The organism is Micromonospora sp. RB23 (genome assembly GCF_053585025.1).
In genome coordinates this window covers 6442805-6497218 of record NZ_CM132111.1, presented here as the reverse complement: position 1 = coordinate 6497218, position 54414 = coordinate 6442805, and the positions used below count along the sequence as shown (strand labels likewise).

Annotated in this window: 59 protein-coding genes (2 of these 59 only partly in view); 30 read left to right on the top strand and 29 right to left on the bottom strand. The window is 71.9% G+C overall.

The genetic code is table 11. The annotated features are described in order from the left end of the window. On the bottom strand, window positions 1–1249 hold the 5' portion of the coding sequence (locus tag ACTFTM_RS29690; protein WP_449563610.1) for an ATP-dependent DNA helicase. Its footprint begins 941 nt before the window's first position; only the first 1249 of its 2190 coding nucleotides appear in the window; the start codon lies at window positions 1247–1249; its stop codon lies off the left edge, out of view. 101 nt (window positions 1250–1350) lie between these two features. On the opposite strand from ACTFTM_RS29690, the gene ACTFTM_RS29685 reads away from it, so the two are divergent. The 4 genes from ACTFTM_RS29685 (at window position 1351) to ACTFTM_RS29670 (ending at window position 4658) form a co-directional block, all read left to right on the top strand. Then, complete coding sequence (locus tag ACTFTM_RS29685) at window positions 1351–1857, top strand: DUF402 domain-containing protein (RefSeq protein WP_449563609.1); 507 nt, start codon at window positions 1351–1353, stop codon at window positions 1855–1857. 84 nt (window positions 1858–1941) lie between these two features. Beyond that, on the top strand, window positions 1942–2892 hold the full coding sequence (locus tag ACTFTM_RS29680) for a PPK2 family polyphosphate kinase (RefSeq protein WP_449563608.1): 951 nt from the start codon (window positions 1942–1944) through the stop codon (window positions 2890–2892). Between the two features lie 127 nt (window positions 2893–3019). After that, window positions 3020–3646, top strand: a complete 627-nt coding sequence (locus ACTFTM_RS29675) for a DUF47 domain-containing protein (RefSeq protein WP_355050883.1) — start codon at window positions 3020–3022, stop codon at window positions 3644–3646. A 4-nt stretch (window positions 3647–3650) separates the two neighbouring features. Then, window positions 3651–4658, top strand: coding sequence for an anion permease (locus ACTFTM_RS29670; protein WP_449563607.1), 1008 nt, complete (start codon window positions 3651–3653; stop codon window positions 4656–4658). Window positions 4659–4712: 54 nt separating this feature from the next. Here ACTFTM_RS29670 and ACTFTM_RS29665 read toward each other — a convergent pair whose 3' ends face one another. Then, window positions 4713–5681, bottom strand: a complete 969-nt coding sequence (locus ACTFTM_RS29665; protein WP_449563606.1) for a Gfo/Idh/MocA family protein — start codon at window positions 5679–5681, stop codon at window positions 4713–4715. A 98-nt stretch (window positions 5682–5779) separates the two neighbouring features. Here ACTFTM_RS29665 and ACTFTM_RS29660 point away from each other — a divergent pair, with 98 nt between their 5' ends. Further along, window positions 5780–6613 (top strand): NUDIX hydrolase, encoded by an 834-nt coding sequence (locus tag ACTFTM_RS29660; protein ID WP_449563605.1) that lies wholly within the window; start codon window positions 5780–5782, stop codon window positions 6611–6613. A 53-nt stretch (window positions 6614–6666) separates the two neighbouring features. Here the strand turns inward: ACTFTM_RS29660 and ACTFTM_RS29655 are convergent, their stop codons facing one another. From ACTFTM_RS29655 to ACTFTM_RS29620, 8 genes are all read right to left on the bottom strand, one after another. Further along, window positions 6667–6987: an SH3 domain-containing protein gene (locus ACTFTM_RS29655; RefSeq protein ID WP_279515526.1), complete on the bottom strand. Its 321-nt coding sequence runs from the start codon at window positions 6985–6987 to the stop codon at window positions 6667–6669. Window positions 6988–7178: 191 nt separating this feature from the next. Then, window positions 7179–7955 (bottom strand): phosphate ABC transporter ATP-binding protein PstB, encoded by a 777-nt coding sequence (gene pstB / locus ACTFTM_RS29650; protein ID WP_421473411.1) that lies wholly within the window; start codon window positions 7953–7955, stop codon window positions 7179–7181. Window positions 7956–7972: 17 nt separating this feature from the next. Next, on the bottom strand, window positions 7973–9061 hold the full coding sequence (pstA, locus tag ACTFTM_RS29645; RefSeq protein WP_449563604.1) for a phosphate ABC transporter permease PstA: 1089 nt from the start codon (window positions 9059–9061) through the stop codon (window positions 7973–7975). Then, window positions 9058–10149 carry a phosphate ABC transporter permease subunit PstC gene (gene pstC / locus ACTFTM_RS29640; protein ID WP_449563603.1) on the bottom strand — a complete coding sequence of 364 codons (1092 nt, stop codon included), beginning with the start codon at window positions 10147–10149 and terminating at the stop codon, window positions 9058–9060. Before pstC ends, pstA begins: the two co-directional genes overlap by 4 nt. 39 nt (window positions 10150–10188) lie before the next feature. Then, window positions 10189–11295, bottom strand: coding sequence for a phosphate ABC transporter substrate-binding protein PstS (gene pstS, locus ACTFTM_RS29635; protein ID WP_449563602.1), 1107 nt, complete (start codon window positions 11293–11295; stop codon window positions 10189–10191). A gap of 213 nt (window positions 11296–11508) precedes the next feature. Then, entirely contained in the window at window positions 11509–12435 is a 927-nt protein-coding gene (mshD, locus tag ACTFTM_RS29630; protein ID WP_449563601.1) for a mycothiol synthase, read from the bottom strand. Between the two features lie 1096 nt (window positions 12436–13531). Then, window positions 13532–14467: a polysaccharide deacetylase family protein gene (locus tag ACTFTM_RS29625; protein WP_449563600.1), complete on the bottom strand. Its 936-nt coding sequence runs from the start codon at window positions 14465–14467 to the stop codon at window positions 13532–13534. A 136-nt stretch (window positions 14468–14603) separates the two neighbouring features. Beyond that, a complete protein-coding gene (locus ACTFTM_RS29620; protein WP_357129003.1) occupies window positions 14604–15323 on the bottom strand; it encodes a winged helix-turn-helix transcriptional regulator in 720 nt (239 codons plus the stop codon). A gap of 241 nt (window positions 15324–15564) precedes the next feature. Here ACTFTM_RS29620 and ACTFTM_RS29615 point away from each other — a divergent pair, with 241 nt between their 5' ends. The 5 genes from ACTFTM_RS29615 to ACTFTM_RS29595 all read left to right on the top strand — a co-directional run bounded on the left by ACTFTM_RS29615 (window position 15565) and on the right by ACTFTM_RS29595 (window position 19085). After that, complete coding sequence (locus ACTFTM_RS29615) at window positions 15565–16617, top strand: hypothetical protein (RefSeq protein WP_449563599.1); 1053 nt, start codon at window positions 15565–15567, stop codon at window positions 16615–16617. 104 nt (window positions 16618–16721) lie between these two features. Beyond that, window positions 16722–17510 (top strand): LmeA family phospholipid-binding protein, encoded by a 789-nt coding sequence (locus tag ACTFTM_RS29610; RefSeq protein ID WP_449563598.1) that lies wholly within the window; start codon window positions 16722–16724, stop codon window positions 17508–17510. Between the two features lie 116 nt (window positions 17511–17626). Then, the gene (locus ACTFTM_RS29605) at window positions 17627–17704 is read left to right on the top strand and encodes an Ms5788A family Cys-rich leader peptide (protein ID WP_310503780.1); all 78 of its coding nucleotides are present in this window, start codon (window positions 17627–17629) and stop codon (window positions 17702–17704) included. Window positions 17705–17913: 209 nt separating this feature from the next. Continuing rightward, the gene (locus ACTFTM_RS29600) at window positions 17914–18762 is read left to right on the top strand and encodes a sulfurtransferase (RefSeq protein WP_449563597.1); all 849 of its coding nucleotides are present in this window, start codon (window positions 17914–17916) and stop codon (window positions 18760–18762) included. A gap of 2 nt (window positions 18763–18764) precedes the next feature. Further along, window positions 18765–19085, top strand: coding sequence for a DUF1416 domain-containing protein (locus ACTFTM_RS29595; RefSeq protein WP_422737132.1), 321 nt, complete (start codon window positions 18765–18767; stop codon window positions 19083–19085). 68 nt (window positions 19086–19153) lie between these two features. On the opposite strand, the gene ACTFTM_RS29590 is transcribed toward ACTFTM_RS29595, so the two are convergent. Next, on the bottom strand, window positions 19154–23527 hold the full coding sequence (locus ACTFTM_RS29590) for a S8 family serine peptidase (RefSeq protein ID WP_449563596.1): 4374 nt from the start codon (window positions 23525–23527) through the stop codon (window positions 19154–19156). Between the two features lie 165 nt (window positions 23528–23692). Between ACTFTM_RS29590 and ACTFTM_RS29585 the strand changes: the two genes are divergently transcribed. Beyond that, window positions 23693–24553 (top strand): hypothetical protein, encoded by an 861-nt coding sequence (locus ACTFTM_RS29585; RefSeq protein ID WP_449563595.1) that lies wholly within the window; start codon window positions 23693–23695, stop codon window positions 24551–24553. Between the two features lie 9 nt (window positions 24554–24562). Here the strand turns inward: ACTFTM_RS29585 and ACTFTM_RS29580 are convergent, their stop codons facing one another. The 3 genes from ACTFTM_RS29580 to ACTFTM_RS29570 form a co-directional block, all read right to left on the bottom strand. Continuing rightward, on the bottom strand, window positions 24563–26614 hold the full coding sequence (locus ACTFTM_RS29580) for an amylo-alpha-1,6-glucosidase (protein ID WP_449563594.1): 2052 nt from the start codon (window positions 26612–26614) through the stop codon (window positions 24563–24565). Further along, on the bottom strand, window positions 26611–26991 hold the full coding sequence (locus ACTFTM_RS29575; RefSeq protein ID WP_449563593.1) for an SCP2 sterol-binding domain-containing protein: 381 nt from the start codon (window positions 26989–26991) through the stop codon (window positions 26611–26613). Before ACTFTM_RS29575 ends, ACTFTM_RS29580 begins: the two co-directional genes overlap by 4 nt. Before the next feature lie 71 nt (window positions 26992–27062). After that, a complete protein-coding gene (locus ACTFTM_RS29570) occupies window positions 27063–27437 on the bottom strand; it encodes a DsrE family protein (RefSeq protein WP_449563592.1) in 375 nt (124 codons plus the stop codon). A gap of 12 nt (window positions 27438–27449) precedes the next feature. Here ACTFTM_RS29570 and mtfM point away from each other — a divergent pair, with 12 nt between their 5' ends. Continuing rightward, window positions 27450–27554 carry a small membrane protein MtfM gene (mtfM, locus tag ACTFTM_RS29565; protein ID WP_305076120.1) on the top strand — a complete coding sequence of 35 codons (105 nt, stop codon included), beginning with the start codon at window positions 27450–27452 and terminating at the stop codon, window positions 27552–27554. Between the two features lie 7 nt (window positions 27555–27561). After that, complete coding sequence (locus ACTFTM_RS29560; RefSeq protein WP_449563591.1) at window positions 27562–28152, top strand: FABP family protein; 591 nt, start codon at window positions 27562–27564, stop codon at window positions 28150–28152. A 4-nt stretch (window positions 28153–28156) separates the two neighbouring features. Here the strand turns inward: ACTFTM_RS29560 and ACTFTM_RS29555 are convergent, their stop codons facing one another. Continuing rightward, on the bottom strand, window positions 28157–29038 hold the full coding sequence (locus tag ACTFTM_RS29555) for an aminotransferase class IV (RefSeq protein WP_449563590.1): 882 nt from the start codon (window positions 29036–29038) through the stop codon (window positions 28157–28159). Window positions 29039–29131: 93 nt separating this feature from the next. Between ACTFTM_RS29555 and ACTFTM_RS29550 the strand changes: the two genes are divergently transcribed. The 4 genes from ACTFTM_RS29550 to ACTFTM_RS29535 all read left to right on the top strand — a co-directional run bounded on the left by ACTFTM_RS29550 (window position 29132) and on the right by ACTFTM_RS29535 (window position 32550). Further along, window positions 29132–29536: a Fur family transcriptional regulator gene (locus tag ACTFTM_RS29550; RefSeq protein WP_355242704.1), complete on the top strand. Its 405-nt coding sequence runs from the start codon at window positions 29132–29134 to the stop codon at window positions 29534–29536. Beyond that, window positions 29533–30645: a CAF17-like 4Fe-4S cluster assembly/insertion protein YgfZ gene (ygfZ, locus tag ACTFTM_RS29545; protein ID WP_449563589.1), complete on the top strand. Its 1113-nt coding sequence runs from the start codon at window positions 29533–29535 to the stop codon at window positions 30643–30645. The genes ACTFTM_RS29550 and ygfZ overlap by 4 nt, the downstream gene beginning before the upstream one ends. 23 nt (window positions 30646–30668) lie before the next feature. Further along, on the top strand, window positions 30669–31496 hold the full coding sequence (locus ACTFTM_RS29540; RefSeq protein ID WP_449563588.1) for a 3-keto-5-aminohexanoate cleavage protein: 828 nt from the start codon (window positions 30669–30671) through the stop codon (window positions 31494–31496). Between the two features lie 73 nt (window positions 31497–31569). Then, window positions 31570–32550 carry an asparaginase gene (locus ACTFTM_RS29535; RefSeq protein ID WP_449563587.1) on the top strand — a complete coding sequence of 327 codons (981 nt, stop codon included), beginning with the start codon at window positions 31570–31572 and terminating at the stop codon, window positions 32548–32550. Window positions 32551–32647: 97 nt separating this feature from the next. On the opposite strand, the gene ACTFTM_RS29530 is transcribed toward ACTFTM_RS29535, so the two are convergent. Then, on the bottom strand, window positions 32648–33445 hold the full coding sequence (locus tag ACTFTM_RS29530; RefSeq protein WP_449563586.1) for an alpha/beta fold hydrolase: 798 nt from the start codon (window positions 33443–33445) through the stop codon (window positions 32648–32650). A gap of 113 nt (window positions 33446–33558) precedes the next feature. Between ACTFTM_RS29530 and ACTFTM_RS29525 the strand changes: the two genes are divergently transcribed. The 6 genes from ACTFTM_RS29525 (at window position 33559) to ACTFTM_RS29500 (ending at window position 37912) form a co-directional block, all read left to right on the top strand. Next, window positions 33559–34191, top strand: coding sequence for a helix-turn-helix domain-containing protein (locus tag ACTFTM_RS29525; protein ID WP_449563585.1), 633 nt, complete (start codon window positions 33559–33561; stop codon window positions 34189–34191). After that, on the top strand, window positions 34188–34931 hold the full coding sequence (locus tag ACTFTM_RS29520) for a hypothetical protein (RefSeq protein ID WP_449563584.1): 744 nt from the start codon (window positions 34188–34190) through the stop codon (window positions 34929–34931). Before ACTFTM_RS29525 ends, ACTFTM_RS29520 begins: the two co-directional genes overlap by 4 nt. Before the next feature lie 72 nt (window positions 34932–35003). Continuing rightward, the gene (locus ACTFTM_RS29515) at window positions 35004–35318 is read left to right on the top strand and encodes a DUF2516 family protein (protein WP_449563583.1); all 315 of its coding nucleotides are present in this window, start codon (window positions 35004–35006) and stop codon (window positions 35316–35318) included. After that, window positions 35315–36202: an alpha/beta fold hydrolase gene (locus ACTFTM_RS29510; protein ID WP_449563582.1), complete on the top strand. Its 888-nt coding sequence runs from the start codon at window positions 35315–35317 to the stop codon at window positions 36200–36202. The genes ACTFTM_RS29515 and ACTFTM_RS29510 overlap by 4 nt, the downstream gene beginning before the upstream one ends. An 11-nt stretch (window positions 36203–36213) precedes the next feature. After that, window positions 36214–36951: an alanyl-tRNA editing protein gene (locus ACTFTM_RS29505; RefSeq protein WP_007465709.1), complete on the top strand. Its 738-nt coding sequence runs from the start codon at window positions 36214–36216 to the stop codon at window positions 36949–36951. Window positions 36952–36997: 46 nt separating this feature from the next. Further along, window positions 36998–37912 carry an SDR family oxidoreductase gene (locus tag ACTFTM_RS29500; RefSeq protein ID WP_449563581.1) on the top strand — a complete coding sequence of 305 codons (915 nt, stop codon included), beginning with the start codon at window positions 36998–37000 and terminating at the stop codon, window positions 37910–37912. Here the strand turns inward: ACTFTM_RS29500 and ACTFTM_RS29495 are convergent. Continuing rightward, window positions 37896–38900, bottom strand: coding sequence for a helix-turn-helix transcriptional regulator (locus ACTFTM_RS29495; RefSeq protein ID WP_449563580.1), 1005 nt, complete (start codon window positions 38898–38900; stop codon window positions 37896–37898). The two genes, ACTFTM_RS29500 and ACTFTM_RS29495, sit on opposite strands and share 17 nt — an antisense overlap. 68 nt (window positions 38901–38968) lie before the next feature. Here ACTFTM_RS29495 and ACTFTM_RS29490 point away from each other — a divergent pair, with 68 nt between their 5' ends. Together ACTFTM_RS29490 and ACTFTM_RS29485 are read left to right on the top strand one after the other, a co-directional pair. Continuing rightward, window positions 38969–39760 carry an EI24 domain-containing protein gene (locus tag ACTFTM_RS29490; protein ID WP_449563579.1) on the top strand — a complete coding sequence of 264 codons (792 nt, stop codon included), beginning with the start codon at window positions 38969–38971 and terminating at the stop codon, window positions 39758–39760. 1 nt (window position 39761) lies between these two features. Next, on the top strand, window positions 39762–40277 hold the full coding sequence (locus ACTFTM_RS29485) for an O-acetyl-ADP-ribose deacetylase (protein ID WP_449563578.1): 516 nt from the start codon (window positions 39762–39764) through the stop codon (window positions 40275–40277). 263 nt (window positions 40278–40540) lie between these two features. Here ACTFTM_RS29485 and ACTFTM_RS29480 read toward each other — a convergent pair whose 3' ends face one another. Beyond that, on the bottom strand, window positions 40541–40729 hold the full coding sequence (locus ACTFTM_RS29480) for a DUF397 domain-containing protein (RefSeq protein WP_449566767.1): 189 nt from the start codon (window positions 40727–40729) through the stop codon (window positions 40541–40543). Next, on the bottom strand, window positions 40726–41472 hold the full coding sequence (locus ACTFTM_RS29475) for a DUF5753 domain-containing protein (protein ID WP_449563577.1): 747 nt from the start codon (window positions 41470–41472) through the stop codon (window positions 40726–40728). The genes ACTFTM_RS29480 and ACTFTM_RS29475 overlap by 4 nt, the downstream gene beginning before the upstream one ends. A 195-nt stretch (window positions 41473–41667) precedes the next feature. On the opposite strand from ACTFTM_RS29475, the gene ACTFTM_RS29470 reads away from it, so the two are divergent. After that, window positions 41668–41910: a hypothetical protein gene (locus ACTFTM_RS29470; protein ID WP_449563576.1), complete on the top strand. Its 243-nt coding sequence runs from the start codon at window positions 41668–41670 to the stop codon at window positions 41908–41910. Further along, window positions 41907–42173, top strand: a complete 267-nt coding sequence (locus ACTFTM_RS29465; protein WP_449563575.1) for a flavin reductase — start codon at window positions 41907–41909, stop codon at window positions 42171–42173. Before ACTFTM_RS29470 ends, ACTFTM_RS29465 begins: the two co-directional genes overlap by 4 nt. A gap of 5 nt (window positions 42174–42178) precedes the next feature. Here the strand turns inward: ACTFTM_RS29465 and ACTFTM_RS29460 are convergent, their stop codons facing one another. After that, entirely contained in the window at window positions 42179–43075 is an 897-nt protein-coding gene (locus ACTFTM_RS29460) for a GNAT family N-acetyltransferase (RefSeq protein WP_449563574.1), read from the bottom strand. A gap of 1 nt (window position 43076) precedes the next feature. Then, window positions 43077–43490: a RidA family protein gene (locus ACTFTM_RS29455; RefSeq protein WP_449563573.1), complete on the bottom strand. Its 414-nt coding sequence runs from the start codon at window positions 43488–43490 to the stop codon at window positions 43077–43079. A gap of 216 nt (window positions 43491–43706) precedes the next feature. On the opposite strand from ACTFTM_RS29455, the gene ACTFTM_RS29450 reads away from it, so the two are divergent. Next, window positions 43707–44240: a hypothetical protein gene (locus ACTFTM_RS29450; RefSeq protein WP_449563572.1), complete on the top strand. Its 534-nt coding sequence runs from the start codon at window positions 43707–43709 to the stop codon at window positions 44238–44240. Between the two features lie 233 nt (window positions 44241–44473). On the opposite strand, the gene ACTFTM_RS29445 is transcribed toward ACTFTM_RS29450, so the two are convergent. The 6 genes from ACTFTM_RS29445 to ACTFTM_RS29420 form a co-directional block, all read right to left on the bottom strand. After that, window positions 44474–45481 (bottom strand): LacI family DNA-binding transcriptional regulator, encoded by a 1008-nt coding sequence (locus tag ACTFTM_RS29445; protein ID WP_449563571.1) that lies wholly within the window; start codon window positions 45479–45481, stop codon window positions 44474–44476. Between the two features lie 20 nt (window positions 45482–45501). Then, window positions 45502–46881, bottom strand: a complete 1380-nt coding sequence (locus ACTFTM_RS29440; RefSeq protein WP_449563570.1) for a GH1 family beta-glucosidase — start codon at window positions 46879–46881, stop codon at window positions 45502–45504. After that, window positions 46878–47711, bottom strand: coding sequence for a carbohydrate ABC transporter permease (locus ACTFTM_RS29435; RefSeq protein WP_449563569.1), 834 nt, complete (start codon window positions 47709–47711; stop codon window positions 46878–46880). Before ACTFTM_RS29435 ends, ACTFTM_RS29440 begins: the two co-directional genes overlap by 4 nt. Then, window positions 47708–48697 carry a carbohydrate ABC transporter permease gene (locus tag ACTFTM_RS29430; protein WP_449563568.1) on the bottom strand — a complete coding sequence of 330 codons (990 nt, stop codon included), beginning with the start codon at window positions 48695–48697 and terminating at the stop codon, window positions 47708–47710. The genes ACTFTM_RS29435 and ACTFTM_RS29430 overlap by 4 nt, the downstream gene beginning before the upstream one ends. A 70-nt stretch (window positions 48698–48767) precedes the next feature. Further along, the gene (locus tag ACTFTM_RS29425; RefSeq protein WP_449563567.1) at window positions 48768–50075 is read right to left on the bottom strand and encodes an ABC transporter substrate-binding protein; all 1308 of its coding nucleotides are present in this window, start codon (window positions 50073–50075) and stop codon (window positions 48768–48770) included. Between the two features lie 181 nt (window positions 50076–50256). Beyond that, a complete protein-coding gene (locus ACTFTM_RS29420) occupies window positions 50257–51015 on the bottom strand; it encodes a maleylpyruvate isomerase family mycothiol-dependent enzyme (protein ID WP_449563566.1) in 759 nt (252 codons plus the stop codon). Between the two features lie 69 nt (window positions 51016–51084). Here ACTFTM_RS29420 and ACTFTM_RS29415 point away from each other — a divergent pair, with 69 nt between their 5' ends. Continuing rightward, the gene (locus ACTFTM_RS29415; protein WP_449563565.1) at window positions 51085–52167 is read left to right on the top strand and encodes a UDP-N-acetylmuramate dehydrogenase; all 1083 of its coding nucleotides are present in this window, start codon (window positions 51085–51087) and stop codon (window positions 52165–52167) included. Between the two features lie 132 nt (window positions 52168–52299). On the opposite strand, the gene ACTFTM_RS29410 is transcribed toward ACTFTM_RS29415, so the two are convergent. Next, window positions 52300–53094, bottom strand: coding sequence for a class I SAM-dependent methyltransferase (locus ACTFTM_RS29410; protein ID WP_449563564.1), 795 nt, complete (start codon window positions 53092–53094; stop codon window positions 52300–52302). Between the two features lie 17 nt (window positions 53095–53111). Next, complete coding sequence (locus tag ACTFTM_RS29405; RefSeq protein ID WP_449563563.1) at window positions 53112–53876, bottom strand: SDR family oxidoreductase; 765 nt, start codon at window positions 53874–53876, stop codon at window positions 53112–53114. A gap of 204 nt (window positions 53877–54080) precedes the next feature. On the opposite strand from ACTFTM_RS29405, the gene mshA reads away from it, so the two are divergent. Next, on the top strand, window positions 54081–54414 hold the 5' end (the start) of the coding sequence (gene mshA, locus ACTFTM_RS29400) for a D-inositol-3-phosphate glycosyltransferase (RefSeq protein ID WP_449563562.1). Its footprint extends 1031 nt past the window's final position; the window shows 334 of its 1365 coding nt (coding positions 1–334); the start codon lies at window positions 54081–54083; its stop codon lies off the right edge, out of view.

Genomic DNA, 54414 nt, shown 5'->3' with positions numbered 1-54414 from the left:
GGTTGCCGCTGTCGTTCTTCTCCACCCAGGCCACGTCGTGGTCGGCCTCCTCGAGGAGCCGTTGGGCGGTGGCGGAGAGGTCGTCCATCGCGGCCTTGGCCTGCTGCTTGCGCACCGGGTCGGGGTCGTCGGACTTGATGTCGCCGATCGCGTCCAGGGCGGCGCGGGTGGCCGAGTCGAGCAGGGTGCACGCCTCGCGCAGCGGCGTCGGCAGACCGGCGGTGAGTCGACCGGCCGGCGCCTCGGCCAGCCCGACGGCGAGGGCGTCACCGGCGGCGGTGAGCGCGTCGGCCGTCTCCGGGCGCAGCAGCGGGCGGGCACGCCGGGTGGACCGGTCGATCATCTCCGGCACCAGCTCGGCCTGGGCGGCCGAGGAGACGCGGTCGGCCAGCTCGTGCGCCTCGTCGACGATCAGCAGCTTGTGCGGCGGAACGATGTGCCGCTCGGCCAGCATGTCCACGGCGAGGAGGCTGTGGTTGGTCACCACGATGTCGGCCTCGCGGGCGCGGGCCCGGGACGCCTCGGCGAAGCACTCCGCCCCGAACGGGCAGCGGGTGGCGCCGACGCACTCCCGGGACGGCATGGACACCAGCCGCCACGCCTGGTCGTCGACGCCCGGGTCCAGCTCGTCGCGGTCGCCGGTGTCGGTCTTCTCGGCCCAGTCGCGCAGGCGCTCGATCTGCTTGCCGATCCGGCCGGCCTCGCCGAGCCACTTCGTCCCGCCGCCGGGACGGGCGGCCGGGGCGTCGAAGAGGGTCTCCTCCGGCTCGTCGGCGGTGGAGTTGTCCAGTCGGGCCAGGCACAGGTAGTGGTGACGACCCTTGAGCACCGCGAACGTGGGCCGGCGGCCGAGCAGCGGCTCGACGGCGTCGGCCAGCCGGGGCAGGTCGTGGTCGACGAGTTGGGACTGCAACGCCAGGGTGGCCGTGGAGACCACCACCGGGCCGTCCACGGTGAGAGCCGGAGCGAGGTAGGCCAGTGACTTGCCGGTGCCGGTGCCCGCCTGCACGAGCAGGTGCTCGCCGCTGGTCACGCACTCCTCGATGGCGGTGGTCATCTCCTGCTGGCCGGGTCGTGCCGTGCCGCCGGGGACCGCGCCGACCGCCGCCGCGAGCAGCTCCGTGCCGCTGGGCCGGGCGCCCCGCCGCCGGCCTGCGCCACGGGCCGAGGGGGTGGCGGAACCGGTGGCGGTGCGGGGCGGAGTCACCGTGCGACGGTACCCGTCGCCGCCGACACCGATCGCGCCCATCCGCCCGCGTGGCGCGTACCTGATCGTCGCTCTCGCCGGCCGGCGCCGTCCGGTTACGGCTGCACTACGACGTGTGGGCGCTATCGGTTAGGGTGCGAATCATGCCGAGCGACGTGGTCCGAGTGATCTACCGCAAGTACGACGGCAGCGCCCACCGCGACTACCCGGCCCGCCGCCTCACCGAGGACGACCTCGGTGTCTGGCTCGGCGTTCCGTTCGGCACCGAATCGGTCTACCACGGCCGGCCGTCGGTGGAGAAGATCCCCTTCGTCCTGCTGGTGCCGCACCACGCGTGGTGGACGTGCATGTTCAATCCTCCGCCGCGCACCAGCGAGGTCTACTGCGACATCGCCACCCCGGCCCGCTGGGATTCCGATGACACCGTCCACCTGATCGACCTCGACCTGGACGTGGTCCGCCGGCGGGCCACCGGCGTCGTGGAGCTGCTGGACGAGGACGAGTTCGCCGAGCACCGGGCCCGCTTCGGCTACCCGGACGACGTGGTGGTCGAGGCCGAGGCGGCAGCCCGGTGGCTGTACGGCGCGCTCGGCGACGGCACCGAGCCGTTCGCCACCTCGTACCGTAAGTGGTTGGCGCTGGTGGTCTGACCTGGCGCGGGCCCGTTCGGGGCCGTCTGCCGGCGCGGTGGGCCTCGACGGGCGGATGGCGCGCGGGTGGGCGATGATCCTCAGATGAGCGAACCCCGGCAAGGGCAGGGCGGCCAGATCGTGTCGCCGCACGGTGGGTCCGTGCGGGACCTGTTGCGGGTCACCGCGCCGGTGGATCTCGCCGCGATCGACCCACGGTCCACGCCCGGCCTGCCGTCCGCCGAGGAGATCGGCGAGCGCCGCAAGCCCTGGGCCCGTGCGCAGGTGGAGCTGATCGGCGAGGAGCTGGGCCGCCAGCAGGAGATGCTGTTTGCGATGGCCAAGGCCGGGTCCACGCGTCCGGCGCACCGCGTGCTGCTGGTGCTCCAGGCCATGGACTGCGGTGGCAAGGACGGCACGATCAAGCGGGTGGCGGGCGCGATGAACCCGCTGGGCCTGCACATCCGCTCGTTCGGGCCGCCGACCGAGGAGGAGTTGCAACACGACTTCCTCTGGCGGATTCGCCGGGAGCTGCCGCCCGCGGGGTACGTGGGGATGTTCAACCGGTCGCACTACGAGGACGTGCTGATCGCCAGGGTCGGCGCGTTGGTGCCGGAGACGATCTGGCGGGCCCGCTACGACGAGATCAACTCCTTCGAGCGGGAGTTGACCGAGGACGGCGTGACCCTGATCAAGGTGATGCTGCACATCTCGTACGCCGAGCAGGGCGAACGGCTGCTGGAGCGGCTCACGGACCCGCGTAAGCACTGGAAGTACAACCCGTCGGACGTCGACTCCCGGTCGCGCTGGGACGACTACCAGGCCGCGTACGCCGAGGCCCTGAGCCGGTGTGACACGGACGCCGCGCCGTGGTTCGTGGTGCCGGCGGACCGCAAGTGGTACCGGGACTGGGCGGTGGCCCACCTGCTCCGAGAGACGTTCGACACGCTTGCTCTGGGGTATCCGCCTGCCGATTTCGACGTGGCGCACGAGCGCGAGCGGTTGGCTGCTGGGGGAGCGGGGACGGTTGGGACGCCCGAGATGAACACTAGGTGAACGAGCGGTGAATGTGGTCCGACCAGGGGTGGGCCGGCGAATTCGCGGTTCTGGCGTTTCCTAGCATTCACCGAGCGGACGCCCACGGACGCCGCCACCCTTCCACCGACGCGACGAGGTCTGTGCTGTGAAGTTTTCCTTCCGCCCCACCGAGGGCGCCTTCTACGAGCTCTTCACCAGGGCCGCGCAGAACCTGGTCCGGGGCACCACGCTGCTGAACGAACTGGCCCTGCCCGGTGTCGACGTGCAGTCGGTCAGCGAACGGCTGACCGAGGTCGAGCACGACAGCGACCAGATCACGCACGATCTCTACAAGAAGATCAACTCGACCTTCATCACCCCGTTCGACCGGGAGGACATCTACCGGCTGGGCTCGCTGCTCGACGACGTGATGGACCACCTGGAGGCGGTCGGCGACCTGCTCTACCTGTACGGGCTGACCGAGCTGCCGGCGCTGCCCCGCGAGCTGCACGAGATGGTCAACGTGCTCGACCAGCAGGCCAAGCTGACGGCCGAGGCGATGCCCCGGCTCCAGTCGATGAAGGACCTCGAGGACTACTGGATCGAGTGCAACCGGCTGGAGAACGAGGGCGACCGGATCAACCGGCAGCTCCTCGTCCGGCTCTTCTCGGGCGAGTACGACGCGTTGACGGTGCTGAAGATGAAGGAGGTCGCCGACGAGCTGGAAGCCGCCTGCGACGCCTTCGAGCACGTGGCCAACACCGTCGAGACCATCGCGGTCAAGGAGTCCTGAGCCGGTGTCTACCGAACTCATCGCCGTGCTGGCGGTGATCGCGGTGGCCTTGGCGTTCGACTACACCAACGGTTTCCACGACGCCGCCAACGCGATCGCGACAAGCGTCTCCACCCGCGCACTGACACCCCGGATCGCCCTCGGCCTCGCCGCGGTCGGCAACTTCATCGGCGCCCACTTCGGCGCCGGTGTCGCGAAGACCGTCGGCGACGGCCTGGTCACCCTTCCCACGGGGGTGAGCAGCCTCGGCGTGGTCTTCGCCGGGGTGCTGGGCGCCATCGCCTGGAATCTGATCACCTGGTACTTCGGCCTGCCGTCGTCGTCCTCGCACGCGCTCTTCGGCGGCCTGGTCGGCGCGACCCTGCTGTCGACCGGGGGCATCGTGCAGTGGGGCAACATCGGCGAGAAGGTCATCCTGCCGATGGTGCTCTCGCCGATCGTCGGCCTCACCCTCGGTTACCTGCTGATGCTGGCGATCCTCTGGCTGTTCCGCAAGGGGCAGCCGGGCAAGCTCAACAGGGGTTTCCGCCACGCGCAGACCGTCTCCGCCGCCGCCATGTCGGTGGGCCACGGCATGCAGGACGCCGCCAAGACGATGGGCATCGTGGTCCTGGCGCTCTACACCGGCGGTTTCCAGGAGAGCAAGACGCACATCCCGGGCTGGGTCTTCTGGACCTCGGCCACCATGCTGGCCCTCGGCACGTACGCCGGTGGTTGGCGGATCATCCGTACCCTCGGCCGCAAGATCATCGACCTCGGTCCGCCCGAGGGTTTCGCCGCCGAGACGGTGGCCAGCGCGGTGCTCTACTTCAACGCCCTGGTGCTCAAGGCCCCGATCTCCACGACCCACACGATCACCTCGGCGATCATGGGCGTGGGGGCGACGAAGCGACTCTCGGCGGTTCGCTGGAACGTCGCGGGCAACATCGTGATCGCCTGGGTCATCACATTCCCGGCGGCCGCGCTGATCGCCTGCGTCACCTACCTGCTGGTCCGGCCGCTGTTCGGCTGACCGGCTCCGGTACACGAAAACGGCCCCCGGGTGTCCCGGGGGCCGTTTCGCGTCTCACTCGTAGCGCACGCCGATCTGCTCGCGGACCGTGTCCAGCAGGGCCATCACCTCAAGGGTCGTGGTGTGCGGCACCAGCGGGCTCTCGGTCAGCCCGGCGGCCAGGCAGCGCTGCACCTCGATCGCCTCGTACTGGTAGCCGTTGCCGGCCTCCTCCGCGGTGATCGTCTCGGGCTCGGCGCCGTCCCGGTGCAAAGTCAGCGAGGCCGGCCGGAAGAACGGCTCCGGTAGGTCGATGCGGCCGGTGCTGCCGGTGATCGAGGCGGCCAACGTGCTCGCCCCGACCATGCCGCAACTCAGCGTCGCCACCGCTCCGCTGTCGTAGCCGAGGAGGATGCCGGTGTTCTCGTCGGTCCCCTCCGGGCCCAGGTGCGCCCAGGACCGGATGTGCTGCGGCACGCCCAGCAGCAGGTGCGCCAGGCTGATCGGGTAGATCCCCAGGTCGAGCAGCGCGCCCCCACCCAGCGCCGGGTTGCGCATCCGGTGCTCCGGCGGGAAGGGCCCGGCCACCCCGAAGTCGGCCCGCACGTTGCGCACCGTGCCGATCGCACCGTCCGCGACGAGCTGGGCCATCCGCCGGATGATCGGGTTGGTCCGCATCCACATGGCCTCCATGAGGAAGACCCCGGCGGCGCGGGCGGTGTCCACCAGTTCGGTGCTGGTGGCCAGGTCGAGGGTGAACGGCTTCTCCAGCAGCACCGCCCGGCCGGCGGTCAGGCAGGTCAGCGCCGCCTCGTGGTGCGCGGCGTGCGGCGTGGCCACGTAGATCACGTCGACCTCGGGGTCGGCGGCCAGCTCCACCCAGGAGCCGTACGCCCGCTGCGCGCCGTACGTGTCCGCGAACCGTCGCGCGCTGTCCGCGGAGCGGGAGCCGACCGCGACCAGTTCGGCGTCCGGCACCAGCCGGAGATCTTCGGCGAAACAGCTGGCGATGTGGCCGGTGGCCAGGATGCCCCAACGAGTCATGCCGGAACGCTAACCCCTGCGGCTGCCGGCCCGACGTCGCCCCTCGCCGTCCGGGACCGCGACGTCCCGGGCCGTGACACACGCCCTAGGCTCGCGGCATGACGATCGACAGTGCCGGCTTCCCCGCCCCGGCCGCCCTGGTCGAGCACGCCCGCCGGTTCCAGGCCGAGGGTGGCACTCCGGCCACGCCGCGGGTCGCGGCCACCGTGCTGCTGCTGCGTCCGACCGACACCGACTTCGAGGTGTACGTCATCCGCCGGGTCGCCGCCATGACCTTCGGCGGGATGTACGCCTTCCCCGGCGGCGGGGTGGACCGCTCCGACTCGCAGACGCACCTGGACTGGGCGGGGCCGACGCCGGACGAGTGGGCGGACCGGCTCGGGGTGGCCCCGCCGGCCGCCCAGGCGGTGGTCTGCGCCGCCGCGCGGGAGGTCTTCGAGGAGGCCGGCGTACTCCTCGCCGGCCCGGACACCGAGACCGTGGTCGGTGACGTCAGTGGCGACGACTGGGAGGCGGCCCGGCAGGACCTGGAGGGACGTCGGCTGGGCTTCGCGGCGCTGCTCGCCGACCGTCGGCTCACCCTGCGGTCGGACCTGCTACTGCCCTGGAGCCGGTGGATCACTCCCGAGTTCGAGCCGCGCCGCTTCGACACGTACTTCTTCGTCGCCCTGCTGCCGGCCGGACAGCGGACCCGCGACGTCTCCGGCGAGGCCGACCACACGCTGTGGATCCGGCCGGCGGACGCGCTCGCCCGGGCCCAGGCCGGCGAGCTGGCCATGCTGCCACCGACCCTGGTCACGCTGGCCCAGATAGCGGCGGCCGGCGACCTGGCGAACGTGGCGGGGGCGGCGGCTCGTCGGGACGCCGCCACCCCCGTCACTCCCCGCCTGGACGTGCCGCCGGACGGCGAACCCCGCTTCGTTCTCGGGTGATCGCCTGAATCGAATGGGTGGAGAGCACCCGAGGCGCCCTCCACCCATCTTGGTCAGAAGTCGCAGTAGACGTCTGCCGCACCCACGGTGATGTTGATGTAGGCAGAGCTCGAGTAGCCGTCGTAGTCACTGAGGTAGTACCACTTGACGCCGGAGCTGTTGACGTAGCAGCCGATCTGGACGACCGTTCCGTCCTTCAGCCGGGTGATGATCGCACCTGCGGAACCCGGCAGCGTGCGCACTGCGAGCCCGGTGGGGTTGGCGTCATGCACCTTTCCTGCTGCGATCGCGGCCTGAGCGGGTGATGCCGCCAGCCCTACCATCGCCAGCGCTGCAACCGCCCCGACGGCTGCCCGTACCTTCATTGAACGCATGTGGATCCTCCCCAGTTCGACTGCGTTGTGTGTTGATCGAATCACTCCACGCGGCGATATAGGGAAAAGTCTGAATTAACAGGGGGGGGAAAGAGTCGATCAATGGAGCAGTTGCGAACCGATGCGGATACAGGCGAGGGCGCCGGCCGTGTCGACCGACGCCCTTCGCAGACCGAGAGCGGTCCGGCGGCTCAGCCGAAGCGGCCGGTGATGTAGTCCTCGGTCTTCTTCACGCTCGGGTTGCTGAAGATCTTCTGGGTGTTGTCGTACTCGATGAGGCGGCCCGGGTCGCCGGTCTTCTCGATCGAGAAGAAGGCGGTGCGGTCCGACACACGGGCGGCCTGCTGCATGTTGTGCGTCACGATGATGATCGTGAACTTGTCCTTGAGCTGGAACATCAGGTCCTCGATGGCCAGCGTGGAGATCGGGTCCAGGGCCGAGCAGGGCTCGTCCATCAGGACGACCTGCGGCTCGACCGCGATGGTCCGGGCGATGCAGAGTCGCTGCTGCTGACCACCGGACAGGCCCGCGCCGGGCTTGCCGAGGCGGTCCTTGACCTCGTCCCACAGGTTCGCCGAACGCAGGGCCTTCTCGGCCGCCTCGTCCAGGATTGACTTCTTCCGGACGCCGTTGAGCTTCAGCCCGGCCACCACGTTCTCGAAGATGCTCATGGTGGGGAACGGGTTCGGCCGCTGGAAGACCATGCCGATCATGCGCCGGACCGCGGTGACGTCCACGTCCCGGTCGTAGATGTCCTGGTCGTCGACCGTCAGGCTGCCCTCGACGCGGGCTCCCGGCAGCACCTCGTGCATCCGGTTGATCGACCGCAGGAAGGTGGACTTGCCGCAACCGGACGGACCGATCAGGGCGGTGACCGTCTTCGGCTCGACGGTCAGGTTGATGTTCTCGATCGCCTTGAAACCGCCGTAGTAGGCGGTGACGTTCGAGGCTTCGACGCGCTTGGCCATGGTGGTACCTCCGGGGTTCATCGGCTGAGCCGGTTGCGACGGGCCAGCAACTTCGCCGCGATCGTCAGGATGAGCACGAGGGCGACCAGGGTGAGTGCCGCGGTCCACGCCCGTGCCGGCGCGTACTTCGACGCGTCACCGGCCTGCTGGTAGACGAAGAGGGACAGCGACGACTGGTTGTTCTCGAAGGGGTTGGTGTTGATGGCGGCGCCGCCGCCGGCGACCAGCAGCACCGGCGCGGTCTCGCCGGCCGCGCGGGCGATGGCGAGCATGACGCCGGTGACGATGCCGGGCAGCGCCGTCGGCAGCACCACCCGCAGGATGGTCTTCCACTTGGGTACGCCGAGTGCGTACGCGCCCTCACGCAGCGGCGGCGGGACGAGGCGGAGCATCTCCTCGGTGGACCGCACGATGGTCGGGAGCATGAGCACGCTCAGCGCGAGCGCGGCGGCGAAGCCGGAGAAGCTCGGCCGGCCGTCGTTGAACCACGGCGACACGATCAGCACCCAGAACGCCAGCACGAAGAGGCCGGAGACGATCGACGGGATGCCCGTCATGACGTCCACGAAGAAGCGGATCGCGAAGGCGAACCGGCCCCGGCCGTACTCGACGATGTAGATGGCGCAGAGGATGCCGAGCGGAACGGTGATAAGGGTGGCGATGCCGACCTGCTCCAGCGTGCCGACGATCGCGTGGTACGCGCCGCCGTTGGCGTCCCGGGCCCCGATGTTGTTCATCGAGGTCTGGAAGAAGTTGCCGTCCAGCCGCTCGGTGCCCTTGCTGACGAGCGTCCAGACGACCGAGATCAGCGGCAGCACCGCGAGCACGAACGCGGAGTGGATCAGCGCGCTCCAGGTGCGGTTGCGCGCCGACCGACGCCCCTCGACCACGTTGGCCGCAGCGAAGAGCCCGGCCAGGTAGAGGATCGCGCCGAGGACGACGGCGAGGACCGGACCGCCGATGCCCGCGCCGTAGACGATCACGGCGGAGAGCGCGAGAGCCGCCACGGCGATGGCCGGTGCGGCGTACCAGGGCAGCCGCCTGGCCCGCAGCGAGGCGGGCTGGGCCGGCGGCCGGGTGCGGTGGGAGGTGACGGTTGTGGTCATGCGGCCGACTCCGTGAACTCCCGGCGGCGGTAGATGATCGCCCGCGCCGTGATGTTGACGATCAGCGTGATGGTGAACAGCACCAGGCCGGAGGCGATGAGCGCGCCCCGGCCGGTCTCGTTCGCCTCGCCGAACGCGTTGGCGATGTTGGCGGCGATGGTGTTGCCGCCGTTCTGGATCAGGTTGAACGAGATGCCGAAGGTGATGCCGAGGGTCAGCGCCAGCGCGATGGTCTCGCCGAGCGCCCGACCGAGGCCGAGCATCACCGCGGCGATGATGCCGGGGCGACCGTAGGGGAGCACCGCGGTGCGGAGCATCTCCCAGCGAGTGGCGCCCAGGGCGAGGGCGGCCTCCTCGTTCGCGGTCGGCGTCTGGAGGAACACCTCACGGGAGAGCGAGGTGATGATCGGCAGCACCATGATGGCGAGCACCAGGGCACCCAGCATGATCGAGGCTCCGAACGGGCCGTCGCCACCGAAGAGCGGGATCCAGCCGAAGTACTCGTTGAGCCAGACCGAGAAGTCCCGGACCGGGCTGCTGAAGATGTCCCGTCCCCAAAGGCCGAAGACCACGCTCGGCACGGCGGCCAGCAGGTCGACCAGGAAGCCGAGGGCGGTGCCCAGCCGCCGCGGCGCGTAGTGCGACAGGTAGAGCGCGATGCCCAGCGCCACCGGCACCGCGATCAGCAGCGCCAGCGCAGAGCTGAGGACGGTGCCGAAGGCGAGGGTGCCGATGCCGAACTTGGGTTCCGCTTCGTTGGGCGACCAGCCCTCGTAGGTCCAGAAGTTCTCATTGTTGGCGCGCAGGGCCGGCACCGCCTTGGCGACCAGGAAGATCGCGATGGCGGCGATGATGACCAGAACGGCGGTGCCAGCGGCAAGTGTGAGGCCGCGGAAGGCCCGCTCGGCGCCGAACTTACGGCTGCGCGGCAGCGCGCCGCCGCCGCCCAGCCCGGTGCCGCCCGGGGAACGGGTGCTGACTGGTGCCTCGGCCACACGCGCCGAGGCACCGGCGGGCCACTCGTGACTCTCGGTCACGCGCGTCCCGCCGGTGCCGGCGTCGGCCGAGCGGTGAGGGGTTTCACCCATCTGCTCGCTCGATTCGGTTGCGGAGGTGTGGGGGTCGGGTCAGGAGAGGTTCTTGACCGCGGTCTCGACCTTGGTGCGGACCGTCTCCGGCAGCGGGGCGTAGCCGAGGTCGGTCAGGGAGTTCTGGCCCTCGGCGCTGGCGGCGTAGCCCAGCAGACCCTTGACCAGCTTGAGCTTGTCGGCCGCGAGGCCCTTGCTGCAGACGATCTCGTACGTCGCCAGGACGATCGGGTAGGCCCCGGCCTCCTTGGTGTTGTAGTCGATCTTCATCTTGAGGTCGTCGCCCTGGCCCTCGATGGTCGCGCCGGCGATGGTCTTGCCGGCCGCCTCGGCGGTCAGCGCCGTGAACTCGCCGTTGCCGTTACCGATCTTGGCCATCTTCAGGCCGGCGTTCTCGGCGAACGACCACTCCATGTAGCCGATGGAGCCGTCGGCGCCCTTGACCCGGCTGGCCACGCCGTCCGACCCCTTGGCGCCGGTGCCGCCCGGGGCCTTCCAAGCCTTGGCGTTGCTGAAGGTCCAGTCACTCTCGGCGGTCTTCGAGAGGTACTTGGTGAAGTTGTCGGTGGTGCCCGACTCTTCCGAGCGGTGGATGGTCTGGATGGTGGTCCCCGGGAGGGTGGCGCCCGGGTTGTCGGCCTTGATGGCCGCGTCGTCCCACTTGGTCACCTTGCCGGCGAAGATCTTCGCCAGGGTGGCCGGCTTGAGCTGGAGGTTGTCCACGCCGCTGACGTTGTAGGCGACGGCAACCGGGCCGATCACCATCGGCAGGTGGATCGCCTTGCCGCCGGCGCACTTGGCGTCGGCCTGGGGCTGCTCCTCCGGCTTGAGTGCGGAGTCGGAACCGGCGAAGTCGGCGGTGCCAGCCTTGAAAGCCTCGACGCCGGCGCCCGAGCCGGAAGCCTCGTAGTTGATGGTGGTGCCAGCACACTTCTGCTGGTAAGCCTTGATCCACTCGGCCATGGCGTTCTTCTGGGCCGACGAGCCCTGGGCGTTGACCGTGCCGGTACCGCAGTCGACCGCGGCGGCGGAGCCCGAGGCGCTGGCGCCGGAAGTGGGCTCGTTGTTGTCCGAGCCGCATGCACTGAGGCCGAGCGTCGCGGCAAGAGCGAGGCAGGCAATAGTGCCGTACCGCTGGAGCTTCACCTGAGGGGTTTCCCTTCGCGTCTGACTTGGCGCCCCGATCCCGGGGCCCGAGGACCGGCACTGACCGGCTGACACGAAAGTTAGAAGTGCCAGGTAGCCGGTTCGCCGGTCGCAAATGAACGCGAGGTGAACACGTGCGGCCCCCGAGGTGACCGCTCGCTGAGGGTGAGTTGTCCGTTAAGTGAACCGGGGCACTTCAGTGCCCGTTGCTGTTCAGCCGAGGTGGTAGTTGATGTGCGCGGACCACCGGGCGAAGCCCAGCCGCTCGTACAGCGCGACAGCCCCGGTGTTCGAGTCGTCCACGTAGAGCATCACCCGGTCCAGACCGCGCCTGTCCCGCAGGTACGCGAGCCCCGCCGTGGTCAGCGCCCGGCCCAGACCGCCGCCGTGCGCGGTCGGCTCCACCCCGAGCACGTACACCTCGCCGATGCGGGCCGAGCCGGGTCGCTCGTGCACCTTCGTCCAGTGGAAGCCGAGCAGCCGACCGGTCGAGGTCTCCTCGGCGAGCAGGAAGCCGGCCGGGTCGAACCACGGCTCGGCGAGGCGTACCCGCAGGTCGTCCGGGGTCCACCGGCCCTGCTCGGGGTGCTCGGCGAAGGCCCGCGCGTTCAGGGCCAGCCACGCCGCGTCGTCCGCCCCCGGCCGGAAGGCGCGCAGCGCCACTCCGTCGGGCAGGCGTGGCTCGCCGAGTGGGGCCGCCAACGGTCGGCGGAGCTGCCACAGCACCCGGGCACGGGTGAAGCCGAGGTCAACGGCGAGCGCCGCCGCCGACGGATGGTCGCCGTGCGCCCACGCCCGCAGCGGTCCGGTCGCCGAGGCGAGCACGCCCCGGGCCAGCGCCCGGCCGGTGCCACGCCGCCGGTACGCCGGGTGCACCACCAACTCCACCCCGATCCCGTCCGCCGGGTCGGTGGTGTCCAGGTGCGCGTACCCGGTCAGGGTCCCGTCGTCGGCGCGGGCGAGCAGGTGTACGGCCGGAGCGTCCGGGTCGCGCAGGCGGAGCAGGACGTGCTCGTCCAGCGGGTCGGCGCCGTCAGTGTCGCCCGCCGTACGGGCCAGGGCCAGTACCCCGGCGATCTCCGTGGGGGACAGTCGGTCGGTCCGGGTCACCTGGTCGCTGGTCGGCTCCGCGCTGCTCATCCCGTCACCGTAGCCGCTGCGCCGTCCGTCTCAGGGGGCCGCCGACGAAAGGGCGACCTCGGCCGAGGGGCAGTCGGTCGCTGGTCAGGGGTGGCGGTCGAGGGGGCGCTGATCGTCGCTTTCGCGCGGTCCCGGCCGCCTGGCCGGGACCGATGACCTCTGATGGGCTCCTTTGGAGCTGAATCGTTTGCGGCATCGCCAACCGTGCCGGCGGTGGCGGTGGCGGTAGCGGCGGTGGCGGTGGCGGCGGTGGCGGTGGCGGTGCCGGCGGTGTCGGCGGTGGCGGTGCCGGTGGCGGCGGTGTCGGCGGTGTCGGCGGTGGCGGTGCCGGTGGTGACGGTGGTGGCGGTGGTGGCGGCGGTGGCGGTGGCGGTCCCGAGTTCAGGCGGTCGTCGATCCGCCCGCCGTCGGGACAACTCAGCGGACGTGGGACTGACTCGTTTGCGGCATCAGCTCCAAAGGCACCGCACCAATGACCTTGACCCAGCCGGTTCGGGCCTAGCCGCCCTGGCCCGGCGGCCCTGGCCCGGCGGCCCTGGCCCGGCGGCCCTGGCCCGGCGGCCCTGGCCCGGCGGCCCTGGCCCGGCGGCCCTGGCCCGGCGGCCCTGGCCCGGCGGCCCTGGCCCGGCGGCCCTGGCCCGGCGGCCCTGGCCCGGCGGCCCTGGCCCGGCGGCCCTGGCCCGGCGGCCCTGGCCCGGCGGCCCTGGCCCGGCGGCCCTGGCCCGGCGGCCCTGGCCCGGCGGCCCTGGCCCGGCGGCCCTGGCCCGGCGGCCCTGGCCCGGCGGCCCTGGCCCGGCGGCCCTGGCCCGGCGGCCCTGGCCCGGCGGCCCTGGCCCGGCGGCCCTGGCCCGGCGGCCCTGGCCCGGCGGCCCTGGCCCGGCGGCCCTGGCCCGGCGGCCCTGGCCCGGCGGCCCTGGCCCGGCGGCCCTGGCCCGGCGGCCCTGGCCCGGCGGCCCTGGCCCGGCGGCCCTGGCCCGGCCGCCCTGGCCCGGCCGCCCTGACCCAGCTGGTCCGACCCGCGCCCGGCACTGGCCGAACCGCCAGTCGCTGCGCGCCTGTCGCCTCGCCAGTGCGGGGACTCGCAGCGGGCGGGGGCCTACGTCGGATCGGTGGGCAGCGCCTCCAGCTCGTACCGCGCGCTGAGTTCGGGCAGGATCCGGCGCAGCGCGTCGACCGTGCCCTGTCGGTCGCCGCCCGCGTCGTGCATGAGGACGACCGACCCGGGTTGCGCCTGCGTGAGCACCGTCGTGGCGATCTTTTTGGCACCGGGAACCTGCCAGTCCGACGGATCCACCGACCAGTGCAGCGGGGTCATGCCGAGTTGCCGGGACACCGACACCACCGGGTAGGTCCAGGCGCCTCCGGGTTGGCGGTACCAGACGATCGGGACGTCCGGCACGGCCGCCCGGATCGCCTCGTTGGTGCGTACCAGGTCGGCGCGGATCTGGTCGGCGGACCTGTTGCCCAGCGAGACGTCGTGGTGCCAGGAGTGGTTGCAGAGCGTGTGGCCGTCCGCCACGATCGCCTGGATCAGGTCGGGGTGGTCCTGGGCGTTCTCGCCCACCACGCAGAACGTGGCCTTGACGTCGTACTCGCGCAGCATCGCGAGGACCTGTGGGGTGTAGCGCGGGTCCGGCCCGTCGTCGAAGGTCAGCGCGAGTCGGGCGGTGCCGGTGTCCGTGTGGGCGCCGAACAACTGGTCGCCGCCGGCGTCCCGGCCCGTGCCGTCCTGGCCGGCCTCGGCGGGACCGGCGGCACTCTGGCTGGCGCTCGGGGGTTCGGCGCTCCGGCTGGCGCTCGGGCGCTCGGCGCTCCTGCTGGATTCCGGGCGCTCGGTCGACGGCTGCTCGGGCGGCTGGTCGGCGTAGTGGGGCCCGTTGGCGTCGGTGGTGACGCCGGCGGTGTGCGGCCGGGTCTGGTCCGGCACGAGGCTGCGGCCCAGCACGTACGCGGAGCCGAGCAGCGCCGCCACCACCACCGTCACGATCCCTGCCGCGCGGGCGGTCGTGTTGACCCGCGTCACGGCTTCCACCCGATCGGCCGGAGCCGCCGGCCCGTCGCCCCCGTGTTACCTGCGCGCATCCCTGCCCCCCTTTTGCGACAAACCCGGCAGTCAGAATAGGACTGCCAAGCTGCGCAAAAAGGGCATATGGGGAATCGGGCGTGAGCTAGACGGGCAGCGGCGCGTGCTCCGTCTCGGGCAGCGAACGCGACGGGGGTACGACGAACTTGTAACCCACCTGGCGGACCGTGCCGATCATCGACTCGTACTCCGAGCCGAGCTTCGCGCGCAGTCGCCGGACGTGCACGTCCACCGTCCGGGTGCCGCCGAAGTAGTCGTAACCCCAGACCTCGCGCAGCAGCTGGTCGCGCGTGAACACCCGGCCCGGGTGCTGGGCCAGGAACTTCAGCAGCTCGAACTCCTTGTAGGTGAGGTCGAGCGGGCGGCCCTTCAGCTTCGCCGCGTACGTGTCCGGGTCGATGGTGAGTTCCCCGGCCCGGATCGAGCCGCCGGCGCCGGCGGTCGCGTTGCTCAGGCGGCCGACCGCGAGGCGCAGCCGGGCCTCGACCTCGGCGGGACCGGCCGAGGCGAGGATGACGTCGTCGACGCCCCAGTCCGCGTTGAGCGCGATCAGGCCGGCCTCGGTGACGACCGCGACCAGCGGCACGCCGAGCCCGGTGGCGTGCAGCATCCGGCACGTCGCCCGGGCCTCGCTCAACTCCGACCGGGCATCGACCAGCACCGCGTCGGGGCTGGGCCCGGCGACCAGGGTGCGGACGTCGCGCGGCGCGGTGCGCACCGAGTGTGGCAGCAGGTCGAGAGCCGGCAGCACAGCCGACGGTTCACCTGCGCGCGCGGTCACCAGCAGCAGGATCTCCACGATCACCTCCGTCCCGGCGGCGCATCGCCGCACGCGACCAGACGCACTCGTGAGGGAGTGCGCTGAGAAATTGCGTGGTCCCGGCGTCGCTGACGGGCGGGTAACGCGTTGAGCGTAACCGATCGCCTGCGCTGTACCGTCAGGCCATTTCCCGTTTGTCTAGCTTGCCCCTGATCGTGGCACAGGTTTTAACGTTGCTGAAACCCGCGACCGCCGTGTCGGCCGGTCGATCTGGCACGATCGGGGCGTGTTTCCCTCCACCTCGCCCGACGCCGGCCGCGACTCGTGGGCCGAGGGCCCCCGTCCGGGCCCGGCCGCTCCGACCCGTGGCCACCCGCCCGCGCCGCGCACCGGACCGGCTGTCGCCGACGGCGAGCGCCGTGAACGTGGGCCACGCCGTGCCCGCCGTGCCGGAGAGCCGGCCCGTCGTACCGAGGACGAGGTCGACGAGCCGGAGGAGGAGGTCGTCCCCCCGGTCGAGGTGCACCGCCCGTTGGCGCTGACCATCGCCGGTTTCGCCGCGCTGCTCGGCGTGGGACTGGTGCTCGGCGCGCAGACGTCGGGCCCGGGGCACCGTCTGCCGTTCGCCGTCATCGTCTTCGGCGTCCAACTGCTGTTCGTGCTCGCCTGGACGATGGCCATGCGCCCACCGGCGCTGCTGCTGGTCGCGGGGATCAGCGCCGCCGTCGCCGCGGCCGCCGACGTCGCCGCCGTGCGGAGCGACATCGCCGGCCTGGCGCCGCTGGGCTACCTGGCCGTCGGCGGCTTCCTCGCCGCCGTGCTCGGCCAACTGGTCCGCCGCGTCGACCGCGTCCGGGTCACCGACTCCCTCGGCGCCACCCTGCTCATCGTGGTGGGTGTCGTGGCCTTCGGCACCCTGATCGTGCTCAGCCGCATCCCCGCCGGCACCCAGGCGATCACCGTCTGCCTGACCGCGAGCGGTGTCGCGCTCACCGTTGCCCGGCTCACCGACGCGGTGCTGCCGTGGCCCCGGCTGGCCCCGCAGGTGCCCCGGGGTGCGGCCGGCGTCGTCGGCGGCGCGATGGTGGGCACGCTGGGCAGCGCGCTGCTCGGCGGCTATCTGGTGACACCCTTCACCCCGACCAGGGCCGCGGTGATCGGCCTGGTCGCCGCCGTCACGGCCGTCCTGACCGACCTCGCCGTCGGGTACGCGGAGGCGGGCCGCCTGATGGCCGGGGAGCCGCCCACCATGTGGGTGGCCCGGCACATGCAGGGGCCCCTCGGTGGGTTCGCCCTGGCTGCGCCCGCCGCGTACGCCATGTGCATGCTCTTCCTCTGAGCCCACGGTTGAGGCCGGTGCCCCTCGGGTACCTACGGTGCGCCGCGCTGCGGCATCAGATCGAACGACCCGCCCTGTCGTGGCGGGCGGAGACAGGAGGCGGCGTGGCCCAGGAGTATCCGGTCGACGAGGCCCGGCCCCGACGGCGCGGGCGCAAGCTGCTCATCGCCCTGGTCGTCCTGCTCCTCGTGGTGGCCGGCCTGCTGGTGGTCGCCGACCGGGTGGCGGTCGGGGTTGCCGAGCGGCTCATCGCCGAACGGGTCAGCCAGGAGATCAGCAAGCAGGGCGCGCAGTCCTCGGCGCCGGACGTCGAGGTCGGTGGGGTGCCGTTCCTCACCCAGGTGCTCGACGGGCGGTACGAGCGGATCTCCATCTCGCTGCGGGACGTGCAGGCGTCGGTCGAGGGTGACGCCGTACGGCTGCCAGTGCTGGACGTCGACGCCCGCAACGTGCGGGCGTCGCTTGACACGCTGCGGTCCGGGCAGGGCGACGTCGTGGCCGACACGGTCGACGGCACCGGCACGATCAGCTACGAGAGCCTCGCCGCGCTGCTGAACCGGCCCGGCCTCACCCTCGGTGAGCAGGGCGGCAAGCTGGCCGTCAGCGCCCCGGTCGACATCCTCGGCCAGAAGTTCACCGTCGCCGGCACCGCCGACGTCACCGTCGCCAAGAACGGCGCGGTGGCCCTGCGCTTCAACAACCTGGACGCCGCCGGCCTGCCGAACCTGCCGCTGGCCCGCACGATCCTGAACAACTACGCCAAGAGCATCTCGATCGACGTGCCGCTGCCCGACCTGCCCTTCCAACTCGCGGTCCGCAAGGTCCAGCCGTTGCCCGAAGGGTTGGCGGTCACCGCCGACGCGAAGAACGTACCGATCAACTCCGTGAGCTGACTCGTGCCTCGATCGTCCGGACTGCCGGGACGCCACAGTGGCCCGGCAGCCGGACGATTCCCGGATGGTGGTCGGTACGGTGGCGGCCCTCCGGATGGCTGGTAGGCTCCGTGACCATGGGGACCCACCTCACCAAACGGCGCGCGGTCGACCTGTGCCGCGTGGCCACCTGCCTGTGTCGCCCTGTCATCTGACGGCGGGGCTGATTTTGGCCGCCTGACGGCGGCCACCGGCACGCAGGGTCCTCGACCCTTTCCGGTGATCCCACCGAACGCCCGGCAGCGGCGCCGTCGCACGAACCCGTGATCCCGTCCTTCCGCTGGGTCCCGCGCGCGGTGCGACAGTTCAACCCATCGATATTCGCGCGTTGGCTCACCATCCATCCTCACCAGGGAGTGATTCGATGAGTCGCGACACCGCACTCGTCTCGGCCGAGTGGGCCGAGAAGAACCTCGACGCCCCGGGCGTCGTCTTCGTCGAGGTCGACGAGGACACCTCGGCCTACGAGACCGGCCACATCGCCGGCGCCATCAAGATCGACTGGAAGACCGACCTCCAGGACCAGGTCCGCCGGGACTTCGTCAACAAGACCCAGTTCGAGGCGCTGCTGTCCGAGCGGGGCATCAGCAACGACGACACCGTGATCCTGTACGGCGGCAACAACAACTGGTTCGCGGCGTACGCCTACTGGTACTTCAAGCTCTACGGGCACCGCGACGTCAAGCTGCTCGACGGCGGCCGCAAGAAGTGGGAGCTGGACGCCCGTCCGCTCGTCACCGAGACGGCGACCCGCCCGGCGACCCGGTACGTCGCGCAGGAGCCGGACACCTCCATCCGGGCCTTCCGCGACGAGGTCGTCGCCGCGATCGGCACCAAGAACCTGGTCGACGTTCGGAGCCCCGACGAGTTCGCGGGCCGGCTGCTCGCCCCCGCCCACCTGCCGCAGGAGCAGGCGCAGCGGGCCGGTCACATCCCGACCGCGATCAGCGTGCCGTGGTCTAAGGCGGCCAACGAGGACGGCACCTTCCGGTCCGACGACGAGCTGCGCAAGATCTACGGCGACGCGGGGCTGGACGACGGCAAGGAGACCATCGCGTACTGCCGGATCGGCGAGCGCTCCTCGCACACCTGGTTCGTGCTGCAGGAGCTGCTCGGTCACCGCAACGTGAAGAACTACGACGGCTCCTGGACCGAGTACGGCTCGCTGGTCGGCGTGCCGGTCGCGCTCGGCGACGAGCCCGGGGAGGCCTGACGATGACCGCTCCCACCGCTGCGGGCTGCGCCGCGCCTGACCAGGCCGCGCCCCTGCCGGCCAGCCTGGACCTCGAGAAGGAGACCGTCATCACCGGTATCGTCCGCTCGGCGGCGGACGAGGTCGTGCCGGGCGCGTACGTCCGGCTGCTCGACTCCACCGGTGAGTTCACCGCCGAGGTGGTCACCTCGGCCGCCGGCCAGTTCCGGTTCTTCGCCGCGCCGGGCTCCTGGACGCTGCGGGCGCTGTCCCGGCACGGCAACGGCGACACCGCCGTCACCGCCGGCCGGGGCATCAACGAGGTGACCGTCACCGTCGCCTGACCCACCGCTCTGATCGACCGGGGCCGGTCACCCTCCTGGGTGGCCGGCCCCGATCGTCGTCACCGTGGTCAGATGCCGGTGGCTCTCGTGCAGGACGAGACCGGATCGAGGGCGACGTCGACGGTCTGGACGATGCCCGCCTTGACGCGTGTGCGGTGGGTCTGCGGTACCCACCCGTCCCTGGCGACGATCACCTCGTAGCGGCCCTTGGGCAGCCACCAGACGTACCGACCCTGGGCGTTCGCGGTCAGGGTCCAGCCGGTCGTCGTACCCAACCGGTTCACCCGGACCGTCGCCGCGACCGCGACGGTGGCCCCGGCGCAGGTGACCCCCGTGACGGTGCCCTGGATCCTGCCCCAGCTCGCCGGTGGCGACACGGTCATCCGCAGCGGCACCGCCGGAACCCGGTACGGCGTGTCGGACGCGACACCCAACTCGCCGGAGTAGGTGCCCGGCTGGGCCACACCGGCGGCGGCCGTGGCGCGCAGGGAGACGGTGACCTTTCGGGAGGCGCCTGGCGCGAGGGTGAACGTGCCTGGTTTCGTGGTCAGCCAGGGCAGGTCGCCCTCACCGGCGCACAACTCCAGGCCGCTGAGCCGTTCCGCCTCGATGGAGCCGACGAAGGAGGACGGCGTACCACCGATCTTGTACGCCCCGCAGGCGGCTGCGCCCCGGTACCGACCGAACTGCACGTTGGGCAGGTCGCGCCAACTCCCCGCCACCGGGTCGTACGCGATGGTCCGGTTGGTCACCGTGGTGGACGCCGCCGTGACCCCGCCGGCCAGGAGCAGGAGGTCACCGGCTGTCGTGTACTGGGCGCCCCAGAGGTCAAGAGGCAGGTCCGGCAGGCGGTGCCACGCGTCCGCCACCGGGTCGTACCGGTAGGCGTCGGTGTAGTCGGCGTCGCCGGTGCCGCCGGCGCAGTAGACCGCGCCGCCGATCCCGCCGCAGGAGAGCCAGGACACCGGATGCGGGTACGCCGCGCCGGTGTGGAACGTGCCGGTCGTCGGGTCGAGGACGACGAGCCGGTCTGATTCGGCGCAGTCGTTGTCCCGGCAGCCACCCACCAGGTAGATCTTCCCCCCGGTGACCGCCCCACCGGCCGCCGCCGCGGGGAACGGGTTGACCGCCGGAGCCAGCGTGCTCCACGTGTCCGTGGCCGGGTCGAACACGTCCACGGAGGCAACGGTGTTGTCGTCGGCGCCCCAGCCGCCGAGGACGTACAGCTTGTCGCCGACGGCCGCCGCTACCGGCTTGGCCCGGGCGCTCGGCATGTCCGGCAGCGCCGTCCAGGTGTCCGTGTCGGGGTCGTAGCGCCAGGCCTTGCGTTCCAGGCCGCTGCCGCCACCGCCGCCGACGGAGTAGACCTTGCCGTCGAGGGTGGCCGCCGCGTTGTCGAAGACCGCCGCCGGAAGGGCGGCGATACCGGTCCAGGCGTCCTGGGCCCGGGGCGCGGTCCGGGTCCCGGCCGCGCCGTACGCGATGCCCGTGCGGGCTTTGCTGATCCCCTTCGTCCGCTGCTCCCGCAGGGGCGCCCCGGCCCTGGACAGCATGTCGAACCGTCCGTTGCGCTCGACCAGGTTGACGGTTGCCGGCGCGCTGCCGGTGTTGCGTACCGTCAGTTTCACGGTGCGTTTGCTGCCGTACGGCTGGGACGACTTGACGCTCGACGGTGTGACGGTGAGTCGACCGGCGGCCAACGCGACATCCAGGCGGCGGACCCCGTCGGCCGGCACGGTCACCCTGGTGGTGGCCACCCGGTACGGCGGGCGGCTGGCGGTGAACCGGTGTGCCCCGGTCAGCCCGGAGAACAGCCAGTAGAAGCCGTCCGGCATCCCCGGGTCGTCCGGCGTCGGCGCTGACCTGCCGCGGTCCTGCGGGCGGTCGGCGTCGGCCACGGTGACCCCGTCGAGCGGCGTGTCGGTGTTGCGGTCGGTGGTGAACCCGAGCACCAGCCCGCCCGGGGCGGCCACGCAGTCGCGGTTGACCACCTGCACGTCGTCCACCTGCCACCACCAGGCGAAGCTGCCGTGGAAGCGGAACCGGACGAGTACCGTGGCGGCCCCGGCCGCCGGGTCGAGTGGCACCTCCTCGACGACCGGCCCGCGTCGGCTGGTGGTCTGGTGCCAGACGGTGGTCCAGGTGGTACCGCCGTCGGTGGAGACGTCCACGTCGGCGGTGTCGCTCACGCCGACCGCCCGCCAGTCGCTGTGGAAACGCAGCACCGGCGCCGGCGTGCCGCGCAGGTCGACGGTCGGGGTCACCAGATCGGTGTCCTGCGTCCGGCCGGAGCCGAGACGGTCGCTGTCGGCGATGGCGAAGGCACCGCTGCCGCCGGTGAGGTTGCCCCGCTCGCCCGCGTCGGTGAACGTCCAGCCGCCGTCCCCGGTGCGGTTGCGTACCGACCAGCCGTCCGGCGTCGCTCCGCTGTCGAAGTTCTCGTCGAGCAGGGGGGTGCCGAAGCTGCCGGTGTAGCCGGCCGCCGTGCACCCGGTCTCGACGGGTACGGCGATGTCGGCCGTCACCGGGTCGCCGCCGGTGGCCACGTCCCGGGTGACCGTGCGGTAGCCGGGGTAGCGGGCGCTGATGGTGAGCCGGTACGTCGTGTTGCCCGGCACGGTGAAGGAGTACCGGCCGGTGCCCGGGTCGGTGAACACGGGTCCACCGGGACGGCCGGCGACCTCGATCCGGGCGTACAGCGGCCAGCCGTGCCCCGATCCGTCGGTGACCCGGCCGGCGACGGTGACCGACGGACTGGCCGTCAGGGCGAAGTTCCGGGTGACCATTCCGCCCTCGGCGACGGTGACGGTGGCGCTCTGCCCGGCGTACCCGTAGGCGCTGGCGGTGACCGTCGCCGCGCCGGCCGGCACGGTGAGCGCGTACCGGCCGTCCGCGCCGGTGGTGACGCTGCGGGTGCCGTCGCCGACGGTCGCGCCGGCGATCGGCCCGCCGCCGGCCGTGGTGACCGTGCCGGTGACTTGTCCGACGGCGCCGCGCGGCGCGGCCCGCACCGCCGCGTACGCGTCCAGTCGGCCTTCGCCGAAGACGTTGTTGTCGGCGGTGGTGCCTCCGCAGTCGGTGGCGTCGACGTCGCGGGCGGTCCGGTCCAACAGTTCCTCGGTGGCGGCGACGTCGCCCCGAAGGCTCGGCGCGGCCGACCAGAGCAGCGCCACGGTGCCGGAGACGTGCGGCGCGGCCATCGAGGTGCCGTCGAACGCGGCGTAGGAGTCGCCGGGAACGCTGGAGCGCACGTTGCTGCCGGGCGCGGCCACGTTCGGCTTGTACGACCGCGCGTCGGTACCGGCGCCCCGCCCGGAGAAGTCGGAGATGGTGTTCTGCACGTCGTACGAGCCGACGGCGTACGCGTTGGCGTTGTCTCCGGGCGAGCCGGTGCTGCCGCAGGCCGGACCGTCGTTGCCGGCGGAGAAGACCCCGAAGATGCCGGCCGCGCGCCAGGCCGCGATGGTCTGCTCGAACCAGGGGTCGCCGCCGGCGCCGCCCCAGGAATTGTTGACCACGTCGGGGCGCAGGTCGGGGCGGGGGTTCTGCCCGTTCAGGTCGGTCGGGGCCAGCACCCACTGGCCGGCCGCGAGCAGCGAGGCGTCGGTGCAGGAGTCGGTCTCGCAGCCCTTCGCGGCGATCCATTTCGCGCCGGGGGCGACGCCGATCTGATTGCCCGCGCCGTCGTCGCCGACCATCGTGCCCATGGTGTGCGTGCCGTGGCCGGCGTTGTCGCAGGGCGCGGCGCTCGGGCACACGCCGGCCGGGTCGTACCAGTTGTGGTTGTGGTCGAAGCCGCCACCGCCGAGGTTGCCGCGGTACGCCCCGACCAGCGCCGGGTGGTCGTACTGGGCGCCGCTGTCGATCGTGGCGACGACCACGCCGTCACCCCGGTCGCCGAGTTCGCTCCACACCTGCGGAGCGTTGATGTTGGCGATTCCCCACTCCGGGCCGTTCGCGTTCACGCGGCCGCGGGTGACCGGGGTCGGCCGCAGCAGGGGATAGCTGCGGCTGGGCTCGATCCTGGCCACCTCGGGCCGCTTGGCGATCTCGTCGAGCAGCGCGCGATTCCCGGTGACGCGTACCGCGTTCGCGATCCAGTACGCGGTGTGCGGCGCCTTTCGGGTCTTGAGCAGCGCGCGCAGACCCTTCTGGGTGCGCGTGGCGGTCGTGGTGAGCAGCCGGCGCACCTCGCGGGCCCGGTCGTCCGGGTCACGCAGCTTCGCGGTCCGCGCCACCGGCGCGGTGCTGCGCAGGTAGACGAGGAAACTGCCGTTGCCCGTCGTGCCGAGCTGACGGAGCAGCCCCTGGTCGACGCGGGCGGGCGTGGGCGCGGGTCGGGCGGCGACGGCGGGCTGGGCGGTGAGGGCCAGCAGGGCCGCGCCGCACGCCACGGCCGTTCGCCAGAGGACGGATCTCGCGTTCGGTGGTGGTTGGAGCACTGTTCCTCCCCACATGGGGTCCCGCTGGGTTCGGGACCTGTTCGGACGGTGCTCAATGCCTAACGATCGGCCGGTGACCTGGCGTTATTCCGCCAGAGAGGCGGGTCGCCGGGCCGTCGACCACTGCCTTTCGAAGCGGAGGACAGCTCGTGACACCATGGCCGGGTGAGCGGTGCTGTCCAGACGGGTTGGCCCTCGTCGAGCGAACCCGTCCCGCCGGCGCCTGCCCGGCGTGGGCGGCGTTGGCTGCTGGTCGCGACGGTGCTGTGGGCCCTTCTGCTGGCCGGGCTCACCTGGATGTCGGTCCGCGACGACCCGCCGACGGTGCGCGAGCAGCGCACCCTCTCCGAGGCCGCCCCGGTGGTCGAGCGGGCGGTCGGCGAGCTGGCCCGGGCCGCCGGCACGGCCGGGCTGCTGGAGCTGGGACCGGCGCGGGTCAGCGAGGGTTGCCGCGTCACCCCGCTCGCCGACGGCGCGATGCTGCGTCGCGAGGTCGGCGTGCTGGCGCCCGCCGGCACCGAGCGGGACGTGCTGACCGGTATCGCCGACCGCCTGCCGGCGACCTGGCGGGCCGGGGTCGGTCCCGGCCTGGACGGTCCGGAACTGCGCGCCGACGCGGGGGAGTTCGTCGCCGTCTCCGGACGCCCGACGGGGGACGGCCGGCTGCGGTTGACCGTCGACACGGGCTGCCGGCCGCCGGGCGCCGGTTACGACCCGACGCCGGGCAACGCCGCCGGCCCGGAGGCGTCGGCCCTCACGGCCGCACTGACGGCGCTGGGCCGTCCGACCGACGGCGCGCCGGAGCTGGTCACCGCGCCGTGCCCGGACGGCACGCTGGCCCGTACCGTGCGGTCCGCCGCCGGTCCCGGCCCGGCCGCGCCCGCCGGGCTCGCCCGGTTGGCCGGCGACGCGCCACTGCTGGACAACCCCCCGGTGTACGCGTACCGCGCCGGCGACGTCACCGTGCTGGCCGAACTCGGCCCGGACGCCGCGCGCGTTGCCGCCACCGTCGGCTGCTCCGGCTGAGTGGCCGGGTCAGCCGCCCGTCTCCCGATCGCCCGGATCGCGGCTGCGCCCCAACGCGTCGATGAGGCCCCAACGACCGGGGATGTCCAGCAGCTCCACCCGTCCCATTCCCGGCGGCACGGCCGGGTCGATGATCAGGTGTTCGCCCTGCGGTTCCAGCCCGAGGATCACCCGCAGCAACAGCAGTGGGGTGCCGCTCGACCAGGCCTGCGGGCTGCACGCGGTGGGGTACTCCACCGGGTAGCCGGTGCGGCTGCGGGCGTAGCCGGCGAACGCCTCCGGCAGCCGCCCGCCGAAGGACGTGGACGCGGCCAGCATGGCGTCGCAGATCACCCCGGCCTCCTCCCGGTAGCCGTAGCGGCTCAGCCCCCAGGCGATGATCGAGTTGTCGAACGGCCAGACGGTGCCCACGTGGTAGCCGATGGGGTTGTACCGGCCCTCTCCCTCGGCCAGGGTCCGCACCCCCCAACCGGAGAAGAGTCGCGGCCCGAGCAGGTGTTCGACCACCTTGCCGGCCCGGGGTTCGTCCACGATCCCGCTCCACAGCAGGTGCCCGATGTTCGACGTCAGCGCGTCGACCTGCTGACCGTCGGCGTCCAGGGCGAGCGCGTAGTACTCGCGGTCGGCGATCCAGAAGTCGCGGTTGAACCGCTGCTTGAGTTCCGCGGCCTCCCGTTCCAGCCGGTCGGCGTACTCCGGGTCGTCCCAGATCTCGCGGGCCAGCCGGGCGGCGCGGATCTTCGCGTCGTACGCGTAGCCCTGCAACTCGCAGGTGGCCCGGGGGAAGCCGGGTAGCCGGCCGTCGGCGTACGAGATGCCGTCCCAGGAGTCCTTCCAGCACTGGTTCTGCAGCCCGGTCTCGGGGTTGCGGGTGCGGTACCAGAGGTAACCGGTGCCGAGCAGGTCGCCGTAGGTGTCGATCCAGTCCAACGCGGCGCGGACCTGCGGCTCCAACTGCTGGACCAGCGCGGTGTCACCGGTCCAGCGCTCGTACTCGTCGATCAGGATGACGAACAGCGGCGTCGAGTCGGCCGAGCCGTAGTACGGCGAGTGGGGCTGCTCCTCGAAGCCGGCGGTCTCGCCGTACCGCAGCTCGTGCAGGATCTTGCCAGGCTCCTCGTCCCGGAAGTCGTCCACCCGGTGCCCCTGGAGGCCACCGAGCATCTGGATGGTCGGCGGGATGAGTTCCGGCAGGAACGGCAGCACCTGCAACGAGGTGATGATGCTGTCCCGACCGAACAGGGTCATGAACCACGGCAGGCCGGCGGCGATCAGCCGTACGCCCAGGGCGATCGACTCGTAGCGCAGCGCGGCCAGGTCGTTGAGGCTGCGCCGGTACGCCCCGGCCAAGGGCTCGCAGTCACAGCCGAGCGTCGGCGCCCGCTCGATCAGCTCCCGGTGCTCGGCGCGGATGGCGTCCCCACCGCGGCCGCCCGCGTACGGGAGGGTGGTCCGGATGTCCTCGCCCCGCGCGCCGAAGACGGTGGTGGAGATGTGCAGGCGGGTCGTCCACTCGCCGTTGCTGTCGATCCGGACACGGAACGTCATCCCGGCGGCGTCCACCTGTGCCGGTGCCGTGGAGCGGATCAGGGTTTCCCGGTGGAAGGCCTCCCGTCGGTACGTGAGGCGCAGCTCGTCGGTCACCGCGACCGTCGTCCGGCCCACCTTCTGCTGGGCGTGTTTGATCTCGAACAGGTCGGCGAAGTCGCTGCCCATCTCGACCCGGACGGTGAACTCGGCCTCCTCGCCGGAGTGGTTGAGGACGGTCAGCTCCTCGTCGAAGCCGCTCCCGATCTCGCGGCTGCGGATGATCGACGCCTTGGCGTCCAGGTAGTGGGTGGGTTCGCCGGGGGCGAGGAAGAACGTGGTCCGGTACGACTCGCTGGCGTCCACGGAGAGGGCGTGCAACCGCTGCCCGTCGAGGGTGAGCACCCAGCTCGACAGGAAGCGGGTGTCGAAGGAGAACAGCCCGGTCGGGAAGTCGAAGGACGGCTCGATGTCCCCGCGGTGGTCGGTGACCAGGAAGGTGTTGCCGTCCAGGATGCTGACGAGGTCCTTCACGAACGCCGCCCGACTGCCTCGCGGGCGACCTCGCGTGGGTCCCTCGTGCCCGGTGGGTCCGGGAAGAAACGGCGGAAGGCCAGGAAGAGCACCACGTCACCGCTGAAGGTGCTCTCGTTGCGCAGCACGGCGGCGAGCGCCTGGGCTTCGCCGGCGATCAACCTGTCGAACAGGGCCGAGCTGCTGTACCAGATGGCGTCGGCCGGACCTCGCTGGCGGCTGGCCCGCGCCGCTCCCGGCCGCATCCGGACCAGCCAGTGCTCGGTCTGGTGGTCGGTGCCGAGGTCGATCTGGAGGGTTCCGGCGGCCAGACCGCGCAGGACCGTGGGGGCCCGCGCCGGCAGGGATTCGAAGAACCTCTGGGTCGCCTCGGTCACATCCGAATCGTAGGCAGCCCCTCGGGTTGCCGGGCCGGTATTCGAAGTCCGCTACCGGGCTGAGTCGAAGGTCAGTAGACGAGCGCCTGCGCGCCCTCGGCCAACGCCTCCTCGACGAAGACCGCGGCGCCCGCGATCCGCACACCGGGCAGTACGTCCTCCGGGCCGATCTCCCGGCGGGCCGCGCACTGGGTGCAGGCGGTCACCTGGCCGCTGGTCAGGATGACGTGCAGCAGCTCGGCCAGCGGCGCGGAGTGCGGTAGCTCGAATTCCTGGGCGCGGCCGGGCAGCGCGAACCAGGTCGACTCCCCGGTCAGCCAGAGCGAGACGTCCACGCCGGCCGCGACCGCCGTGGCGGCGACCGTGAACGCCTGCGCGCAGCGCTCCGGGGCGTCCGCCCCGGCGGTGACCTTGACGACGAGAGAGCGGGCCATGGGGCCCAGCATAGGATGGGCGGGATGGTTACCGAGATCGGGTTCGTCAGCCTGCTGGTCGCCGGCCTGGGTGGACTCGCCGGCGGCCTGGTCTACCTGGCAGTGAAGATTTCAAGGGGACGTTGGTGAGCGCACTGTGAGCGACGAGAACCCGCTGCAACCGCCGTGGCTCAACGCGCCGCCGGTCGAGGAGTATCCGTACGAGGAGAGCTACGACCTGCGCGTCGGTCCGAAGCTGCACCCGGCGCTGGACGGCCTGCTGCCGTACATCGGCCTGTGGCGCGGTCGGGGCAAGGGTGGCTTCCCCACCGTGGAGGACTTCGACTACGCGCAGGAAATCAAGATCAGCCACGACGGCCGACCGTTCCTGCACTACGAGTCGCGCGCGTGGATCCTCGACGAGCAGAGCCGGCCCGTCCGGCCGGCCGGACGTGAGGTCGGCTGGTGGCGGCCGGTGCTGGTGGACGGCCGGGCCACCGACGAGCTGGAGGCCCTGCTCACGACTCCCACCGGCGTGATGGAGCTGCACCTCGGCAAGCGCACCGGCACCCAGGTGGAGTTCGCCACCGACGCGGTCGTGCGGACCTCGACCGCCAAGGAGGTCACCGGGGGCCACCGCCTCTTCGGCATCGTCGAGGGCGCGCTGCTGTACGCCCAGGAGATGGCCGCCATGGGTCACCCGCTCAGCCCGCACCTCTCGGCGCGGCTCGTCCGCGTCGGCGGCTGACGGCTCAGTCGACGGGGAAACCCAGCAGTTCGTGCAGGGCGGGGGTACGCGGGCAGGCATCCCGGCGTACCCCGTCCAGCATCCGGACCTCGACGAGTCCGCGTACCGAGGAGCTGAACCAGACGCCGTCGGCGGCGTGCAGCTCCGCGGGCGTCACCATCCGCTCGGCCCCGTCCAGGCCCAGTTCGTGCGCGTGGGCGAGAAGCCAGGCGGCGGTCGTGCCGGGCAGGATGCCGGTGGTGGCGGCGGGAACCGTGCAGATCGTGTCGCCGGTGAGCCAGACCACGTTGGCGATCGGCCCCTCCAGGGCGTACCCGTCGGACGAGACCCAGAGCACGTCGTCCACCCCGGCCCGTCGCGCCCACCGGCGGGCGGCGCTGTTGACCGCGTACGAGGTGGATTTGATGCCGGCCGGCAGCCAGTCCAGCCCGGTACGCGCGTCGGCGGGCACCCCCAGCGGCAGGACGGCCACGGTTATCCCGTTCCGCCGCGCCGCCTGCGACGACGCCGGCACCGCGGTCAGCGTGGCGTAGACGGTTGGCGGACCGCCGGCCTCCGAGCCCCGGGTGCAGACCAGCCGTAGCGCGCCCTCCACGTCCGCCGGCCAGCCCACGAGCACCGAGTCGAGCAGGTCGGTCAGCGCGTCGGTCGGGGGCAGGTCCAGGTCGACGGCGGCCGCCGCCGTGACCAGCCGGGCCAGGTGCTCGTCGCGTAGCCACGGTCGCCCCTGGCGCAGGTGCATCGACTCGAAGAGCCCGTCGCCGCGCAGGACGCCCAGGTCGTCGCCGCGGAGCACGGGTTCGTCCGCGGGAATCAGGCCCCGCCCCAGCACGGCGATCCGGGTGCTCGGGCTGGCCGGGACATTGCCGACGGACGACGTCACCATGACCGTCGAGCCTAGCGGCGGCCGGCCGCGCGCAGGGGGTCGGCGCGATCGCCGAACTATGATCGGACGGTGTCCGAATCCTCCCTCGCGGAAATGCTCCGGGCCCGTGGGCTGCGGCTGACGGCCCAACGGCAGCTCGTCCTGCAGGCGGTGCTCGATCTGGGCCACGCCACCCCGGAGCGGGTGCACGCCGCCGTCCGGGAGGTCGCCGCCGGCGTCAACATCACCACCATCTACCGCACGCTGGAGCTGCTGGAACGGCTCGGCCTGGTGACGCACACCCACCTGTCGCACGGTTCGCCGACCTATCACGCGGCGGGTGAGCACCAACACGTCCATCTGGTCTGCCGGGAGTGCGGCGCGATCGACGAGATCGATCCGGAGCTGCTGCGTCCGCTCGCCGAGCAGTTGGAGGCGCAGCGGGGCTTCCGGGTGGACATCGGGCACGTGTCACTCTTCGGCGTCTGCGGCCGGTGCGAGAACGGGGACCACAAATGATCGACATCGCGGGCGCGGTGGCCGTCGAGAGCATCGATGAGGCCAGCCGCGATCAGCCCGACCCGGCGCACGTCGCCGCGGGCGTGCGGGGCGTTGCGGCGCACTACGGCGACCCGCTGCGCGAGCAGCGCGTGCTGGACACCGAGGTCGGCCTGGTCGACAGGTCGCACCGGGGGATCGTCGCGGTGCCGGGCGAGGAACGGGCCGGCTGGCTGCACACGATCACCTCGCAGCACCTGTCGACGCTGTCCGCCGGTGAGGGCACCGAGCTGCTGGTGCTCTCCCCGCACGGGCACGTCGAGCAGCACGCCCTGGTCGCCGAGGACGGCGAGACCACCTGGCTGGACACCGAGCCGGGTGCGACCGACGGCCTGCTGGCGTACCTGGAGAAGATGCGGTTCTTCAGCAAGGTCGACCCCCGCGACGCCACGGCCGAACGGGCGCTGCTGTCGCTTGTCGGTCCGGCGGCGGCGGAGGCCGTGGCCACGCTCGGCGTGACCGGGCTGGCCGCACCGGACCTGCTCCCGGTGCCGGGTCCGAAGTTCGCCGCCGGCGCCGTGCCACCCCGGGCGGGCATCCGGTACGACGTCCGCCCGTTGCCCATCGGCGGCTGGGCGCGACGCGGCCTCCTCGGGGTGGACCTGCTCGTGCCCCGCTCCGCGATGGAGCAGGTGGTCGCGGAGCTGCGCGGCGCGGGCGTGCCGGTCGCCGGCCTCTGGGCGTACGAGGCGATCCGGGTGGCCGCCCGGCAGCCCCGGGTGGGGGTCGACACCGACCACCGGACGATCCCGGCCGAGGTGGACCTGATCGGCCCGGCCGTGCACCTGGACAAGGGCTGCTACCGGGGTCAGGAGACGGTCGCCCGCGTGCACAACCTGGGCCGGCCGCCGCGCCGCCTGGTGCTGCTGCACCTCGACGGGGTGACCACCGACCAGCCGCCGACGGCCGGTACGCCGGTGACCCTCGACAGTCGGGCGGTGGGTTTCGTGGGCACCGCCGTCCTGCACCACGAACTGGGTCAGGTGGCGCTCGCCGTCCTGAAGCGGAACGTCCCGGACGACGCCGCGTTGCTGATCGGCGAGACCGCGGCGGCGATCGACCCGTCCTGACCGGCACGTCTAGGATCGCCGGCATGACGACAGGGACGTTGATCACGGTGGCCCCGACGGGCGCGGAGTCGGCCAAGGCGGAGGTGCCGGCGCTGCCGGTGACCCTGGACGAGTTGCTGCTCACCGCCAAGGAGTGCGAGGCGCTCGGCGCCGCCGTGATCCACGTCCACATCCGCGACGACGAGGCCCGGCCGACCCTCGACCCGGCCCGCCTGGCCGAGACCGTGGCGGCGCTGCGGGAGAGCACCGACCTGATCGTGCAGCTCTCGTCCGGCGGCGCGGTGACCGACCCGGAGGCGTCCCGGCTCGCCGTGCTCGACGCCGGCCCCGACATGGCCTCCTGCACCATGGGCACGGTCAACTTCGGCGACGATGTCTTCCTCAACCGCTGGGAGTTCATCGTCGACCTGCACACCCGGATGCAGGAGCGCGGGATCGTGCCGGAGTACGAGATCTTCGACCTCGGTCACCTGTCCGCTTTGCAGCGGCTGCTCGGCAAGTACGGGCTGCCGGCCGGCGGGCACGTGCACGTCGACTTCGTCATGGGGGTGCCGGGCGGGATGCCGGGCACCACCGAGACGCTCGTCGCCGCCCACCGGATGCTGCGGGACCTGCCCGAGGGCACCACGTTCTCGGCCACCGGCATCGGCCGCAGCACCATTCCGGTGCTGCTGGCCTCGCTCTCGACGGGCGGGCACCTGCGGGTCGGCATGGAGGACACGGTGACGTATGCCAAGGGCCGTCCGGTCGAGTCCAACATGCAGCTGGTCGCCCGCGCGGTCGGCTTCGCACAGCTCGCCCAACGGCCGCCGCTGACCACCACCGAGGCCCGCGCGCTGCTCGGGCTGTAAGGCCACGGGCTTCCCGCGCCCCTGTCACCCGCGCGGTTGACGACCTGGTCACCCCGCCGACGGGCGACCCGAGATGCTGGGTACCGTCCAGCACGTGGGAAAGACGTACGAGGGTGGCGTGCCGCTCGCCGAGGTGGTCCGGTCCGGGTTCGTGGAGGGCGGCCACCGAGGTTCGGTGGTGGTGCTGGACGCGACCGGGGCGCCGCTGGCGGCCGCCGGGGACGTGACCGCGCCGATCTTCCCGCGCTCGGCCAGCAAGCCGATGCAGACGATCGGGATGCTCCGCGCCGGCCTGCCGCTCACCGACCCGGCCGACCTGGCGCTGGTCTCGGCCAGCCACGCGGGGGAGGACTTCCACCTCGCCCGGGTCGGCGCGCTGCTCGACCGGGCCGGGCTGGACGCCTCCGCGCTGCACTGCCCGCCCGATCTGCCGGCGGGTGCGGCGGCCCGGGAGGCGGTACTGCGCGCCGGAGGAGCGCCGAGCCGGGTGCAGATGAACTGCTCCGGCAAGCACAGCGGGATGCTGCTGACCTGCGAGGCTGCCGGTTGGCCCCGCGACGGCTACTGGCGGCCCGAGCACCCGTTGCAGCAACAGTTGCGGTCGGCCGTCGAGGAGTTCACCGGTGAGCCGGTGGCGGCCGTGGGCGTGGACGGCTGCGGCGCACCGGTGCTGGCGGTGTCGCTGACCGGCCTGGCCGGGGCGTACCTCCGGCTTGTCGATGCCGAGCCCGGCTCGGCCCCGCGCCGGGTGGCCGACGCGATGCGCGCCCACCCGGAGATCGTGGGCGGTACCCAGGCCGACGACACCCGGCTGATGCGCGGTGTTCCGGGTCTACTGGCCAAGATCGGCGCCGAGGGCGTGTTCGCCGTCGGGCTGCCGGGCGTCGGCGCGGTGGCCTTGAAGATCGACGATGGCGCAGACCGGGCGCGGATGCCGGTGCTGGTCTCGGCGCTACGCCGGCTCGGCGTGGACGCGCCAGTGCTGACGGAGTACGCCGAGGCACCCCTCTTCGGCGGCGGCGTCCCGGTCGGAGCGATCCGCCCCCTCTGGTAACCAGCGGCCTTCGCCCCGTTGATCATGAAGTTATCGCCACGACACGCCGCTGCGGGTGGCAGTAACTTCATGATCAACGGGGTGTGGCGGCTGCAGGCTAGGGCAGGAAGTCCAGGAGCGCGGCGCTGACCGGTTCCGGGCGCTCCAGCGGCAGCAGGTGCGCGGCGTCCGGCACGTCCGGCAGGCGTACCGCCTTCGGGGCGTCGGCGGCGATCCGGTCGGCGAGCCGGCGGATGTCCGGCACGTCCGCCGCGCCGGCGGTGACCAGGACGGGGATCGTCAGCTCGCCGAGACGTCCGATCGCCGGTGGGGTCAGCTCGCCCACCTCGACCGCACCGAGGGCCAGTTCCGCGGCCAGGGCGCGCTGGTCCATCTCCTGCGCGAACGCCAGCAGCTCGGGGTCGACGTCGGCCGGCTGGCGGGCCGGGCCGACAACCCAGAACCGGACCTCGCCGGCCGCGCCCGCCACGAAGTCGTCCGGGTCGACCTCGCCGACCAGTTCGTCCCAGAGGTCGTTGGCCTCGTCGGACCACTCGTTCCCGGAGACCGCCGTGTCGAAGAGGGCGAGCGCGCTCACCCGGTCCGGATGGGCCAGGGCGGTGTCGACGGCGACGGACCCGCCGAAGGAGCAGCCGACCAGCGCGGCCTGCGGCAGGTCCAGGGCGTCCAGCAGGCCGGCCACGTCGTCGTGGTGCGCGAACGGCGTCGGCGGCAGCTCGGAGTCCCCGTAACCGCGCAGGTCCGGGACGATCACCCGGTGCCGGGTGGCGAGCGTGGGTACGACGCCCCGCCACATGCGCCGGTCCGCGATGCCGGCGTGCAGCAGGACGACGGGCGAACCGCTGCCGACCTCGTCGTACGCGAGAACTGCTCCATTGACTGTGATCTTGTGCACCAACGGACCGTACGGACCGGGCGGGGCGGCACGCAAACGGGACGCTGAGACCTTGCTAACTCTGGCTAGCGTTTTGCTTGCAGGAGTTAGCGGATCGGATTAGCGTCGGCATCATGGCGACACCAAAGGACCTTCCCGATGTCGGCGGGTTCATCCGCGATCTGCGCCGCAACGCCAAGATCTCGCTGCGTCAGCTCGCCGAGCAGGCGGGGGTCAGCAACCCGTACCTGAGCCAGATCGAGCGCGGTCTGCGTCGGCCGAGCGCCGAGGTGCTCCAGCAACTGGCCAGCGCGCTGCGGGTGTCGACCCCGGCCATGTACCTGCGGGCCGGGCTGCTCGACGACAAGGAGGGCCACGGCGTGCTCGCCGCCATCGCGGTGGACCCCGACCTGACGATGGCCCAGAAGCAGTCGCTCAGCCAGATCTACGAGACCTTCCGCCGGGAGAACGCCCGGTTGTCCGAGGCCCAGGCCGCGGCCGGGGCGACCACCCCGACCACCCCGACCGATGTCGCCGACGCGCCCGCCGACGTGGCGAACCTGGCCGCGACCGGTCCCACCACCGAGGGCGGCACCCCGACCGAGGCCGTGCTCGAGTCGGTCGCCGTCACCGAGGCGGGCCCCGCGCCCGCCCCGAGCGGCACCCCCGAGAAGAACGCCCCGAGCGGCACCCCCGACTTGAGCACCCCGAGCAGCACCCCCAAGAAGAAGAGGGCCGTCGAGACGGCCGAGGAGGAGACGTCATGACCGAGCCGAAGACCAATCGCATCCCCGCTCCCATCTACGCCGCCGCCGGTGCGGCCGAGCTGGCCCTCGAGCAGCTCCGCAAGCTGCCCGCGGCCGTCGGTGTGCACGGCACCCGGGTCGTCGCCGACCTGGGCGGCCGGGCGGTGCTGACCGGCTTCGAGCTGCGCCAGAAGGCCACCGAGACGCTGCGTACGGCCAACGAGACCGCCGGCACCCTGCGCGACCGCGCACAGGCCGAGCTGGACCTGGCCAAGCTGCGTGAGTCGGCCGACCTGGCCAAGCTGCGCGAGGTCGCCGACATCGAGAAGCTGCGCGCCGCCGCCACCCGCAACGCGGCCGTGGTGGTCACCGCCGCCCAGGCGGCCCAGGAGCGGGCGTTCGCCGCGTACGGCGCGCTGGTGGCCCGCGGCGAGCGGGTCGTCGGCGCCGGCGTGCTGGAGGCCGCCGAGACGGTCAACGCGGACATCGAGGCCACCGAGGCGACGATCGCCCCGGCCGCGACGACGGCCCCGGCCGCGACGACGGCCCCGGCCGCGACGACGGCCCCGGCCGCGACGACCGCCCCGGCCGCGACGCCCGCCCCGGCGGAGGTGCCGAGCCCGGCCGAGGTCGCCGAGATCGCCGAGGCCAAGCCGGCCGCCGTCAAGAAGGCCACCCGGGCGAAGGCCGCCAAGCCGGCCGAGACCCCGTCGGCCAAGCTGCCCCGGGCCACCAAGCGGACCCGCCCGGCGGCCGAGTAGTTCAAACCTGCCGGCGATCCCGACGGCGTCCTTGTCGGACGTAGTCGGGGTCGCCGACATAAACTTGCCGGCATGGCCACCGCCGCGCCGATCTTCGCGTTCGAAGTCCGTTACGTGATCGAGCTGATCCTGCTCGTCTTCGCGTTGATCATTCAGGGTGTCGCGCTGGTGCATGCCATCACGCAGCGGTCCGACGCCTTCGCCGCCATCGGGACGCTGCCCAAGGGCGGCTGGATCGCGATCCTCGCGGTCTGCCTCGTGCTGATTCTGCTCAGCCGCGGTCCGATCAGCCTCTTCGGACTGATCGGCATCGCCGCCGCGCTCATCTACCTGCTCGACGTGCGGGTCGGTCTGCGCGAGCTCAATGACGGCAAAGGGTTCTGGTGAGAGGTTTCCGCTGGCCTCCGCCACCGGACAGCGGCCCCCGCACCTTCGGTCCCGGCCCGGGTGGGCCGCGCACCGGCCGTCCCGCGATCCCCGATCCGGAGACCGAGCTCGTCGCCACGCCGCACGGCGTGCAGGTGGAACGCCTGGTCACCGGCGTCGGTGACCCGGTCACCGTGTTCGCGCACGGGCTGGGCAACGGGATCGCCACCACGCGACCGTTCGGCAGCGGGGTGGCCGGTCGTCGGCTGTTCTTCCAGTTCCGGGGGCACGGGCGCTCGGACGCGCCGCCCGGCTCGTGGACCTACCTCGACCTCGCCCGCGACCTGCGGGCGATCGCCGATCTCGGCGGCGCCAGCCGGGCGTTCGGGGCCAGCCTCGGCGCGGGGGCGCTCTGCCGCCTGCTCGCCGAGAGTCCGGAGCGCTTCGAGAAGCTGGTGTTCTTCCTGCCGGCGGCGCTCGACCAACCACGCGGTCCGGCCGCCTGGGAACGCGTCGGCGCACTGGTGGACGCCGTGGCCAGCGGTGACGCGGGGGCCGTCGCGGACGTCGTCTCACTGGAGCTGCCGGCGGCGGTCCGCAACACGCCGGCCGGGTGGGCGTACCTGCGGCAGCGGCTCGACCAGTTGCTCCGCGACGGCCTGGACGAGGGCCTGGCCACCCTGGCGGGGCAGGTGCCGCTTGACGACGCCGGTGTGCTGTCGGCGGTCACCGCGCCGGCCCTGGTGATCGGGTGCGTGGGCGACGACCTGCACCCGGTCGAGGTCGCCGAGCAGCTCGCCGCCGCGCTGCCCCGGGCCACCCTGCACGTGTACGACCGCCCCGGGTTCCTCTGGTCGGAACGCGCCGACCTGCGGGGGCGCATCTCCGGCTTCCTCAACGAGTAACGTGGCCTGTCATGGGCGTCACACAGCACGGCCGGACGCACCGGCTCGATCTCGCCGACCCGACCCTGCGCGAGTGGACCTGCACGGTCCTGCACGCTGACCCGGAGCAGGGCATCGTGCTCGACCGCTCGGCGTTCTATCCCGGTGGCGGTGGCCAACCGCCGGATCACGGCGTGCTGCTCTGGCAGGGCGTGCAGACCCGGATCGTCGGTACGCGCAAGGGTGACGACCCGTACCTGATCCCCGCCGAGGGTGACCCGTTGCCGCCGGTCGGCACCGAGGTCGTCGGCGCGGTGGAGGACGAGCGCCGCACCCGTCTGATGCGTACCCATTCGGGGTTGCACGTGCTCTGCGGCGTGGTGTTCCGCGACTTCGGCGCGCTGGTCACCGGCGGCAACATGGAACCGGGCGAGGCCCGGATGGACTTCAACCTGCCCGAGGTGCCACCGGATTTCAAGAGCCGCATCGAGGAGCTGGTGAACGCCGAGGTGGCCGCTGACCGCTCGGTCGCCACCCGGGTGCTGCCGCGCACCGAGGCGCTGGCTCTGCCGGACATCATCCGCACCCAGTCCAACCTGATCCCGCCGGACGAGCAGGAGGTGCGGATCGTCGACATCGTCGGTCTGGACGTCCAGGCGGACGGCGGCACCCACGTCGCGTCCACCGCCCAGATCGGCAAGGTGCAGGTGGTCAAGGTGGAGAGCAAGGGCCGGGCCAACCGGCGGGTCCGCGTCCGGCTGGTGGATTGACGAATCCGGACGTCGGCTGTCAGGTATCGCTGGCAGCCTCGCAGGCATGACACAACCGCTCGCAGGAAAGGTCGCGCTCGTCGCCGGTGCCACGCGGGGCGCCGGGCGACAGATCGCGGTCCAGTTGGGCGCTGCCGGCGCCACCGTGTACGCCACCGGTCGCAGCAGCCGCGCCGGTCGTTCGGAGATGGACCGGCCGGAGACCATCGAGGAGACCGCCGAACTGGTCACCGCGGCCGGCGGCACCGGCATCGCCGTGCAGGTCGACCACCTGGTGCCCGAGCAGGTCCGTGACCTGGTCGCCCGGATCGACGCCGAGCAGGGTGGCCTCGACGTGCTGGTCAACGACATCTGGGGCGGCGACCCGCTCGTCACCTGGGACAAGCCGGTGTGGGAGCAGCCACTCGACAGGGGCTTCCGCACCCTGCGGCTGGCGGTCGACACGCACATCATCACCAGCCATTTCGCGCTGCCGCTGCTGATCCGTAAGCCCGGTGGCCTGGTCGTCGAGATCGGTGACGGCACCAAGGCGTACAACGACCAGAACTACCGCCTCTCGGTCTTCTACGACCTGGCCAAGGTCTCGGTCAACCGGCTCGCCTTCAGCCAGGCGCACGAGCTGAAGCCGCACGGCTGCACGGCCGTCGCGCTCACCCCCGGCTGGATCCGCTCCGAGGCGATGCTGGAGCACTTCGGCGTCACCGAGGAGACCTGGCGCGACGGCGCCGCCACCGACCCGCACTTCCTCATCTCCGAGACGCCGGCCTTCGTGGGCCGGGCGGTGGCCGCGCTCGCCGCCGACGAGGACAAGGCCCGCTGGAGCGGCCAGTCCGTCGACGCGGGCACGCTGTCCAAGGTGTACGGCTTCACGGACGTCGACGGCAGCCAGCCGGAGGCGTTCCGTTACATCAGCGAGGTCGTCGACGCCGGCAAGCCGGCCGACGTCACCGGGTACCGCTGACGCCGTCCGCCACCGCCGGGCCGTCGTAGCGTGCGGCGGCCCGGCGTGCCGCGTCCGCCAGGCGTCCGCGCAGCTCCGGCGGGTCGAGCGCCTCGACCTCCGGACCCAGCGCCAGCAGTTGGGCGTACGCGACGTCGACGGTCTCCACGGGCAGTCGCGCCACCACCCAGCCCTGCCCGTCCGGTTCGCCGATGGTGGTGACGACCTCGTCGTACACCTCGGGGGCGTCGACCACGTGCCGGAGCCGGCGCAGGCCGGCGGGGCTCAGCCGGACGGTGACCTCGGCCCGCAGTATGGTCCGCAGGAACGACCCGGCCTGCTCGCGCCAGTGCCCGGCCAGGTCGAAGCTCTCGTCGCGGGCGAACTGCTCCTCGCCCACCTCGACGTCGGTGACCCGGTCCACCCGGTAGGTGCGCATGTCGTCGCCGACCCGACCGACCAGATACCAGGTCGCGTTCTTCAGCACGAGCCCGTACGGCTGAAGGTGCCGGGTCACCTCGTTCTCGCCCCGCCGGTAGCGCAGCCGTGCCACCCGGTCGGTCCAGACCGCCCGGGCCAGCTCGCTGAGCCAGGGCGGTGGGGGCGTCTCCTGGAACCAACCCGGAACGTCCAGGTGGAACCGCTGACCCGTGCGTACGGGCGCGTCGCGCAGGGCCGGCGGCAGCGCGGCGAGCACCTTCAACTCGGCGGCGGCGACCGCGTCGGCCAGGCCCATGTCACCGGCCGGACCGGGCAGGCCGGCGAGGAAGAGCGCCTCCGCCTCGTCGCGGTTCAGCCCGGTCAACCGGGTCCGGTAGCCACCGAGCAGCCGGTATCCGCCGGCCCGGCCCCGGTCGGCGTACACCGGCACCCCGGCGGCGGACAGCGCCAGCACGTCCCGGTAGACGGTCCGCTCGGAGACCTCCAGCTCCCGCGCCAGCTCGCCGGCCGTCATCGAACCGCGTGCCTGCAACAGCAGCAGCAACGAGATCAGTCGGGAGGCGCGCACCCGCCCATCCTGCCTCGTACCGCTCGCCGCCCGGCGGATTCGATCACCGGTCGTTAGGCTGCTCGATCGTGGACGCCAGCAGAATCGCCAGCCCGGTGACCGGGGCCGTCGGACGTTTCCTCCTCGGGGTGCGGCTGCTCCTGCGCGGACTGGGCCTCTACGTCCGCAGCCCGAAGCTCATGCTGCTCGGCATCGTGCCGGCGCTGATCTCCGGTGCGCTGTTCGTGGCCGCGTTCGCCACCCTCGTGTACTTCGTGGACGATCTCGCCGCCCTGGTCACCCCGTTCGCGGACGACTGGTCGAGCACCGGTCGCAGCCTGGTCCGGGTGATCGCCGGCCTGGCCTTCCTCGGACTCGGTGGCCTGCTCGCGGTGGTCAGCTTCACGGCGGTCACCCTGGTCATCGGTGACCCGTTCTACGAGAAGATCTCCGAGACGGTCGAGGAGCGGCTCGGCGGCACCCCGGACGCCGTGGACGTGCCGTTCTGGTCGTCGCTGCGTCGCAGCCTCGCCGACTCCGTACGCCTGGTGGCCCTCACCGCGCTCGTCGGAATCCCCCTCTTTCTCGCCGGCTTCATCCCGGTGGTCGGCCAGACCGTCGTACCGGTGATCGGGGCGGCCGTGGGCGGCTGGTTCCTCGCCGTCGAGCTGGTCGGCGCGCCGTTCTACCGGCGTGGCATGCGGCTGCCGCAGCGCCGGACGATCCTCAAGGCGGACCGGCCCATGGCACTCGGGTTCGGGGTGGCGGTCTTCCTGTGCTTCCTCATCCCCCTCGGCGCGGTGCTGGTCATGCCGGCAGCCGTCGCCGGCGCGACCCTGCTGGCCCGCCGCTCGTTGGGCCAGTCGATCGAGGAGAGCTGACGTGGAGATCACCCTGATCGAGGGCGACATCACCGACCAGCGGGTCGACGCCGTCGTGAACGCCGCGAACTCGTCCCTGCTCGGCGGCGGTGGCGTGGACGGCGCGATCCACCGACGCGGCGGCCCGGCCATCCTGGCCGAGTGCCGGGCGCTGCGCGCGTCCAGGTACGGCAGAGGGCTGCCCACCGGGCAGGCGGTGGCGACCACGGCCGGGAACCTGCCGGCCCGCTGGGTCGTCCACACGGTCGGCCCGGTCTTCTCGGCCGGCGAGGACCGGTCGGGGTTGCTGCGCGACTGCTACGCCAACAGCCTGCGGGTCGCCGACGAGCTGGGCGCGGCCACGGTGGCGTTCCCGCTGATCTCCGCCGGTATCTACGGCTGGCCGGTCGACGACGCGGTCCGCCAGGCGCTGACGGTGCTCCGCGCGGCCACGCCCGCATCGGTCACGGAGGCCCGCCTGGTGCTCTTCGGCGCGGACACGCACGCAACGGCCCGCGAGGTCTTCGACGCGGCGTAGGCCCGTGCGTCTCTCGGCTTGATCACTTGATGCTCACCAGTTGGAAGTCGCTTCTGGGGACCGGTCACCATCAAGTGATCACCCCTGGTCCGCCCGGTCCGCCCGGTCCGCCCGCACCGCCCGCAGATCTTGGACAGTTACCGTCATCTGCTGACGGTAACTGTCCAAGATCTCTTCGTTGCGGTGCGACCACAGTTGGCATCGCCGCCAGGCACAGCGAAAGACCCCCGGGTTCACCCGAGGGTCTTCGTCGATGTGGTGGCTCAGAGGGCGGCGGTCTTCACCATGTCGACGAAGCCCCGCCAGGTGTGCCGGTCGAACCGGAGGGTGCCGCCATCGCGATCCTTCGAGTCGCGAACCGCGACGACGCCCGGAAGGTTGTCGGCGACCTCGACACAGTTGCCGCCGTTGGAGCTGCTGCGGGTGCTCTTGCGCCAGCCGGCGCCGGTCAGGTCATCCATGCTCGCGCTCTCAGGAACTCGACGGTCTGGTCACGCGGAAGCGCTACCGACCTCACGGTATCCCAGACCGCCCACAGCGGAGCAACGTCATTAGTGATGCGCCCGGCCGCCTGGTCATCGAGATAGCCGACGGTCTCGCCGTCCGGTGTCGCGGCAAGAACGAAGGGCCCGGCCTGCCCAGGGTGTAGTCCAGCATTGAGCGGGATCACATGCACCATGACGTTCGGCCGTTGTGCCATCGTTGCCAGGTGGTCGATTTGTGCGCTCATCAGGTCGGCAGGACCGCGGCGTAATGCCGCTTCATCGATGACAAAGACCGTCATCGGCGGGCGAGGCCGATCGAAGACTGCCTCCTGCCGCCGAAGACGCGTCTCTACATAGAGTCCGGCATCAGCGCTGAGCGGCCCGCTCGTGATGACGGCGCGGGCATATGCCTCGGTCTGGAGTAGCCCGGGGATGACGGACGACTCGTAGCACCGCAGGCCCACCGCCTCACGTTCGATGTCGGTCCATGCCCGGAACCATGGTGGCTCGCGGCGCTTCAGGACGTCCGGCCACAACTCGTCAATGTCCTTGCGGAGTATCGCGGCGACCTGGGCACGATGCCGCGTCTGTGGGACTCGTCCGTGGCTCGCCCATCGCGCGGCGGTCTTCGGGTCCACTCCCACCTGGCCCGCGAGGCTTTCGGCAGTCTCCCCAGCTTCATTCATCGCGGCCATCACGGCTCGGTTCATCCCGCGTATGCCCTCCTCTGTCCCGAACGTCCAAAGTACATAGTGCAACGCTGTGTGTTCATCCGGCAACGGTTGGCAGCCTTCGGGTGAGCGGCACTGCTGGTGGAGGTGTAGCCCGGCGGCGGTGTCAGCCCGGGGCCGTCCCGTGGGCGAGCATTCAGGGGCGGCCCCTCCTGGCCCACCGGAGGGGGAGACATGCCCGCAGCACCAGGACCGGCATTCCGGGCCGGCGACCTGCTACGCCTGTCGGCGACCGCGAGCGTGCAGTTCCTGCGCCCGATCACCGTGCGGGTCATCCGCGAGCTGGAGTGGGCCACGTACGACGGGTGGGTGTGGCTCGACGCCTACGAGTTGGGCGCGCACGGTGACGCGGTCGCCCGGCGGGAGCTCTACGTGCGGCGCGAAGGCGTGCAGTTGGCCAACGGGTGCGCCGGATGAGCCCGCGTCCGCGCCCGCATCATGCCGGCCTGCCGCACTGGCGCTGTACCCGCTGTGGCGCCCACTGGCCGTGTTCGGCCGCGCGGCTGTCACTGCTGTCCCGTTGGCACGGCGACCGGGTCGGGATGCTGCTCATGTTGACCACGCTCGCGCGGGAGGCGTTCGCCGACGCGCTGAGGTTGGGCCTGCGACCGGACCCGGCGGTGTACGTCGCGCGGTTCCTGGAATGGACGCGCCCACGCAGCGAAGGCGGAGCTGACTGATCAGGTCAGGTCAGGTCGGCCAGGCAGGTCGACAGGGTCGCCACCGGTCGGTAGCCCAGCCGGGCGTTGATCGCCAACATCGGTGCGTTCGACTCGTCGTTCGAGGTGTACGCGATCCGTACGCCGTTCTCGGCGGCGCGGTGCAGCGCTGCCGTCTTGGCCAGTCGGGCGAGTCCCCGTCCCCGGTACGCCGGGACGGAGCAGGTGTAGTCCGACCACATCCGGTCACCGTCCCGCTTGACCAGGCTGAACGCGGCCACGTCGCCGTCGACCTCGGCGGCGGTGCTGGCGAACTTGTCGAGTCCGAGGTTGTCCCACACGTCGTACCGCCAGCTCTCGAAGCTGACCGCGTCGACGGGTACGTCGCCGGGTTCGTCGACGGCCGAGGCGACGTCCGCCTCGTAGAGCAGGTGCGGGTCCATCTCGGCGATCGGCCGCAGCCGTACGCCCGCCGGCGGCTCGGGCAGCGCGGGCGGTGGGGTCAGTTCCAGCGCCGAGTAGCGCACCTCGCGGCTGGGGGTGAAGCCGTGCCGGAGGGCGAACGGCAAGGAGTCCGCCGTGGCCATGGCGCGGACGCGGCGGACCCCGAGGGGGCGGAGGTGGTCGGTCGCGGCGGTCAGCAGCGCGGTCCCGATGCCTCGGCGGCGGTGGTCGGGGTGTACGTGCAGCATGCTGACGTCGCCGAAGCCCTCCACGGAGGTCGAGGTGGTGGGTTCGGCGGACGTCCAGCCGACCACCTGGCTGTCGACCTCGGCCACGAGCGCGGTCCAGCCGTCGACCGGCGGCGGATCGGCGATCATCTTGCGGGTCGACTCGACCCCGCGCACCAGGTACGGGTGGACGATCGCCCGTAGCGCCACCACGGCTGCCGCGTCGTCCGGTCGGGCTGGGCGGATGCGCATGTCAGGCCTCCGTCCGTACGGCGGCGACGGCCTCGATCTCGACGAGTTGGTCGGTGTAGCCGAGCACGGCCACACCCAGCAGGGTGCTGGGCGGATCGTGGTCGCCGAAGAAGTCCCGGACGACCTCCCAGACGGTCACCAGATCCGCCTGCCGCGACGATGCCACGTACACGGTGGTCTTGACGACGTCGGTGAGCCGCGCGCCGGCCGCGCCGAGGGCGGTCTCCAGGTTCGCCATCACCTGCCGGGCCTGCGCGGCGTGGTCGCCCGGCGCGACGGTACGACCGTCGGCGTCGAGCGGGCACGCGCCGGCAGTGAACACCAGCCGGGCGGGCGGTTCGACGGTGGCCGCGTACGCGTACTCGGCGACGTCGGAGAGAGCGGGCACGTGCAGCAGCGCGACAGGATCCGGCATGCCGGCGAGGCTAACCACGATCACCCGGCACAGCTACGAATTATCCGCCCGGCTGCCGGGACGCGGTCGCCGGCCAGGAAGGTGAAGGCTCGTTCAGGAGGGGCAGACATACCCCAGATAGTTCAGTATCCTGCGCGGGCTGGGCTCGTCACTGCACGGGGGCGAAGGACTCGCCGCTATGACGGCTGGGAATTTGAGTGAGGAAGAGGTAAAAGCATGCGCATGCTGTCCAAGGCGGCGATGGTGGGTGTGGCGGGGGCCGCCGTCGCAGCGACCTTCGCTGGCGTCGCGCTCGCGGCGAACGAGGACGTCCCGACGGAGACCAACGGCGGCTCCATCGTGGAGGACTTCAAGTACCCGGGCGCCGCGGCGATCCTCGCCAGCCAGAATGTCGAGCTGATCTCGGGCGACGGTCATATCGTGCTGGCCGACTGCAACACCCCGCCCGTCAACAACGTCGGTGTGATCCGGGTGAACACGGTCGCGCCGATCGGGCAGACGGGCGAGGGCCTGATCTGCTTCAAGGCGCTCGCGTCGACCGGCCGCCTCGACCTCAAGGTGCCGGGCGTCTACGAGATCCGCGGTGACGGCCAGACCTCGACCACCGGCCACAACGGCACGGCCACCGTCACCACCGACGCCGGCGTGCGCACCACCAAGGACCTGGACCCGAACGGCAGCACCCAGTTCGGCGAGGGCGACGGTGGCGGGGAGCCGACCACCCTGCTCCAGTTGACCGTCAAGCCGTAATCCGCCTGGTGGCCGCCCAGGGCGGCCACCAACACCTTCGCCGTCCGCACGGCACCGCAATGGCCGCGTACCGCATCCAGGTACGCGGCCATCGCGCTGTCCGTCCCGCCGCACGGCGGCGACGCATTAACGCGCCAGGCAGCAACTTCAGGGTTGTTGCTGCCTCCCGACGCCGGGAAGCAGCAACAACACCGAAGTTGCGCGGATCTTGACGAGGCGCGTCGAAGGCCTGGTCAGGCCGAGGCGCGGATGATCAGCTCGGTTTCGAGCATGACCGCCGGTTCGATCGCCTCGCCCGCCGCCAGCCGCAGCAGTTGCCGGGTCATGCGTCGGCCGAGTTCCACGATCGGCTGCCGGACGGTGGTGAGTGGCGGTTCGGTGTACGCGGCGGTCTCGATGTCGTCGAAGCCGACCACCGCCACGTCCTCGGGCACCCGCCGACCGGACTCGCGCAGCGTACGTAGGGCGGCGTGCGCCATCAGGTCGGAGGCGGCGAACACCCCGTCCAGGTCGGGGTGTTCGCTGAGGAGCTGGTGCATCGCCGCCGCGCCGGACTCCCGGGTGAAGTCGCCGACGGCGACCAGCTCGGGTAGCCCGGCGGCGGCGACCGTCTCCCGGTAGCCGTTGAGCCGTTCGATACCGGCCACCATGTCCTGCGGGCCGGCGATGGTGGCGATCCGCCGCCGACCGCTGTCGATCATGTGCCGGACGGCGGCGGTGACGCCGCCGACGTGGTCGACGTCCACGTACGGCACGGGTGAGTCGCCGAGCGGCCGGCCGCTGACCACCACGGGGATGCCGAGGCGGGCCAGCGTGCCGGGCAGCGGGTCGGCGCCGTGCAGCGAGGCGAAGAGCACTCCGTCGACGTGCCGGCCGCTGGTGTACCGCTCGACCCGCTGGTGCCCGGCCGGTGAGCCGGCCAGCATCAGCACCAACTGCTTGTCGGCGGCCTCCAACTCCTGGCTGACGCCCCGGATGATGCCGGGGAACACCTGGTCGTCGGAGAAGACCCGGGTGGCCGCCTCCGGCATGACCAGGGCGATCGAGTCGGTGCGCTGGGTGACGAGGCTGCGGGCGGCGAGGTTGGGCACGTACCCCAACTCGGCGACCGCCCGCTTGACGGCCTCCCGGATCGGCTCGGCGACGGTGGTGGAGCCGTTGACCACCCGGGAGACGGTGGCTCTGGACACCCCGGCCCGTGCCGCCACCGCCTCCAGCGTCGGCCGCTGCGCCGTCGTCATCGTGACTGCCCCCCCGCTCGTCACAGCCCGTTCCGGGAGATCACCTCCTGGTACCACCGGGCGCTGGCCTTCGGTGTGCGCCGCTGGGTCAGGTAGTCGACGTGCACGATCCCGAACCGCTTGCGGTATCCCTCCGCCCACTCGAAGTTGTCCAACAATGACCATACGAGATAGCCGCGCAGATCAACGCCCCGGGAGATCGCCTCGTGGGCGGCCCGCAGGTGCCCGTCGAGGTAGGCGATCCGGTCGTTGTCGATCACCTGCCCCAGCCCTCCGGACGACTCGGCGCCGGCCTTGTCGGGGAACGCCGCGCCGTTCTCGGTGATCAGCAGGGGCACGCCGGGGTAGTCGGCGGCGATCCGTTCCAGCAGCCGCGTCAGCCCGGCCGGCTCGATCATCCAGCCCATGTCGGTGAGGGGTCCGCTGGGCGGCAGGAAGTGCACGGCGCCCTCGGTGCCCGGATACGCCCCGTTACCGTCGCCGTCGGGCCGCCCCGCCACGTAGGTGGGCGCGTAGTAGTTGAGGCCGAGCAGGTCGATCGGGGCCGCGATCACCTTCTCGTCGCCGTCGTGGATGAACGTCGGCTCGACGATGCGCGCCACGTGCTCGCGTACGTCGTCGGGGTATCCGCCGGCCAGCATCGGATCCAGGAAGATCCGGTTGTGCAGGCCGTCGACCAGCCGGACGGCGGCCGCGTCCGCCGCGCTCTGCGGGTCGGCCGGTCGTACATCCGCCGGGTTGATGGTGATGCCGACGCTGCGCGCGCCGGCCGCGCGCAGCGCCCGCGCGGCCAGGCCGTGCGCCAACAGCAGATGGTGTACGGCGGTGAAGGCCGCCGCCCCGTCCCGCTCACCGGGGGCGTGCACCCCGTTGCCGTACCCGAGGTACGCCGAGCACCAGGGCTCGTTGAGGGTGGTCCAGGTGTCGATCCGGTCGCCGAGGCGGGCGTGGACGGCGGTGGCGTACGTGGCGAAGTGCTCGGCGGTCTCCCGGTTGGTCCAGCCGCCCCGGTCCTGGAGGCTCTGCGGCAGGTCCCAGTGGTAGAGGGTGACGATCGGGTCGATGCCCCGGGCGAGCAGGGTGTCGGTGAGGCGGTCGTAGAAGTCCAGCCCGCGCGGGTTGACCGGGCCGCTGCCGTCGGGCTGGATCCGGGGCCACGCGACCGAGAACCGGTACGCCGCCAGGCCCAGTTCGGCCATCATCGCCACGTCGTCGGCGTACCGGTGGTAGTGGTCGCAGGCGACGTCACCGGTGTGGCCCTGGTACACCTTTCCCGGCGTACGGCAGAAGGTGTCCCAGATGGACGGACCGCGACCGTCGTCGCGGGCCGCGCCCTCGATCTGGTACGCGGCGGTGGCCGCTCCCCAGAGGAAGTGTTCGGGAAATCGGATCTCGTTCACGCCTTGACCGCACCTTCCATGATCCCGCCGATGATCTGGCGACCGAACAGCACGAAGACCAGCAACAGGGGCAGCGTCGCGATGGCCGTGCCGGTGAACACCTGTGACATGTCCTGGTAGTACCCGTCGGACAGCGCCCGCAGGGAGAGCTGAACGGTCGGATTGGCCGGGTCGTTCAACACAGCGTACGGCCACAGGAAGTCGTTCCAGGTGGTCATGAACGTGAGCAGACCGAGCACGGCGGCGGCCGGGCGCAGCGCCGGCAGCACGACGTGCCACCAGATGCGCGCGGTGCCGCAGCCGTCCATCCGGGCGGCCTCGATCAGCTCGTCGCTGATGGCCTGGCCGGCGTACTGCCGCATCATGAACACGCCGAACCCGGTGACCAGCACCGGCACGATGACCGCGGGCAGCCGGTCGTTCCACTGCAACTTCGTCATCAGCAGGTAGAGCGGGATCACGCCGAGCTGCGTCGGCACCATCATGGTCGCGATGATCACCAACAGCAGCGCGTTGCGGCCCCGGAAGCGCAGCTTGGCGAAGGCGAACCCGGCAAGGCTGGAGAAGAACACCACCGAGACGGTGACCGTGGTCGCCACGATCACCGAGTTGATCAGGCCGGTCAGGAAGTACGCGTCGGTGTTGTCGAACAGCCGGGCGATGTTGGCGCCCAGGTTGTTGCCCGGCGTGACCGGGGGCGGCAGCTGGCCCATGGCGTCGCTGGTACGACTGGCGACGACGAACATCCACCAGATCGGGAAGATCGACAGGGCGGCGGCGACCACCAGGGCGAAGTAGGTGAGCGGGCTGGCCCGCCAGAGCCGACTCATCGGGCACCCTTCCTGCCGGGGCCCGACCCGCCGAGGCGGCGCAGGACCAGCACGTTGACGGCCGCGACGACCGCGATGAGCGCGAAGAGCAGCCACGCCACCGCCGATCCGTATCCGAAGTTGTAGTGCGGCGCGAAGGCGTTCTCGAACATGTACATGGTCAGGGTCTGCGACTCGCGCAGCGGTCCGCCGCGGATCGGGTTGGTGCCGGAGTGGAACATCCGGGGCTCGGTGAAGAGCTGGAGGCCGCCGATGGTGGCGATGATGGTGCAGAAGATGATCGTCGGTTTGAGCAGCGGCACGGTGACCGACCAGAACTGTCGGGCCCGGCTCGCGCCGTCGATCGCCGCCGCCTCGTAGAGATCGCGGGGGATGGCCTGCATCGCGGCCAGGAGGATCAACGCGTTGTAGCCGGTCCACCGCCAGTCGACCATGGCGGAGATCGCCACCCAGGAGGCGATCCGGTTGGACTTCCACCCGATCGGGTCCAGCCCGACCAGGTCGAGCAGCCAGTTGACCATGCCGAAGTCGCGGCCGAAGAGCACCCCGAAGACGATCGCCACGGCGGCCGTGGAGGTGACGTTGGGGACGAGCACCGCCATCCGCCAGCCCGTACGCCCCCGCAACCCCCGGTTCAGCAGGTTGGCCAACCACAGGGCGGCGAGCAGCTGCGGCACGGTCGAGATCACGAAGATGCCCAGCGTGTTGACCAGCGCGTGCCAGAAGTCCACGTCGGCGAGCAGCCGGGTGTAGTTCTCCGCGCCGACGAACGGGTGCTCGCTGCCGAGCAGGTCCCAGTCGTGCAGTGAGACCCAGAAGGTGTACGCCAGCGGGTAGATCCCGAACACCGCGAAGAGCAGGAAGAACGGGGCGATGTAGAGGTACGGCGAGTAGCGGGTGTCGAGGCGGCTGAGCCGGCCCGACGATTGTCGGCGGGGTTTGGTCGCCGGTGCGACAGGCGGACGGGCGTCGAGCTGGACGGTCATGCCCGGAAACTCCTTTCCGTCGTGCGGGCGGCACCCCGGCTTCCGGGGCCCGCCCGCACGCTGGCTCGGGCTACTTGGCGGCGGCCTTCTTGGCGTTGGTCACCGCGTCCGTCCAGCCCTGCGCGGGGCTGCGCTGGCCCAGCTCCACGGTCCGTACGGCGTTCTCCACCTCGGTACGGACGGCCTGGTTCTTGGGGCCCATGTAGACCGGCTTCAGGCTCTTCGCGCCGGTCCCGAAGATCGCTCCGACGGGCGCGTCGGAGAAGTACGCGTTCGTCGACTGGGCGATCGCCGGGTCGTCGAGCGCCTGCGGCGACGACGGCAGCGGCCCCTTGGCCTTGAACGCGCCGATCTGACCCTTGGCGCTGGTCAGGAACTTGGCCAGCTCGATGGCCTCGGCCTGGTGCTTGCTCTGCTTCGGTACGGCGAGGTGCGAGCCTCCCCAGTTGCCGCCGTTGCCGGGAACCCGGGCGATGTCCCACTTGCCCTTGGCGGCCGGCCCGGCGTTGCCCTCGATGACCCCGGTCATCCACGCGGGGCAGGCGATGGTGGCGAACTTCGTCTGCTTGAAGGCGGACACCCACTCCTCGGACCACGAGCCGTACTTGCCGGAGAGGCCCGAGTCGATGATGTCCATCGTGGTGTCCCAGGCCTGCCGTACGGCCGGGTTGCTGTCGACCACGACGTTGCCGCTCGTGTCGTAGTAGCTGTAGCCGGTGGTGTTGCCGGCGGTCTGCAACAGGATCGTGTTGAAGGTGTTGGTGGCCGCGTCGAGGAAGGACGCGCCGGTCTTCGCGGCGACGAACTTCTCCCCGGTGGCGATGTAGTCCTGCCACGTGGGCCAGAGCTTCGACACCTCGTCCCGCTCGGTGGGCAGGCCGGCCTTTTCGAAGAGGTCCTTGCGGTAGCAGATGGCGATGCCGCCGACGTCGGTGCCGAGGCCGATGAGCTGCTTGCCGTCGGCGGTCAGGCCGGCGTTCCACTTCCACTCCAGGAAGTTGCCCTTGAGGTCGGCGGCGCCGTGGTCGAGCAGGTTGACGAAGTTGTTCGGATTCGCCTTGTACTCGACGAGCAGGCCCTCCTCGATGGCCACGATGTCGCCGGCGCCCCGGCCGGCGGCGAGCCACTGGGTCAGCTTCGGTGAGTACTCGTCGAGGTTGCTGCCGGTGCCCCGCTCGACGATCTTCACGTCGGGGTGTGCGGCCATGTACTCCTGGTAGAGCTGGTCGTAACCGAACTGGCCGAAGACGTCGACGGTCAGCGTGATCGGTCCGCCCGACTCGGCGTCGTCACCGCCGCCGCAGCCGGCGGTGACGAGCAGGGCGGTCGTTGCGGCGAGGGCCACCGCGGCGAGGCGGCGGCGCGGAAGGACAGCCATCGTATGGACCTCTCTCAGGGTGATGAGGTGGTGGCAGAAGGCCAAGAGAGCGCTCTCACGTCAGGGTGGTGGGTCGCCCGCGCACTGTCAAGAGAGCGCTCTCACGAATCTGTCCCGTTAAATACGACGAGGGCGTCACCCTCGGCGGGGTGACGCCCTCGTCACGTGCGGTGGAGCGGGATCAGCCGGTGCGCAGACCGTCCAGCAGCGCACGGTCGCCCGTGACGTCGAGCGTCTCGAAGCTGACCCGGCCCCAGAGCGCCAGCAGCAGGTCGCTCGCAGTGCCGCTGACCTGTGCACGGGCGTGGTGGTCGTCGTGGTCGAAGATCGTCGCCGTGTCGAGCAGCGCCACTCCCTGGCCACGCAGCCGCAGATACCACTCCTGGTCCGCGTCGGTCGCCGCGAGCTGGACCACCCCGTGCCAGTCGCCCTTCACCTGCCGCCGGCCGGCCGGCAACCACGTGTCCAGCACCTCGCTCACCCCGTCGGCGGCGAGCTTGGCCTCGACCGGCTCGCCGGCCGCGATGGCGAGCTGGGCGTCCCAGCGGTGCACCGCCGTCTCGTGTGCCATCCGGCGCGGCCAGAAACCGGCCTTCTTCGGCTGCGGGGCCCAGTTCCACGCCGGCGCCTCCGGGTCGAGCCCGTCGAACAGGGTCATCAACTGGTCGTACCCGTGCTGCCAGAGCTGGAGCGCGGTCACGCCGGACGGCGCCTCGGACGCCTCCCGGCGAGGTGGCGCCTCCGTGCTCCCGGATCCGGCGAACGAATAAACCCAGTGGTAGAGGCCCGCGAGGTGCAGGGTGAGATCATTGACCGTCCAGCCGGGACAGGACAGCACCGGTGTCTCCGGCGGTGCCTCGGCAACCGCCGCGGCGAACGCCGGACCCTCGGCCCGGAGCGCCCCAATCCAGAAATCCTTGCCGCCCTGCACTCTGCTCATCGCCATCCTCCCGGGGGTGCCGGGCCACCAGTGGGTGCCGCGGCTGCCCATCAGCCTAAGGTGAAAGACGTGTCAGACGCCTCCGCCCAGCCGACAACCGAAGCCGATCGTGCCATTCCGGGTCCCCTGGCGGACTACACCACGCTACGGATGGGCGGGCCGGCCGGGCGCATCGTTGCCGCGACCAGCGCCGACGAGATCATCCGGGCGGTTCGGGCCGCGGACGAGCCGATCCTCGTCCTGGCCGGCGGCAGCAATGTGGTGATCGGCGACGCCGGCTTCCCCGGCACGGTCGTGCTGGTGCGCTCGGGTGGCCTGCGGGTCCTCAGCCAGGACGCCGAGTTCGTCACCGTACGTGTCGAGGCCGGCGAGCCGTGGGACGACCTGGTCGCCACCACCGTCCGCAACGGCTGGTCCGGCCTGGAATGCCTCTCCGGCATCCCCGGCTCGACCGGCGCCACCCCGATCCAGAACGTCGGCGCGTACGGCCAGGAGGTCGCCGAGACGATCACCGGGGTCGAGGTGTACGACCGCCTCGACGGCACCCGCCAGACCGTCCCCGCCGCCGATTGCGGCTTCGCCTACCGAGGCAGCATCTTCAAGTACCAGGACCGGTGGGTCGTACTCTCGGTCGACTTCCGGCTCGCCCGCTCGCCGCTGTCCGGCCCGGTGCGCTACGCCGAACTGGCCCGGACGCTCGGCGTCGAGGTGGGCGACCAGGTGCCGCTGGCCGACGCACGCGACGCGGTGCTGCGACTGCGCGCCGGTAAGGGGATGGTGCTCGACGCCGCCGACCCGGACACTCGCTCGGTCGGCTCGTTCTTCACCAACCCCGTCCTCGACCAGGCGACGTACGAGCTGCTCCGCGAACGCGCCGCCGGGCTGGGCGAGCCTCCGGCCTGGCCCGGATCCGACGGCATGGTCAAGGTGAGCGCGGCCTGGCTGATCGACAAGGCGGGCTTCGCCAAGGGGCACCCCGGCCCCGGCGGCGTGGCCATCTCCGGCAAGCACACCCTCGCCCTCACCAACCGCAGCGGCACCGCCAGCACCGGCGACCTGCTGACGCTGGCCGACACCATCCGCGACGAGGTGCACGACCGCTTCGGCGTGACCCTGCACCCCGAACCAGTCCTGGTGAACTGCGCCCTCTAGCCCTCCGCCCTCCGCCCTCCGCCCCGCGATCTTGCGGTTTCGGTGGCGACATAAGCGGCGCAATGGTGCGCATCGTCAACCGAAAGTGCAAGATCGCGGCGGTTGGGCCAGATCGCGGCGGTTGGGCTGGGGTCAGGGCGCGAGACAGGGCCAGGGGAGGGTCAGCTCGCCCTGACGCCAGCGCCTCGGGGTGGACAGGACGGGCCAGCCCGCGGCCTTCAGGTGGGTCACCGCCTGCACCCAGCGTTGGCGGGGGCCGAACGTCGCGTACGGGGCCGCCGTCCGCCAGGCGTCCTCCAACGCCTGGATCAGGTCGTGGATGGCCTCGCCCGCAACGTTGCGGTGGATCAGCGCCTTGGGTAGCCGCTCGGCCAGCTCGGCGGGGCTGCCCAGCGTGGTGAGCTTCGCGGCCAGGGTCAACGTCCGAGGTCCGTCCGCGTCGATGAGCAGCCAGCTCGCCAGGCGGCCCAACTCGTCACAGGTGCCCTCGACGAGCACCCCACCGGGAGCGAGCGCGGCGGTCATCGTGCGCCAGGCGTCGGGCACGTCGCTCTCGTCGTACTGTCGCAGGACGTTGAACGCGCGGACCAGCACCGGCCGGAGCCCGGCCAGCTCGAAGCCACCCCGGGCGAAGGTCAGGCCGGGCGGGTCGGCGGCCGGCGTCGCGGCGGCCACCCGCGCCTGGTCGATCTCCAGCCCGACCAGCCGTACGTCCCGACGGACCCCCGCCGCCAGCCGGGCTCGCAGCTCCACGGCCGTGACCGGCGTCTCGCCGTAGCCCAGGTCCACCACCAGCGGATCGGCCGCAGCCCGCAGCCGTTCGGCGCACGTCGCCACGATCCAGTTGTCGACCCGGCGGAGCCGGTTCGGGTTGGTCGTGCCCCGGGTGACCACCCCGAGGGGTCGGCGTCGTGGAGCCCCGCTCATGCGTCCGGTCCCCGGGGTCAGGAGACCCGATGCACCTTGTGCTGTGCGGCCTGGGCCCGCGGCCGGACCACCAGCCGGTCGATGTTCACGTGCTCGGGGCGGGTGGCGCACCAGGCGATGCAGTCCGCCACGTCCTCGGCGACCAGCGGCCCGGGCACCCCGGCGTAGACGGCGGCGGCCCGCTCGGCGTCCCCCGCGAAGCGGACCAGCCCGAACTCGTCGGTCTTCACCATCCCCGGGTCGATCTCGATCACCCGCAGCGGCCGGCCGCACAGCTCCAGCCGGAGCGTGCCGGCGATGGCCGTCTGCGCGTGCTTCGCCGCCGTGTAGCCGCCGCCGCCCTCGTACACGGTCAGCCCGGCCGTGGAGGAGACCACCACGACGGTCCCCGAGCCGGACGCCTCCAGCGCCGGCAGCAGCGCCTGGGTCACCCGCAGCGTGCCGAGCACGTTCACGTCGTACATCCACTGCCAGTCGTCGAGCGAGCCGGACTCCACCGGGTCCAGGCCGCGCGCGCCGCCGGCGTTGTTGACCAGCAGGGTGACCGGCCCGGCCGCCTGCGCGGCGGCCTCGGCGAGCCCGGCCACCGACTCGTCCGAGGTGACGTCGCAGATCACTGCGGTGGCCTGCCCGCCCGCGGCGGTGATCTCGGCGACGAGATCGGCGAGACGGTCGGCGCGGCGGGCGGCGGCGAGCACGTGGAAGCCCTCGGCGGCGAGCCGTCGGGCGGTGGCCGCGCCGATCCCGCTGGACGCTCCGGTGACGATGGCGACAGAGGTCATCGGGTCATTGTCACCCGCGCCGCGCCGCCGATGCCGACCGGGCGTACGGCTGCGCCGGCGGCCGTCGGTGATGAGGTCCGTCACGCCGGGCCGCCGCGCCGACGCATTTCCGTAGCCCGATGGGGAAGATGACATCCGGCGTACAGGTTGACCGAGAAGCGCCGGTCGTGCGTGACGACATTAACCGTGACAGAAGGAGCGGACGTGGCGGAACTGCACACCGGCGTCGGTCGTCAGCGAGGTGCCCAGCCGTGGCCCCGGCCCCGCCGCATCGCCACCCTCTCCGTACACACGTCCCCCCTGCACCAGCCCGGAACGGGCGACGCCGGGGGGATGAACGTCTACATCCTGGAAGTCGCCCGGCGGCTCGCCGAGGCCGACGTCGAGGTGGAGATCTTCACCCGGGCCACGTCGGGCGACCTTCCCCCGGTCGTCGAGATGGCCCCCGGGGTGCAGGTCCGGCACATCACCTCCGGTCCGCTCGAAGGGCTGACCAAGGAGGAGCTGCCCGGCCAGCTCTGCGCGTTCACGGCCGGGG

Coding starts and splice junctions, on each gene's coding strand:
- ACTFTM_RS29685 (WP_449563609.1), top strand. CDS start 1,351: ATGCCGAGCGACGTGGTCCGAGTGATCTACCGCAAGTACGACGGCAGC.
- ACTFTM_RS29680 (WP_449563608.1), top strand. CDS start 1,942: ATGAGCGAACCCCGGCAAGGGCAGGGCGGCCAGATCGTGTCGCCGCAC.
- ACTFTM_RS29665 (WP_449563606.1), bottom strand. CDS start 5,681: ATGACTCGTTGGGGCATCCTGGCCACCGGCCACATCGCCAGCTGTTTC.
- ACTFTM_RS29660 (WP_449563605.1), top strand. CDS start 5,780: ATGACGATCGACAGTGCCGGCTTCCCCGCCCCGGCCGCCCTGGTCGAG.
- ACTFTM_RS29655 (WP_279515526.1), bottom strand. CDS start 6,987: ATGCGTTCAATGAAGGTACGGGCAGCCGTCGGGGCGGTTGCAGCGCTG.
- pstB (WP_421473411.1), bottom strand. CDS start 7,955: ATGGCCAAGCGCGTCGAAGCCTCGAACGTCACCGCCTACTACGGCGGT.
- pstA (WP_449563604.1), bottom strand. CDS start 9,061: ATGACCACAACCGTCACCTCCCACCGCACCCGGCCGCCGGCCCAGCCC.
- pstC (WP_449563603.1), bottom strand. CDS start 10,149: ATGGGTGAAACCCCTCACCGCTCGGCCGACGCCGGCACCGGCGGGACG.
- mshD (WP_449563601.1), bottom strand. CDS start 12,435: ATGAGCAGCGCGGAGCCGACCAGCGACCAGGTGACCCGGACCGACCGA.
- ACTFTM_RS29605 (WP_310503780.1), top strand. CDS start 17,627: ATGGGGACCCACCTCACCAAACGGCGCGCGGTCGACCTGTGCCGCGTG.
- ACTFTM_RS29600 (WP_449563597.1), top strand. CDS start 17,914: ATGAGTCGCGACACCGCACTCGTCTCGGCCGAGTGGGCCGAGAAGAAC.
- ACTFTM_RS29595 (WP_422737132.1), top strand. CDS start 18,765: ATGACCGCTCCCACCGCTGCGGGCTGCGCCGCGCCTGACCAGGCCGCG.
- ACTFTM_RS29570 (WP_449563592.1), bottom strand. CDS start 27,437: ATGCTGGGCCCCATGGCCCGCTCTCTCGTCGTCAAGGTCACCGCCGGG.
- mtfM (WP_305076120.1), top strand. CDS start 27,450: ATGGTTACCGAGATCGGGTTCGTCAGCCTGCTGGTCGCCGGCCTGGGT.
- ACTFTM_RS29555 (WP_449563590.1), bottom strand. CDS start 29,038: ATGGTGACGTCGTCCGTCGGCAATGTCCCGGCCAGCCCGAGCACCCGG.
- ACTFTM_RS29550 (WP_355242704.1), top strand. CDS start 29,132: ATGCTCCGGGCCCGTGGGCTGCGGCTGACGGCCCAACGGCAGCTCGTC.
- ygfZ (WP_449563589.1), top strand. CDS start 29,533: ATGATCGACATCGCGGGCGCGGTGGCCGTCGAGAGCATCGATGAGGCC.
- ACTFTM_RS29540 (WP_449563588.1), top strand. CDS start 30,669: ATGACGACAGGGACGTTGATCACGGTGGCCCCGACGGGCGCGGAGTCG.
- ACTFTM_RS29535 (WP_449563587.1), top strand. CDS start 31,570: ATGCTGGGTACCGTCCAGCACGTGGGAAAGACGTACGAGGGTGGCGTG.
- ACTFTM_RS29525 (WP_449563585.1), top strand. CDS start 33,559: ATGGCGACACCAAAGGACCTTCCCGATGTCGGCGGGTTCATCCGCGAT.
- ACTFTM_RS29520 (WP_449563584.1), top strand. CDS start 34,188: ATGACCGAGCCGAAGACCAATCGCATCCCCGCTCCCATCTACGCCGCC.
- ACTFTM_RS29515 (WP_449563583.1), top strand. CDS start 35,004: ATGGCCACCGCCGCGCCGATCTTCGCGTTCGAAGTCCGTTACGTGATC.
- ACTFTM_RS29505 (WP_007465709.1), top strand. CDS start 36,214: ATGGGCGTCACACAGCACGGCCGGACGCACCGGCTCGATCTCGCCGAC.
- ACTFTM_RS29500 (WP_449563581.1), top strand. CDS start 36,998: ATGACACAACCGCTCGCAGGAAAGGTCGCGCTCGTCGCCGGTGCCACG.
- ACTFTM_RS29475 (WP_449563577.1), bottom strand. CDS start 41,472: ATGAACCGAGCCGTGATGGCCGCGATGAATGAAGCTGGGGAGACTGCC.
- ACTFTM_RS29470 (WP_449563576.1), top strand. CDS start 41,668: ATGCCCGCAGCACCAGGACCGGCATTCCGGGCCGGCGACCTGCTACGC.
- ACTFTM_RS29465 (WP_449563575.1), top strand. CDS start 41,907: ATGAGCCCGCGTCCGCGCCCGCATCATGCCGGCCTGCCGCACTGGCGC.
- ACTFTM_RS29460 (WP_449563574.1), bottom strand. CDS start 43,075: ATGCGCATCCGCCCAGCCCGACCGGACGACGCGGCAGCCGTGGTGGCG.
- ACTFTM_RS29455 (WP_449563573.1), bottom strand. CDS start 43,490: ATGCCGGATCCTGTCGCGCTGCTGCACGTGCCCGCTCTCTCCGACGTC.
- ACTFTM_RS29450 (WP_449563572.1), top strand. CDS start 43,707: ATGCGCATGCTGTCCAAGGCGGCGATGGTGGGTGTGGCGGGGGCCGCC.
- ACTFTM_RS29445 (WP_449563571.1), bottom strand. CDS start 45,481: ATGACGACGGCGCAGCGGCCGACGCTGGAGGCGGTGGCGGCACGGGCC.
- ACTFTM_RS29435 (WP_449563569.1), bottom strand. CDS start 47,711: ATGAGTCGGCTCTGGCGGGCCAGCCCGCTCACCTACTTCGCCCTGGTG.
- ACTFTM_RS29430 (WP_449563568.1), bottom strand. CDS start 48,697: ATGACCGTCCAGCTCGACGCCCGTCCGCCTGTCGCACCGGCGACCAAA.
- ACTFTM_RS29425 (WP_449563567.1), bottom strand. CDS start 50,075: ATGGCTGTCCTTCCGCGCCGCCGCCTCGCCGCGGTGGCCCTCGCCGCA.
- ACTFTM_RS29420 (WP_449563566.1), bottom strand. CDS start 51,015: ATGAGCAGAGTGCAGGGCGGCAAGGATTTCTGGATTGGGGCGCTCCGG.
- ACTFTM_RS29410 (WP_449563564.1), bottom strand. CDS start 53,094: ATGAGCGGGGCTCCACGACGCCGACCCCTCGGGGTGGTCACCCGGGGC.
- ACTFTM_RS29405 (WP_449563563.1), bottom strand. CDS start 53,876: ATGACCTCTGTCGCCATCGTCACCGGAGCGTCCAGCGGGATCGGCGCG.